Here is a 55671-nt window from a genome sequence, read left to right on the forward strand (position 1 = left end):
CATGCCTGACCTGGTCTCGGGGAACACCAACGCGCCGATCATCATGATCGCCGAAAAGGCCTCCGACATGATATTGGAGGATGCGCGGTAAACTCGCGTCTTGAGAGGATTTGGGCTTGGCTACGCGATTCAAGATCGGCACACGCAAGAGCGCGATGGCGCTGGCACAGACGGAAGAGATCGCGCGCCGCCTGACCGCTGCCATGCCCGATCTCGACGTCGAGATCGTCAAGTTCGACACCACGGGCGATCTCGACCAGACCAGCAAGCTGTTGCCCCATGGCGGCAAGGGCGGTGCCTTCGTGGCGCAGATCCGCGCCGCCGTGTTGTCGGGCGAACTCCAGGCGGCGATGCATTCGCTGAAGGACATGCCCGGCAACGAAGACACACCCGGTCTCGTGATCGGCGCCACGCTCTCGCGCGATCCTCCCAATGACGCGCTGGTGCTGCGCGATGGCGTGACGCTGGAGGCGCTGCGCCAATCTCGTGGCAAGGGTTTCAAGATCGGCACCAACGCCGTCCGCCGCGCCGCCTATGCGCGGCGATTGTTTCCCGACGTCGAGATAATCCACTTCCGTGGCGCCGCCGACACGCGCGTGCGAAAACTCGATAATGGCGAGAAGCAGCGCCTGCCGGATGGCGGCGCGGTGGGGCCTGCCGATGCGCTGATCATGGCGCGGTCCGGCCTCGACCGCGTCGGCCTTTCCCATCGCATCGGCTACGAATTCTCCGCTGCGGAAATGCTGCCGGCAGCGGGGCAGGGCATCGTCGCGGTCGAATGCGCGGCACAGGACTGGCAGACGCGTCGCATTCTCGCATCGATCGACGATCCCGCTGCTCACGCCTGCGCCGATGCCGAGCGCGAGGTGCTGTGGGTGCTGAACGGCCATTGCAATTCGCCGGTGGCGGGCTTTTCGACCATTGCGGGCGATCAGATGTCGCTCACCGCGTCCGTGCTCGATCTCTCCGGCAACACCATCATCGAAGCCTTGCGTTCGGGTCCCGCCAATCGTCCCCGCGAACTCGGCCGTGCGGTGGGACTGGATCTGCTGGCCAAGGGCGCCGCCGAGATTATCGAGCGCAGCCGGCCGCGCTAAGTCGGCCGCGAGGCGGGCATCGGTGTGATGATGGCATCATGCGCCTGTTTTGCCCGACGGGTCAAATGTTGGTGCGATCCGATGCGATGACGGCGCACCTGATTTCCGTCCGCCCTAAGTCATTGATCGGGCGTGGCCTCTCTACTGTGCATGGGGTTGTTTTCGTGCTTTTTTGTTTTCCCACTCCCCAGGCGCAAAATAAATCAGCCCCGCACACGCTTCAGCATCTGCTCAACATGGGCGATCGGCGTCTCCGGCTGGATGCCGTGGCCGAGATTGAAGATGAACCGCCCCTGCGCAAAATTCGCCAGCGTGTCGTCGACCGCGCGGTCGAGCGCGGCGCCGCCTGTGATCAGCACCAGCGGATCGAGATTGCCCTGAACCGCAACCTTGCTCTGCACGCGCTCGCGGATGAAGGCCGGCTCCGCGGTCCAGTCGATGCTGACAGCGTTGACGCCGGTCGCCTCGACGAACCCGGGCAGTTGCGCACCGGCACCGCGCGGAAAGCCGATGATCTTCGCATCCGGCACCTTGGCGCGCACGCCTTCGACGATGCGCCGGGTCGGTTCGATCGACCAGCGCGCGAACTCGGCGGGTGGCAGCACGCCGGCCCAGGTGTCGAAGATCTGCAAGGCGTTGGCGCCTGCCGCAAGCTGCGCCAGCAGATATTCGATCGAGTTCTCGACCAGCACGTCGATGATCTCAGCGAACGCCTCCGGATGCCGGTAGGCCATCATCCGCGCCGGCGCCTGGTCAGGCGTGCCCTGGCCGGCGACCATGTAGGTCGCCACCGTCCAAGGGGCGCCGCAGAAGCCGATCAACGCGATCTTGGGATCGACCGCGCCGCGCACGATTTTGAGCGCCTCGAACACCGGCGCGAGCTTGCCGAAATCGGCGTGCTTGGCCAGTGTCGCGACCTTGGCGGGATCATCCAGCGGCTCGAGCCGCGGACCCTCGCCGACCTCGAAGCGCACGGAGCGTCCGAGCGCATAGGGGATCACCAGGATGTCGGAGAAGATGATCGCCGCATCGAAGCCGAACCTCCGGATGGGCTGCAGCGTCACCTCGGCGGCAAGCTCCGGGTTGAAGCAGAGGTCGAGGAAGCCGCCGGCCCTGGCGCGCACCTCGCGATATTCCGGCAAGTAACGGCCGGCCTGCCGCATCATCCAGATCGGCGGAATGACCTGCCGCTGGCCGGAGAGGACGTCGATGAAAGGCTTTGTCGCAGACTGGGGCACGAACGGTCCTGAGGATGGTTAGGGCTCCTGATACACCGCCGCGGCCCGAAGCGGAACAGGGGAACCAAGCGCAATTCGACCGCGTTGACCAGCCAACGGAGGACGAGACCATGGCTGAGACATTCAACCCCGCGCCGCATGACAAGCACGCCGACGATCTGCACGAAGCGCTCGCCGCCGACCGCCACGCCAAGCTCGACGCCGGGCTGAAAGATACCTTCCCGGCGTCCGATCCCGTGAGCGCCGCCCAGCCAACGCCCTCGAAGGCCGATGCGGAGGCCGACAATCCCTCGCTCTGGGACAAGGTTAAGGCCATCTTCAGCTAGCCGCGGGAGCGCCGGATTCCGATAGGTCTGCTAATGCCCTGTTAGCGATGCGCTGATTCCGGTGTCCGTACGACTACGGGAACCGCCGACATCGCCGCATATTTCTGCGGGCGTTTCAGAGTTCAATAACAGAAGCAGCAGAGTTTCCGATCTTCGGAGAATTCTGCCGCATGAGTGCTGTGACCCAAAGAGCCGGATTGAGCCGCCTGCCGCTGCGGGCAGCTGCGTTCGTCGCGCTGACCTGCGTGGCCATCCTCGGCGTCAGCGGCTGGCGGGAATGGGCGGCCCGCGACGCGGTGCTCAAGGGCGCCGAGACCGAGATGGCCAACGTTGCGCGATCGCTGACGCAGCATGCCGATGACAGCCTCGATCTGCTGGATTCTGGCGTCGTCGGCGTCGTCAGCCGGCTGGAGATGGACGGCACCGAGCCGGCCACGATCGCCAAGCTCAGAACCCTGCTGGAGGTGCGCAAGAAGGCGGTAGAGCGCATCCACAGCCTCGCCATCATTGACGACCGCGGCAACTGGTTGACCTCGCCCGGCACGATCGGCTCGACTCTGAACGACGACGCGTTCTTCCGTTATCACCAGCTCTCGCCGAAACGGGAGCCCCATGTCGGCCGGCCCGTGAAGAGCCTGCTCGACGGCGAGTGGGTCGTCACCCTGTCGCGCCGTTTCAACAAGCTGGATGGCAGCTTCGGTGGCGTGGTGCTCGCGACCATCAGCTCGGGATATCTCTCGCATTTCTACGAACAGTTCGAGATCGGCCGCAACAGCTCGGTGGCGTTGACACACGGCGACGGCCTGATCATCGCGCGCTACCCGAGTAACGAGAAATACATCGGCCGCAGCGTTGCCAATACGCCGCTGTTCCGCGACGCTGCTCTGCAGCGGCCGGGCGGCGTCTATCATTTCAAGTCGCCGCTCGATGGCGCCGAACGCGTCAGCTTCTTCAAGCGCTCTGGCCGTTATCCGCTGGTCCTGCTCGCCACCGTCGACAAGGACGAGCTGCTCGCACCCTGGCGCGCTGCGGTGATCTCCCGCATGCTCTACGTGCTCGCGTTGGTCATGCTGATCGCAATCATTGGTGCGGTGCTGGTGCGGCAGTTGCAGCGGGGCCAGAGCATGGCGGCCGCGCTGGTCGAGAAGGAAGCGAATTTCCGACTGCTTGCCGAAAGCTCCAGCGACATGGTGACGCGTATGGGGCTCGACGAGCGGCTGCGCTATGTCTCGCCATCGTCGATTGGCGTCGTCGGCTGGCGCGCCAATCAGCTGATCGGAACCCTCGCGCTCGCCGGCATTCACGCGGACGACCGGCCGCAGGTCCAGGCTCTCGTCGACGCCATGAAACGCGGCGAGAAGGAGGAGGTGCGCGTTACCTATCGCAACGCGCACCGGCAGAACGCCGAAGTCTGGCTCGAATCGACCATGCGGGTGACCCGCAAGGAGAGTGGCAGCGTCGACGGCGTGGTCGCGATCTCGCGCGACATCACCGAGCAGAAGAAGCTCGAGACCCGGCTCGAAACGCTCGCGATCGAGGACAGCCTCACCGGGCTTGCTAATCGCCGCCGCTTCGATGAACGACTGAAGGAGGAGTGGGCGCGTGCCTATCGCGAGCGCTCCAGCCTTTCCCTGCTGATGATCGACGTCGACCACTTCAAGTCTTACAACGACGAATACGGCCATCCCGCGGGCGATGCCTGCCTCCGGCAGGTGGCGCAGATCATCGCCGCCGAGATGCATCGTTCCGGCGATCTGGCGGCGCGTTACGGCGGCGAGGAGTTCGCCATGCTGCTGCCGAACACCGACGCTGCCGGCTGCGCCCTGATCGGCGACCGGATCCGACGGGCGATCCGCGATGCGGGCCTCGTCCACGCCAGCAACCATGCGGCTGGCTGCGTCACCGCTTCGCTCGGCGGTGCTGCCTGCCGGCCGGCGCTGGAGCGCACGGCCGGCGTCACCTCGCTGATCGAGGCCGCCGACCAGGCGCTCTATGCCGCCAAGGAAGCCGGGCGCAACCGGCTGATGATGTCGGGCGAGGTGAGCAACCTTCTTCTCAAGGCGTCCGGTCAGTAACCCCGCTCAATAATGCGGGGGGCGCTCATTGGCGGCTCCCGGCGCATTCGCCTCGGCCTCCTGCAGCCGCTCGCCGAGCTCTGCGATCCTTCGCGTCAGCGCGTCGATCTGCTTCCACTGCGCGGTGATGGTCTGGTTCAGCGTCTCGATCGCGTCGTCCTGATAGGCGAGGCGCGTCTCAAGCGTGTCGATGCGCTCGCCGAGCGTCTGGATCTCATTCGTCACGTGCCGCGTCCTTATTTCGTTCGGGCGAGCCAAGTTCTTGCAAGCCGAGTTGTTGCGCGCCAAGTTGCTGCAAACCATGACCGAGCGCGACCCGTTCGTCGAACACGAAGCATTCGCCGCGCCAGCGACTCTGAGCCTCCGGCACCTCTTCCAGATATTTGAGAATGCCGCCCTTGAGGTGATAGACCTCGGCAAAGCCGCGCGCGAGCAGATGCGCGCTCGCTTTCTCGCAGCGGATGCCGCCGGTGCAGAACATCGCGATTCTGCGGTGTTTGACAGGATCGAGCCGTTCGGCCGCAAATTCCTTGAACTGGCCAAAGCTCTCGATGCCTGGGTCGAGCGCGCCGTCGAACGTCCCCATCGCCACCTCGAAGGCGTTCCTGGTGTCGAGCACCAGCGTGTCGGGCGCCGCGATCAGCGCGTTCCATTCGCTCGCATCGACATAGGTGCCGACCTGCCGGGTCGGATCGGCGGCTTCGTCGCCGAGCGTGACGATCTCCTTCTTCAGCCGCACCTTGAGCCGGCCGAATGGCATCGCCTCGGCGGTCGAGAACTTCAATTCGAGATTGTTCAACCTGCCGCTGAAGATGTCGCCGTGCGCGAGCTCATGGACGAGAGCGTCGATCGCCGCGCCCGCACCCGCGACCGTGCCGTTGATGCCCTCCTGCGCGAGCAGCACGCTGCCCTTCACCGCCAGGCCGGCGCAGAACGCGCGCAGCGGCTCGCGCAACTCCCGGTAATCGGGCAGGGCGGCGAATTGGTAGAAGGCGGCGACCTTGCAAATCATGGCGCCCGTTTAGCAGGCGGGGCGCGCCCGGAAAACCCGCAAGAAGCAGCTCTATTCCCAGCGGATGGCAGCCATTTCCCTGGTATGCCAGCATTGCCCCGGCGGGCCGGAATGTGTCATGTAGGCGCGGCTTTTTCCGAAACGACACGCCATCCGCGCCAGACGCCAACGAGAGCAAGAATTCGATGAGAAACTTCCATTTCCCCGGCAGGTCCACGGTCCACGCCACCAACGCGATGGTGGCGACCTCGCATCCGCAGGCGTCACTCGCCGCGATCGAGGTGCTGCGCGAGGGCGGCACGGCGGTGGACGCGGCCGTTGCGGGCTCGGCCATTCTCGGCGTGATCGAGCCGCAATCGACCGGCATCGGCGGCGACTGCTTTGCGCTGATCCAGCCGCGCGGCGAGGGCAAGATCATCGCCTATAACGGCTCGGGGCGCGCGCCGAAGGCGGCGAACGCCGACTGGTATCTCGAGCGCAAGATCAACTCCGTGCCGCTGACCTCGGCGCATGCGGTGTCGATCCCCGGCGTGATCGACGCCTTTGCGACCGTTTTGCGCGATCACGGCAAGTTCGGCTTCGACCGCCTGCTCCAGCCCGCGATCAAGGCCGCCGAGGAAGGCTACGTCGTCGCCCCTCGCATCGCCTTCGACTGGAAGAACCAGTTCGAGAAGCTGAAGGGTGGCACCAACACGGAGCGGTATCTGTTGCCGCACGGCAAGCCGCCGGTGGCCGGCGACGTCATCCGCCAAGCCGAGCTCGGCAAGACGCTACGGGCGATCGCCAAGGACGGCCGCGACGCCTTCTACAAGGGCCCGATCGCCGAGGACATGGTGGAGACCCTGCGCGGAATCGGCGGCCTCCACACGCTCGACGATTTCGCCGCGCACACCACCGAGACGACGACGCCGATCGGCACCATGTACAAGGGCTACGACGTCTGGCAGTGCCCGCCGAACGGACCCGGCCTCACCATGCTGCTGATGTTGAACATCCTGTCGCGGTTCGACCTGACGAAATACGCGCCGCTCAGCGTCGAGCGCTTCCACCTCGAAGCCGAGGCCGCGCGCATCGCCTACATGCATCGCGAGCTGCATGTCGCCGATCCCGAGCATATGCAGATCGAGGTCGCTAGGATTCTCGCCAAGGAATACTGCAACGAGCACATCGACAAGATCCGCATGGACGGCATGCTCGACCTGCCGAACGTCGCGCCGCCGATGAATCCCTCGACCATCTACATCACCGTCGTGGACAAGGACCGCAACGTCTGCTCGTTCATCAACTCGGTCGCGCATTCCTTCGGCTCCGCCATCGTCTCGAACAAGACCGGCATCCTGCTCCAGAATCGCGCCGGCGGCTTCCGCATCCAGCCCGGCCACCCGAATTGCATCGCCGGCGGCAAGCGCCCGCTGCACACGATCATGCCGAGCCTGCTCACCAAGGGCGGCCGTTCGGTGATGCCGTTCGCGGTGATGGGCGGACAATATCAGCCGGTTGGCCAAGCCCATGTGGTGACCAACATTCTCGATTATGGCTGCGACGTGCAGGAGGCGATCGATATGCCGCGCGGCCTGCATTACGAAGGACAGTACCAGCTCGAGGACAGCGTGCCGGCCAATATCGTCGAAGGCCTGAAGAAACTCGGCCACAAGACCACCAGCGTCGTCGGTCCGCTCGGCGGCGCGCAGGCGATCTGGATCGACTGGGACAAGGGCACGCTCACCGGCGGTTCCGATCCGCGCAAAGACGGTTGCGCGCTCGGATACTGACCGCCGCGCACGGGGTTCCCCGCGCAACATCAGCAAAATTTGACGAAGGGCGACGCGGCATTTGCTGCGTCGCCCTTTCTCGTTCGGAACGGAGTTCACTGCTTCAGGTTAAGGGCCGATGAGCGGTGCAGGCGTGCGCTGCTCTTGCTCGAAGCGGCGGAGGCCCTCCATGTCCGAAAAATCAGGTTCCGGACCGACCGGATTCGATCGGCGCGCCTTCATGGCTGGCGCTGCCGGCAGTGCGCTGGTCCCCATGACAGCGCGTGCGGCCGCGCAGGATGCGAGCGTGTCGGCCGCGCAGGATCCGGCGCTCCCCGTCGATGTCACGCTGCGGGTCAACGGCAAGGACAAGCGCCTGCACATCGACGCGCGCACAACGGTGCTCGACGCGCTGCGGGAGCATCTCAAGCTCACCGGCAGCAAAAAGGGCTGCGACCACGGCCAATGTGGTGCCTGCACGGTACTGATCGACGATCGACGCGTGGTGTCGTGCCTGACGCTCGCGCTCGCGGCCGAGGGGCAGGAGATCACCACGATCGAGGGCCTTGCCACCGACGATCATTTGCATCCGATGCAACAGGCCTTCGTCGACAACGACGCGTTTCAATGCGGCTATTGTACGCCGGGCCAGATCATGTCCGCCGTGGCCTGCGTCAAGGAGGGGCATGCGGGCAGCGAGGCCGACATCCGCGAATACATGAGCGGCAACATCTGCCGCTGCGCCGCCTATCCCAACATCGTCGCTGCCGTGAAGCAGGCCGCGCCCGAGATCATGAAAGGCTAGGCCCATGCGATCGTTTTCCTACCAAAGGGCAACAGACCCCGACATGGCCGTGCAGGCGCTCAGCGCTGCCGCAACTGCGAACAATCCGCTGACCAAGGCTACAGCACAGCCGCTCGCCGGCGGCACCACGCTGATCGACCTGATGAAGCTGGACGTGATGCGGCCCGCGGCAATCGTCGATATCAATCCGCTGGCGCGCAGCTGGTCGGCGATCGAGCCCGGCAGTGACGGCTTGCGGCTCGGCGCGCTCGCCAAGATGTCCGACGTGGCCGCGCATGCCGAGATCCAGCGCAACTATCCGGTGATCGCGAATTCCCTGAAGCTCGCCGCCAGCGCCCAGCTGCGCAACATGGCGACGCTCGGCGGCAACGTGATGCAGCGAACGCGTTGCAGCTATTTCCGCGATGTCTCCTATGAGAATTGCAACAAGCGCAATCCCGGTTCGGGCTGTGCCGCCATGGACGGCGTCAATCGCATGCATGCGGTGCTCGGTACTTCCGATCAGTGCATCGCAACCTATCCCGGCGATTTTGCCCAGGCGCTGATCGCGCTGGATGCGGTGGTCGAAATCACCGGCAGGTCCGGCACGCGCAGCCTGCCGTTCGCAGATTTGCACAAGGCGCCCGGCACGACGCCCGAGATCGAGACCACGCTTCGGCCCGGTGAGCTGATCTCTGCGTTCTCCATTCCCGGCCGCTGGCCGCGCTCGGTGTATCTCAAGGCGCGCGACCGTCAGTCCTACGAGTTCGCGCTGTCGTCGGCTGCGGTCGCGCTCGATGTGCAGGATGGCACGATCAGGGACGCGCGTGTCGCGCTCGGCGGCGTCGCCACCGTGCCGTGGCGGGCGCGCGAGGCTGAGGCGCTGCTGAAGGGACAGAAATTCGACGACGGTCTGGCGCAGCGTGTGGCCGATGCCGCGTTTGCCGACGCCAAGGGCCGCCGGCACAACAGCTTCAAGATCGCGCTCGGCAAGCGCGTGGTGGCGCGCGCGCTCCAGCAGGCCGTAACCATGGAGATCTGATCATGACCGCTGCAGCTCCCGAGCCGAAAGCAAACATGGGCCATCCCGTGCCGCGCTATGACGCGGCCGCAAAGGTCACGGGCCGGGCGACATATGCGTCCGACATGCCGCTCGACAATCCAGCCTACGCATTCTTGGTCACCAGCGCCATCGCCAAGGGCCGCATCGACGGTTTCGATCTCGACGATGCCAGGCAGGTCCGCGGCGTGATCGACATCGTCACGCACGAGAACGCTCCGAAGCTGAAGGAATCGAAACTGTTCAGCAATGGCGGCTATGCCGGGACCACGATCCAGCCGCTGAAATCAGCCGACGTCGCCCATGATGGCCAGATCATCGCCGTCGTCATCGCCGAAAGTTACGAGGCGGCGCGCGAGGCCGCCAATCGCGTCAAGGTCAGCTACACGGCCGTGGCGCCGAGTGCGAGCTTTGAGTCGCCGGGGACCACCACGGCGGCGGCAAAGGGACAGAACGCACAGTTCAAGGAAGACCCGGAGGTCGGCGATTTCGCCAAGGCGTTCGACGCAGCCGAGGTCAAACTCACCGCCTCCTATGACACGCCGACCCAGCACCACAATCCAATGGAGCTGTTTACGACGAGCTGCGCCTGGATGGGCGACAACCTCGTCATCTACGAGGGCAGCCAGTATGTCTACGGCCTGAAGAACGGCGTCGCCGAGCAGCTCGGCATCGACGCCGACAAGGTCCGTGTCGTCAATCCCTATGTCGGCGGGGGCTTTGGTTCGCGCGGCTCGATGACGCCCCGCACCGCCATCATCGCCGGCATTGCCAAACGCCTGAACCGGCCGATCAAGCTGGTGCCGACCCGCGACCAGGGTTTCACCATCGCCACCTACCGGGCCGAGACGCGCCACGAGATCAGGCTTGGTGCGGGCCGGGACGGCAAGCTGGTGGCTTTGAGGCACGACGGCGCGGAGGTTTCGTCGCGTCCGGATGCCTATTGCGTCGGCGGCACGAAGACGACGACGCGGCTCTATGCCTGCCCGAACGTCGCAAGTCTGGTGTCGATCGTGCGCGCTGACCGCAATACGCCCGGCTTCATGCGCTCTCCGCCGGAGGTGCCGTATCTCTTCGCGCTTGAGAGCGCGATGGACGAGCTTGCGGTGAAACTGAACATGGACCCTGTCGAGCTCCGCCGCATCAACGACACCACCGTGGAGCCGATCGGCGGCAAGCCTTATACGTCGCGGTCCTTGATGGCGTGCTTCGACGAGGCCGCCAGGGCGTTCGGCTGGTCGCAGCGTTCGCCGCAGCCGAAATCGATGTCGGACGGCGACTGGCTGATAGGCTATGGCTGTGCCGCCACCTGCTATCCGACGCAGATGGCGCCCTCTGCCGCGCGCGTCCGCCTCCAGCGCGACGGCCGTACCCGGGTCGAGATCGCCGGTCACGAGATCGGCACCGGCGCGTATACCGTCATCGCCCAGACCGCGGCCGAGCGGCTCGGCGTGCCGCTGGAGAAGGTCGCGGTGTTCCTGGGCGACAGCGATCTGCCGCCGGCGCCTGTTGCCGGCGGTTCGAACTCGACTGCCAGCACCTGCTCGGCGGTGATGATGGTGTGCGACCGAATTCGTCAAAGGCTGTTCAAGGCCGTGATGCCGAGCGACAGCCTAGCCGACAAGGCCAAAGAGACCGTCGGCATCAGCCAGGCGCCGAGCACGCAGGCGGCGCAGAGCGATCGTCCACTCGATATCGAAAAGGCCTTCGACGCACTCGGTGTCGGTATCGTCGAGGAATACGGCGAGTGGAAGCCCGAAGGCGCGCCGCTGGATTCATTCACGGCGATGCACAGCGGGCACGCGCGGCTCGTCGGTGGCCATCAGATGAAGGACAAGATCGCGTACGCCTTCGGTGCCGAGTTCGTCGAGATCCGCGTCAACCGCTTTACCCATGAAATCCGCTGCCCCCGGCTGGTCGGAGCGTTCGCGGCGGGCCGCATCATGAATCCGCGCACGGCGCGCAGCCAGCTCATGGGCGGCCTGATCTGGGGCATGTCCTCGGCACTGCTGGAGGCCACCGAGATCGACGAGCGCAATGCGCGTTACGTCAACGACAATCTAGCCGACTATCTCGTGCCAGTGAATGCCGACGTCCCCGGTGTCGAGGTGATCCTGCTTTCCGAGCAGGACGATCACATCAACCCGGCCGGCGTGAAGGGCCTCGGCGAGCTCGCCAATGTCGGCACCAATGCGGCGATCTGCAATGCGATCTATCACGCCACAGGCCAGCGCATCCGCAAGCTGCCCGTGCGGCTGGAAAATATCGAGGCCTGAGGGGGTGGCAACGGCGTCGGCGTTGCGCTAGACCCCTTCCGCCTCAAACGTAAGGTGTCTTATGCAGCGTTTACAGCGCGTGCTCCTCGCCATCATGTCGGCACTCGCGATCACCGTGATCGCCGGCGTGTCCGATTTCGTCTCCACCACGGCCTCGGCCCAGACCGCAGGGAAGACCATGACCACAGCTTCAGGTTTGCAGATTACCGACAGCGTCGTCGGCACCGGCGCTTCGCCGAAGCCCGGCCAGATCTGCGTGATGCACTACACCGGCTGGCTCTACGAGAACGGCCAGAAGGGCAAGAAATTCGACTCGTCGGTCGACCGCAACGAGCCGTTCGAATTCCCGATCGGCAAGGGCCGGGTCATCGCCGGCTGGGACGAGGGTGTTGCCTCCATGAAGGTCGGCGGCAAGCGCACGCTGATCATTCCGCCGCAGCTCGGCTATGGTGCCCGTGGCGCAGGCGGCGTGATCCCGCCGAACGCAACGCTGATGTTCGACGTGGAATTGCTCGGGGTGAAGTAAGCCCGCAAACAAAAAGACCGGCCTCTCGGCCGGTCTTTCACTTTGAGTGCGATGCCCGTTATTCCGTCGCGCGCTTGGCCGAAGCCGCAGCGCGATCGACCGCGTCTTTCGCGGCATCCCTGGCATCGCCCATGGCCTGCTGGCCCTTGCCCTTCACTTCCTGGACCGCACCTTCGCCCTTCATGCGCTCGGAACCGGTGGCTTCACCGATGCCCTGTTTGGCCTTTCCCATTGCCTCGTTTGCGGTGCCCTTGATCTTGTCGGTCGTGCTACCCATGAAATCCTCCTTGCGGTTTGCTCGTCAGGACAACGTTCGACGGTTATGAGGGTTCCGATTTTGGTATGGCTCGATGTCGCGGCTTTGGGTTAGTTTGCCGCGCACGGAACCAACAGAAAGCAAGTCTCATGACCGGTCATGACCATTCGCATTCCCACCATGACCACGATCACGATGATCGCTGGAAACATGACGGCGTGCGCGTCATTCCCGGCAACCAGCTCGATACCAACGTGCCGTCGACGGCGGGCATGGACCGCGCGGCCGCGATCAATTTCGCGCGCGTCGGTGCGCAGAAATTGTGGGCGGGCACGGTCAGCATCAAGCCCGACGCCAAGACCGGCGCGCATCACCACGGCCATCTCGAAAGCGTCATCTACGTCGTGAAAGGCAAGGCGCGGATGCGCTGGGGCGAGAGCCTCCAATTCACCGCAGAGGCCGGCCCCGGCGACTTCATTTTCGTCCCGCCCTACGTGCCCCATCAGGAGATCAACGCCAGCCGGGACGAGGTGCTGGAATGTGTGCTGGTGCGCAGCGACGGCGAGGCGGTGGCGATCAACCTCGACATCGAGCCGGTCGAGAAGCCCGAGACCGTGCTGTGGGTCGATCCCATTCACCGCGATCCGAACGAGAAGAAGTGAGGAACACCTGAAAGCCAGCGGGTTCTGTGCGACAGAACCTCGCAGGCAGGGGTCCAAAAAAGATCCGGAAGCCGTGTCGGATCGCCGCTTGGCCATCCGTCCTTGGGCAGAACCCCGCCCAAGGAGCTCCGATGCCCAGGATGATTTTCCTCAATCTGCCCGTGACCGACCTCAAGCGCGCCACTGCCTTTTACGAGGCGGTCGGTGCGACCAGGAACCCGCAATTCAGCGACGAAACAGCGAGCTGCATGGTCTTTTCCGAGACCATCTATGCGATGCTGACGACCCACGAGAAATTCCGGCAGTTCACGCCGAAGCCGATCTCGGATGCAAAGACCTCAAACCAGGCGCTGTTCTGCCTGTCCGCCGATAGCCGGACCGAGGTCGACGATATCGTCAGCAGGGCCGCGGCTGCAGGCGGGGTGGCCGATCCCAGCCCGAAGGACGAATACAGCTTCATGTACGGCCGCAGCTTCGAGGATCCGGACGGCCACATGTGGGGCGTGAACTGGATGGACATGGCAGCCTTCGCGGCGCAGTCCGAGATGGCGAACGCCTGATCTAGCGCGCGAACATCACAACTGAAGAGGAGCATTCACGATGTCGAAGGTCGTTCCCTGCATGTGGTTCAATGGCGATGCCGAGGAAGCCGCGAAGTTCTACGTCTCGCTCGTGCCGAATTCGGCGATCACGCATGTTCAGCGCAACGTTTCAGATGGCCCGTCCGGCAAGGAAGGCTCCGTGCTCGTCGTCGAATTCTCGGTGGCGGGACAGCCTTTGGTCGCGCTCAACGGCGGCATGAAAATGGAATACACCCATGCGATCTCGCTGATGATCCATTGCGACGATCAGGCCCAGGTCGACAGCGTCTGGAATGCGTTCCTGGCCCATGGCGGCAAGGAAGAGCAGTGCGGCTGGCTCAGGGATCGCTGGGGCGTGGCCTGGCAGGTCGTGCCGAAGGTGATATTCGAACTCCTCTCGAGCCCCGACAAGGCGGCTGCCGCACGCGCGATGCAGGCCATGATGAAGATGGTGAAGCTCGACGTGGAGACCTTGCGCCGCGCGTTCGAGGGCAAGTCGGCAGCGTGATGTGGAAGCCACAGTATCGTAGGGTGGGCAAAGGCGCGCTTGCGCCGTGCCCACCATTTTTTCTCGGCGAGAGAAAGTGGTGGGCACGCTCCGCTTTGCCCACCCTACGAGATTGAGCCCGCCGCTAATAATTGATCCGCAGCCCCACGCCGCCATGGATGGTGTTACCCACTGGCTGCGGGCCGAGCGTGCCGTTGGCGAACAGGTCCACGATCCAGCCCTTCTGCATGCGGAAGCCGAGCCGGCCGCCATATTCGAACCAGCCCTGGTTGCCCATGGTCGGCACCACCACGCCGTCGCCGGTCACGGTGGCGACGATGCCGCTATGGCCAGCGAACGACTGCACCCAGCCGCCATTGATGTTGGCCTCGATATTGCTGCCGTAGAGATGCGTCCACTGGCCGCCGATCTTGACCAGGCTGGTGCGGTCGGTGCCGGTCGCGATGCTGGCATCGAACGGATTGAACGCCACTGCGCTGTCGGTGTAGCCCGAGACGCGCTGCCAGAGCTGCCAGACCTCGATCGAGGCGGCGACCTCGTCGCGGGGCGACACGCGGCTCATCCAGCCGGCGCGGCCGTAGACGGCGTAGTTCGCGGCGTTGGTCGAACTCGTGACGCTCACCGGGCCGAGGCTGGTGTTGTAGCTGCGGGTGTAGCGCGCCTTCTCCCACGGCGTCAGGATCGTGCCGACGTCGAAGAACGGACGCGACGAGCCCCAGTCGGTGAAGTCATAGCGTAGCGCGAATGCGCCGATCGGCGCGTTGGTGATGTTGTAGCCGCCTTCGCTGTATTGCGTGTAGGCGATGCCGGCGAGCAGCGACAGATTGTTGGTCAGCTCCTTGCGGCCGTGGATGCCGGCCGAGAACGAGCCGGCGGAGCCGAACGCGCTGACGCAGTTGCTGCAATTGACCTGCTCGTTGACGCCGAGCAGCACCGTGCCGAGCACTCGGTTGGTGATCATCTGGTTGAAGCGCTGGTTGGCGAGGTCGCCGATCGAGCCGCCGCTGGAATCCGCGCCGGTCGGCGTCGGTGTCGGCGTCGGGCTCGGCGAAGAGGACGGATAAGGGCTCGGCGACGATGACGGGTAGGGGCTGGGCGCGGGCGAGGGGCTGTAGGTTGTCGTTGGAGAGGGTGAATATGTCGGCGAAGGGGAGGGCGTCGGCTCTCCGCACCCGGATTCGCACGTCGCCCCCTGGGCTGCCGCCGGACGGGCATCCAACGCGACAAACGCAAACACGGCGGTCAGCACGCTCGCGACGATGAAGCGCCTGACGTTGAATACCGCCATCTTCAGCGTCCGCACAGCATGCCGTCGTCATGGACGGCAGGCGTGATGGTCGGCGAGGCGTCCGCATATTGGTTGACCGCGCACAGTCCCGCGCTCGCGGCGCAGGTCGCGGCAAAGGTCCAGGGCGGCGTATTGGTCTTACTGATGGAGACCTTGCCGCCGGTCGAGCTGATGATTGCGGTGTCGCCGGGCTGGGTGAGCTGCACGCACTGTTGGCTCGTCGTGCAGACACTGGCGGCGCCGTCCTGCAGCACGACGACCGAGCGGCCGCGCTGGGACAGGATATCGAGTGTAGTACCGCGCACGCCGATCGTCGCAAGCGGGGTCGTGATCTTGTAGGCGGTCTTCTCGGAATGTCCGGTGACGAAACGGAATGCGCCGGTCGTCATGCGGATCGCAACGTCACGATAGCTGTGCTCGTCGTTGAAGACGGTGCGGTCGAGCTTGAGCGTGGCGCTCGGACCGAGCGACAGATTGGTGCTGTCGGCCATCACGAAGCGCGCTGCGCTGCCGGCGCCGGTGCGCACGGTCTCGTCCCGCAGCATGCTGTCGCCAATGCTGATCGGTGTCGTGGTCGCGGCCACGCGAACGACTTCATTCTGAATCACGACGGCTTCACCGACGCGCGTCTGCGCCTGCGCGCAAGGGGCCACGCACAAGGCGATCGACAACAGCGTGGAGAAAAGCCAGAAACGCAAATTCATTTCGCAACCGATCGATTTGTCCCTGATCGTACCGGATCGCGCGCGCTTGCGATGTGGCGAAATTATCACAAGCAGTGCGAGACCTGCGCTATGCTTAGTGACAGTCGCGGCAGAATGCGTTCAATGAAAACCGCGACCTCTATTATTCTCCGCGGTGACGCAAATTTGCCACGCAAAACATCCCCACAAACGCGACTGGACTTGCCCGCGGTTCCGAAGGTGTCGCGGAGCGCAGTGATTGCTGTCGCGATTTTCCTGGTGGCCCATCTCGTACTGCTGATCGGCCTGACGACGCCGGAGAAGTTCGTGTTCGACGAGGTGCACTATGTGCCGGCGGCGCGGCAGATGCTGGCACCATCGATGTCGCAACCGATGCTCAATCCGATGCATCCGCCGCTGGCGAAGGAGCTGATCGCGCTATCGATAGCGACCTTCGGCGACACCGCGCTGGGCTGGCGCTATCCCGCGACATTGTTCGGCGCGCTCGCGATCGTCGCGATCTATCTGTGCGGCCTCGCACTGTTCGCCGCGCAAGGGCCCGCGATCGCCGCTGCGCTGATCGCCGGCTGCAATCAGATGCTGTACGTGCAGGCGCGCGTCGCGATGCTCGACATTTTTGCGCTCGGCTTCGGCCTGCTCGCAATTGCCGCCTTCATGCACGGTTTTCGAAAGGATCGTCCTCATGCGTTGTTCGCGGCTGCCGGCAGCCTGTTCGGCTGTGCTGCCGCCTGCAAATGGAGCGGCCTGTTTCCACTCGGAATCTGCATCGTCATCGTCGCGGTGATCCGCCTGATGCAGGGCTGGCACACCCTGTTTGCCGACGCGAAGCCGGGGGATTGGTACCGGCCCGACCTCTGGCCCGACTTCAGATTACATCACGTCGTGCTCTGCTTCACCGTCCTGCCCGCGATGACATATCTTGCGGCCTTCGTCCCGCTGTACGGCGTGTCGCTGCCGGATCTGGTCGAGGCGCAACGCCGGATCTTCGCCGACAACACCACCACTGCCATCGCCGGCCACACTTATATGAGCGCGTGGCCGTCATGGCCGCTGCTCGCGCGCCCGGTATGGTTCCTGTTCGACAAGACCGCGGACGGCAATGTCTCCGCGATCGCCTTCCTCGGTAATCCCCTGGTGCTGTGGCCGGCGCTGCTCGCGCTCGCCGTCGTGCTGCGCGACTTCGTCGTTGCGCGCCGCCGGGATGCGTTCCTGATCGCGGTCTTCTATTTCGGGTGCTGGCTCGCCTGGGCGTTGCTGCCGCGCACGCTCGCCTTCATCTATTACTATCTGCCGGCTGCGACCCTGGCGTCGCTCGCGCTGGTCTATGTGCTGCGCCGGGACGGACTGCCACGCTGGCTGCTGTGGGCCTATGTCGGGGTCGCCGCGATCGGCTTTGCCGCCATGCTGCCGATCTCGGCGGCCTTCATCGGCACGTCGATGCAGACTTTCAACCGGCTGATGCTCTTCCAGAGCTGGATATGATATCGCCGCCTGCCGGGGAACGACAGGCGGCGCCTTTATGGGCGATGACCTGGGAATTACTTTGACGCGGTATGGGTGTCCATGTTCACGACCTGGACGCGGCGGTTGATCGGGTCGGCGCCGTTGGCGGCATCCTTCAGCTTGGTCTTGCCGTAGCCGACGGTGACGAGATCGGTGCCGGTGAGTCCGTAGTTCTGCACCAAATACTTCTTGATGGTGTCAGCCCGCCGCTCGGAGAGCCCCTGATTGTACCCCTCGGTGCCGACCGCATCGGTGTGGCCGGCGACCACGAAAGTCGAGCCCTTCAGCGAGGGATCGGACAGCGCCTTGCCGAGCGCCTGCACCGACGGCACCGACGTCTTGGCAATGTCGGCCGAGTTGTAGTCGAACTGGATCTCCAGATCGATCTTCGGCTTGGTCGCGGCGAGCTCGGCAATCTGCTCGCGCTCGCCCGTCGACAGCGACCGCGTCGAGCGGTTGCGCACCGTGTTCAGAAACGTCGATTCCTTGGCCTGCGCCGCCGGATCGACCTGCGGACCTGCGGACAGCCCGCGGGTCGCCGCCTTCGGCTTCAATGCATCCAGGATCTGGTTGGTCGAGACATTGCCGTCGCCGGCCATAGCCAAGCCGGCCGTCATCGAGAGAAGTGCCGAGAGGGTCATCGCCTTCAGTGCAAAAGACTTATTGAAACTAGTCATTGTCGTATCCTCGTTGTGACGCCTGATGGCTATTTGATGCTGCAAGCATAGGGCAGGTTCAAAACCCCTGGTGTGATCTTGGTCACGGTGGAAACGGGGCCCTCCAGGGCCATGGCAGCGAATTTCAAGCGGTTTCGGGTTCATGGAGGGCCGACCCGCGGTCCACTCCGAGGGCCGACGCTGACGTGTGAAGAGAGTGGTCGCACGCTGCCCCGCGAGCGTTCGAGCCGTCGCAGTCCTGTCGTGATCCGCATCACTGAGGACCGCCGCGCCCAAGTGCCGCTCGGGGGGCCGGGTTCACTCAGGGAAACCCGTGCTCACCGATTGTCGCAAAGCCGTCGCGTGTTGGCCTGTCTGCGGACAATTTTTCGGCCAGATGGACGCCTAGCAGGGCACAGCCTCCGACAAGCGCAAACGAAGGGAGCCGAGTTCCAGCCAGTGCCGAGGCCAAGTGATTATCAGTTCTATCGCAGTGGCCCGCCGGATCGGACCGTGTCCCTGAACTCCATGCCCATTTACATCGGCGCGGCGATGATCGCGGTGGCGATCCTGCTGTCGACGCTGATTACGGGACTGACCTCCCGCTATGTCGGGCTTCAAGCGCCGACCGACGAGAACATGTGGCTGGTCGATCGCCTCACCGGCAACGTCTATCGCTGCCAGGCGGAGGAGCGCGGCAAGGCCTCGTGTGAACCCGATGTCGCCACAGGCAGCGTTGGCGACCGATCCAAAGCCCCGAAAGCTGCGCGCTGAGCGCTCCGCCTTCGCACCGCAGCAAGAAAATTGTCTTCTCCACGAAACGTCTTCGCCGGAGAATACGTAATGCGAAGGCCGGTATGACGCCGGTTTCGTTTTACGGAGGAGACCTTTCGATGAAAATATTGCTCACAGCCGCAGCTTTGGTCGCGTTCGCCGTTTCCCCTGCATCCGCCGCGATGATGGCGTGCACCAGCGATAATATGATGAAGTCCGCCGCCATGATGGGCGGCACGGCGGATACGCCAGCCAAGACGGCCATGAACAAGGAAATGGCCATGGCCAACACCGACATGAGCAACGGCAAGATGAAAAGCGGCTGCATGCATTACATGAAGGCGCAGAAGGCCATGTCGATGAAGTAGGCGCGGGTAGCGCACCTTCCGACCGCGCTGTCAGCAGATGGCAGCGCGGTTTTTCCTTGTCCGCTCCTTGATCGGCTTCTTGCCTGGATGCGAATCCCGCTACACTGCATTCCGCAATGTCCCGCGCGCCCAAATCGATTCCACTCACCACGAAACAGGCCCGGCAAATCTGGCTTCATGCCCAGCGCCTGAACGAGCGCGCGCCGTTTGGTGACGGCCCGCAAGCCGTCGCCGACGCGGTCGCCCATCTCGGCTATGTGCAGATCGACACCATCAACGTGATCGAGCGCTGCCACCACCACATCCTGTTCAGCCGCATCCCGTCCTACCGCCGCGCCGACCTGCGCCACGCCCAGAGCGTCGACAAGAGCGTCTTTGAATATTGGACGCATGCGCTGTCCTACGTGCCGGCCGGCGACTTCCGCTTCTTCCTGCCGGCGATGCGCGAGCACCGCCGCGAGGGGCACAAATGGTTCGCCTCGGTGAAGCCTGCCGACATGCGCAAGGTGATGCGGCTGGTGCGCGCCGGCCCGCTGACGATCCGCGACATCGAGGACGACGTGCTCACCGAGAAGGAGCATCTGTGGCAAAGCCGAAAACCCTCGAAGCGGGCGTTGCAGCTCGCTTTCTATACGGGTGCCGTGACCGTCAGCGAGCGCCAGGGCATGCTCAAGACCTATGAGCTGATGACGCGCCATTTCGGCTGGGACAAGCTGCCAAAGCCGGCCTCGGCAAGGGACATTACGGCCTATCTGCTCGATCGCGCGCTGCGATCGCAAGGTGTGGTGAGCCTCGATTCGGTCTGCCATCTCGACGCGCCGCGCAAGCCGGCGGTGGCTGTCCTGATCGGCTCGCGCGTCCGCCGTGGCGAGCTCGTGCCTGTCGCCATCGAGAGTGCCGGAAAGCAGGAGCACTGGGCATTGCCTTCTGCGCTCGAGCCGGGCGAGCGCGCGCCACCTGACCTCGTCCATATCCTCTCGCCGTTCGATCCGCTGATCATCCAGCGCAAGCGCACCAATCTCATCTTCGGCTACAACCATTTGTTCGAGGCCTATGTGCCGAAGGCCAAACGCAAGCTCGGCTATTTCGCGCTCCCCGTGCTGGTCGGCGACGAGATCGTCGCCGCGCTCGATCTGAAGACCGACCGGCAGGCGAAGAAGCTGCTGATGCAGAAATGGACCTGGGTCGGTGAGGGAAAGAAGGCCGCGGGGCGCAAGGAGCTCAAGCAAAAGATCGAGGAGGAGCTCGATCGGTTTGAGAAGTTTCAATTGGCGGAGTGAAATGCGCCCTCGTCGGTCTGTAGGGTGGATTAGCGAAGCGTAATCCACCTCTTTCACTTCCGCGGAGACAAACAATGTGGGTTACGCTGCGCTAACCCACCGTACGCACCCTGGCGAGCCGATCAATCCAAACGCCGAACGCAATCCCAACCGCATACGCCAGCAAATTCCATGGCGAGAAGATGCGCCCGAGCAGCAGCGCCCCGGCCGTGGTCAGCCGGAACGCGTCGAGCCAGGGCATGTGCACCAGCCGGGAGAATTCGACCACGACCGCTATCGCGATTGCGATGGCTGCGATCTGCGCCCGTGGCAGCCGCGGCAGCAAAACGCCGACCAGCAGAAACACCATCGTTGCCCATAGCAGCGAGCCGCCGTACTTCACCACGAAGGCCGGCAGGCCGATCGGAAAGCCGTACCAGCGCAGCGAGAGTCCGCAGGCAATAACCGCCAGCGCCAGACCGGCGCGGATCAGCGATGTCCGAAGTGGCGCAATGGGTTTGACCGGTTGCGCCTCGTGCATTGCTTGCTCCATTGACTCTTTCGCGGCGATGCTCAAAACCCCCGATCAGCCCATAAAAGCAACAACCCCGGGGGAAGCCATGAGCCAGACCACGACCTATGCCGGTTCGACCGGCGCAGCCAAGTTGGAAATCGAGACCTCGACGATTCGTGCCATCTCCTGGCGCCTGATCCCATTCCTGGTGCTGGCCTACTTCTTCTCCTATCTCGACCGCGTCAATCTCGGTTTCGCCGCGCTGACCATGAATGCCGAGCTGAAATTCACGCCGCTGATCTTCTCCTGGGGCGCAGGCATCTTCTTCATCGGCTATTTCATCTTCGAGGTGCCGAGCAATCTGGCGCTGGAGAAGTTCGGCGCCAGCCGCTGGATCGCCCGCATCATGGTGACCTGGGGCATCATCTCGGCGCTGATGGCGCTCACGAGCGGCGTCACGAGCTTCTACGTGCTGCGCTTCCTGCTCGGCGTCGCCGAGGCCGGCTTCTTCCCCGGCATCATCCTCTATCTCACCTATTGGTATCCGGCCGAATATCGCGCCCGCTTCCTTGCGGCCTTCGCCATCGCCGTGCCGGTCTCTACCTTGATCGGCGCGCCGGTCTCCGGCCTGCTGCTCGGGCTCGACGGCGCGATGGGCCTGAAGGGCTGGCAGTGGCTGTTCATCATCGAGGGCATTCCCTCGGTGGTGCTCGGCATCGTCACCTGGTTCTATCTCACCGACAGGCCGGAGAAGGCGGACTGGCTCTCGGCCGAGCAGAAGGCCTGGCTCAAGACCAAGCTGGATTCCGAGATCGCGGCCAAGCAGGCGGTGAAGCATTTGTCGCTCAGTGAGGCGCTGACCTCACCGAAGGTGATCATGCTCGCCCTGGTCTATTTCGGCTTCGTTGGCGCGCTGTATGGCATGCAGTTCTGGTTGCCGCAGATCGTCAAGGCGTTCGGCCTCACCAACGCCCAGACCGGCTTCGTCACCGCCATCCCGTATCTGTTCGGCACCATCGCGATGATCCTGTGGGCACGGCATTCCGATGCCACGCGCGAGCGCGTGATGCATGTCGGCGCGCCGTTGCTGCTCACCGCCGTCGCTCTCGGCGTCTCCTCCTATCTCACCGACCCCACCCTGACGATGATGGTGCTGACGGTGGCCGCGATCGGCGTGTTCTGCTGCTTCGGGGTGTTCTGGACCCTGCCCACCGCCTGGCTCTCCGGCACGGCGGCGGCCGGTGCCATCGCCTTGATCAACTCGATCGGGAATCTCGCCGGCTTCGGTGGGCCCTATCTGATCGGCTGGGTCAAGGAAGCCACCGGCCAGACCTCGACCGGACTGCTCGTGCTCGCGGTGCTGCCGCTGATCGCCGGCATCCTGGTCTTCATCGGCGGTCACGAAAGCAAGCACGAGTTCGCGGAGCAGGGGCGGCGATAGCCTCGAAATGTCGCCTCCGCGAAAGCCAGGGCCTATTTCCACGCGGCCCTCTGGGGGACCTGCGGCGCGACGCTTTCTTCGAACAGTCCAGGCTTCCGCCAGGGGCAGCCCGCGGAGGTTACCACCTCTTAACGATCACAGATTCCTGATGACTGACGATTATTGACTTTTATCAGTGATTAGTCGACATTCCTCTCATTGCAGCCGAGGGAGTGTCCTCCGATGTTCGTCCGATCCGTTTTGTCCAGCTATTCGAGGCTCTTGGCCGGTGTTTCGCTGGCGCTGATGGCTGCCGCCCTCGCTGGGTGCAATGACACCGTCGCTGAAAAGGCCGAGCCGCCGCGGCCGGTTCTTGTCGCCACCGCCCATTATGATGCCGAAAAGCCCGAGCGCAGCTTCGTTGGCACCATTAGGCCGCGGATCGAGAGCGATCTGGGCTTTCGGGTCGCCGGCAAGGTCGCCAAGCGTCTGGTCGAAGTCGGCCAGACCGTCGAAATCGGCCAGCCGCTCGCGGTCCTCGATGAGGTCGATCTGAAGCTCCAGGCCGAGCAAGCCGTCGCCGAGCAGACCGCTGCGACCGGCGTGCTGGCCCAGGCCGCCGCCGCCGAGCAGCGCGCCAAGGATTTGAAGGCCAAGGGCTGGACCACCGACGCGCAGCTGGATTCGAGCCGCGCCGCCGCCGACGAGGCGCGTGCCCGCCTGAACCGGGCCGAGCGCTCGGTCGAACTGACCAACAATTCCCTTTCCTACGCGACGCTCAACGCCGACGCCCGCGGCGTCGTCACCGCAACGCTGATCGAGCCCGGCCAGGTGGTCGCCGCGGGCCAGGCTTCGATCCGTGTCGCCCGCTTTGCCGAAAAGGAAGCGGTCGTCGCGATCCCTGAGACGCTGGTCGGACGTGCCAAATCGGGCGCCGCCAGCGTCACTCTTTGGTCGGAGCCGGGCAAGAAATATACGGCCAAGCTGCGCGAGATCGCGCCCACCGCGGATCCTGCGACACGCACTTATCTCGCCAAGTTCTCGCTGCCCGAGGCCGACGACAAGGTCTCGCTCGGCATGACCGCGACGCTGACGCTGTCGGACGCTGCGACCGAGCGCGTTGCGCGGCTGCCGCTGTCGGCACTGTTCAACGAAGGCGGCAAACCGTCCTTCTACGTCGTCGACGACAACGGCGGGGTCACGCTGAAGCCGGTGACGGTGAAGTCCTATGAGAGCAACGACGTCGTCATCACCGGCGGTGTCGAAGAGGGCGCCAAGATCGTTGCCCTCGGCGTTCAGAAGCTCGATCCGGGCCAGCGGGTGCGGATCGTCTCGTCACTGTCCTTTTAAGTCTCGTTTACGAGTTGCGTCGTGTGAGGTGAGTTTCGGCCCGAGCGCAAATGCTTTGGCTGAAGCGGCGAAGCGATCCAGAACCTGCCCAGCCCCCTGGATTGCTTCGCTGCCTCGCGACGACGCGTTGAACAGAGTGGCTGTCGTTTTTTGCAACCGGATCATCTTTGGAGAGTGCGATGAAGCGCTTCAATCTTTCGGCCTGGGCCGTCAGCCATCCGACGCTGATCCTGTTCCTGATGCTCATTCTCGGCGTCGCCGGGTTCTTCTCCTATCAGAAGCTCGGCCGCGCCGAGGATCCGTTCTTCACGGTGAAGGTGGTCAACGTCTCCGTGCTGTGGCCGGGCGCGACCGCGCAGGAGATGCAGGCGCAGGTCGCCGATCCCATCGAGAAGAAAATCCAGGAGCTGCCTTACTTCGAGAAGGTGCAGACCTATTCCAAGCCCGGCTTCACTGCGCTCCAGGTGACCTTCCGCGACTCCACGCCGCCGAAGGACGTTCCGTATCTCTTCTATCTGCTGCGCAAGAAGCTGGCCGACGTGCAGGGCCAGTTGCCCGCAGGGATTCTCGGACCCGTGGTCAACGACGAGTTCTCCGACGTCGATTCCATCCTCTACATGATGACCGGCGACGGCGCCGACTACGCCCAGCTCAAGAAGGTCTCGGAGGGTTTCCGTCAGCGCCTCCTGAAGGTGCCGGGCGTGACCAAGGTCGACGTCTACGGCAACCAGGATGAGCGCATCTTCGTCGAATTCAGCCATGCCAAGCTCGCCACCCTCGGCATCACGCCGCAGGCGCTGTTCGATTCGCTCGCCAAGCAGAACAACGTGACGCCGGCCGGCACGGTTGAGACCTCGTCGCAGCGCGTGCCGCTGCGCGTCACCGGTGCGCTCGACGGCGCCAAGGCCGTCGCGGAGACTCCGGTCGAGAGCAACGGCCGCGTGTTCCGCCTCGGCGACATCGCCACCGTCACCCATGGCTATGTCGACCCTCCGAGCTTCATCGTGCGCCAGGAAGGCAAGGCCGCGATCGGCATCGGCGTCGTCACCGCCAAGGGCGCCAACATCCTCGATCTCGGCAAGGAGGTCGAGAAGGCGACGGCTGAATTCATGAAGGCGGTGCCGCAGGGCGTCGACATCAAGCTGATCGCCGACCAGCCCAAGGTGGTCGAGCACGCCGTCAGCGAATTCGTGCACTCCTTCATGGAAGCCCTCGTCATCGTGCTGTTCGTGTCGTTCCTGGCGCTCGGCTGGCGTACCGGCATCGTGGTCGCGCTGTCGGTGCCCCTGGTGCTCGGCATCGTCTTCGTCGTCATGAACACGATGTCGCTCGATCTGCACCGCATCACGCTGGGTGCGCTGATCATCGCGCTCGGCCTGCTGGTGGATGACGCCATCATCGCCGTCGAGATGATGGTGGTGAAGATGGAGCAGGGCTGGGACCGCATGCGTGCGGCGTCCTTTGCCTGGGAATCCACTGCGTTTCCGATGCTCACGGGAACGCTGGTCACGGCCGCTGGCTTCCTCCCCATCGGCTTTGCCAATTCCGCGGTCGGCGAATATGCCGGCAGCATCTTCTGGATCGTGGCGATCGCGCTGGTCGCGTCCTGGTTCGTGGCGGTGATCTTCACGCCCTATATCGGCGTCATGCTGCTGCCCAACATCAAGGTGCACCACAATCACGATCCGCACGCGGTCTACGAGACCCGCATGTACCGGGGCCTGCGCGCCATCGTGCAGTGGTGCGTCAACCACCGCATCACGGTGGTGGCCGCGACCGTCGGCGTCTTCATCGCCTCAATCGTCGGCTTCGGCCACGTCCAGCAGCAGTTCTTCCCGCTGTCCGAGCGCCCCGAGCTGTTCCTCCAGCTCCGCCTGCCCGAGGGCACCGCCTTCAACGTCACGGAAAAGGCGGTGAAGAAGGCCGAGACCATGCTCAAGGACGACAAGGATATCGAGACCTACACGGCCTATGTCGGGCAGGGCTCGCCGCGCTTCTGGCTCGGCCTCAATCCGCAGCTTCCGAACGAGGCTTTTGCCGAAATCGTCATCGTCGCAAAGGGCGTCGAGGCGCGCGAGCGCATCAAGGCCAAGCTTGAAAACGCCGTTGCCGACGGCGCGCTCAACGAGGCCCGCGTGCGCGTCGACCGCTTCAATTTCGGTCCCCCCGTTGGCTTCCCCGTGCAGTTTCGCGTCATCGGCCCCGATGCCAACAAGGTGCGCGAGATCGCCTACCAGGTCCGCGACGTCATGCGGCAGAACAAGAGTGTCAAGGATGTCCAGCTCGACTGGAACGAGCAGTCCCCTTACCTCAAGCTCGTCGTCGACCAGGATCGCGCCCGCGCCATGGGGCTGACCCCGCAGGACGTGTCGCAGGCGCTGTCGATGCTGATCTCGGGCTCACAGGTGACGACCGTGCGCGACGGCATCGAGAAGGTCGGCGTGGTCGCGCGCGCCGTCTCGTCCGAACGGCTCGACCTCGGCGCTGTCGGCGATCTCACCATCACCTCGCGTAACGGCGTGGCCGTGCCGCTGCAGCAGATCGCCAAGATCGAGTATGCCCACGAGGAGCCGATCATGTGGCGGCGTAACCGCGACATGGCGATCACCGTGCGTTCCGACGTCGTCGACGGCGTGCAGGCGCCCGACGTCACCGGCCAGATCGCGCCGAAGCTGAAGGCAATCAAGGACAACCTCGAGCCGGCCTACCGCATCGAGGCGGGCGGCGCGTTCGAGGAATCCGCCAAGGGCAACGCCTCGATCTTCATTCTCTTCCCGCTGATGGTCATGGTGATGCTGACGCTGCTGATGTTCCAGCTGCAGAGCTTCTCGCGCCTGATCCTGGTGTTCCTGACCGCACCGCTCGGCATTGTCGGCGCCTCCTTCGGGCTCAACCTCGCCAACGCCCCGTTCGGCTTCGTGGCGCTGCTCGGCCTGATCGCGCTTGCCGGCATGATCATGCGCAACGCGGTCATCCTCGTGGATCAGATCGAGACCGACGTTTCGCATGGCCTGACCCGCCGTGAGGCGATCGTGGAGGCGACTGTCCGCCGGGCCCGTCCGGTGGTGCTGACGGCGCTTGCCGCCATCCTCGCCATGATCCCGCTGTCGCGCTCGGCGTTCTGGGGGCCGATGGCGATCACCATCATGGGCGGCTTGTTCGTTGCGACCTTCCTCACGCTGCTGTACCTGCCGGGCCTCTACGCCCTCTGGTTCCGCAAGAGCCTGGACGAGGCGGGCACCCCCGAGCAACCTGCCGCGCCGCAGCATGGGAGCGATGACCAGAACGCAATTCCGCTTGCTGAGGCGGCTGAATAAGTGAAGATGAACTGCTGATTGACGAGTCCTGACAGATGACACTGGTTTCGGAACATATCGAAGGCGACACCCGGGATCGTATTCTCGAGGTGGCCGAGCGGCTGTTCCGCCAGATCGGCTATCTCAAGACCACGGTCGGGGACATCGCCAAGGAGCTCAAGATGAGCCCCGCCAACGTCTATCGCTTCTTCGAATCGAAGAAGGCGATTCATCAGGCGGTGGCCCGCTCACTGATGGGCGAGGTCGAGCTGGAAGCGCAGCGGATCGTGGCGAGGCCCGGTCCGGTAACGCCGCGCTTCCGCGAGCTGCTCACCACCATCAATCGCATGAACACCGAACGCTATGTCGGCGACAATAAGCTGCACGAGATGGTCGAGATCGCGATGCAGGAGGACTGGGATGTCTGCGTCAACCACATGGAGTGTATTGCCGGGGTCATCGGCCAGATGATCGCGCAAGGCGTGGCGTCCGGCGAGTTCGAGGCGCCGGACCTGCAACTGGCCGCGCTCTGCGCCTGCACCGCGATGATGCGTTTTTTCCACCCCCAGATGATCGCCCAGTGCGCCACGAAGCCGGGCCCGACGATCGACCAGATGATCGATTTCGTCATCGCGGGATTGTCCCCGCGCCACTGACGCGGCGACGGATTTCCTCCTATAAGCAGGCCCACCGCCCCGGAATGACGGCTGGTGGCTGGCAAGGACGGATTAACACACTCCGTCATTGCGAGCGTAGCGAAGCAATCCAGACTGTCTCTGCGGAAGGATTCTGGATTGCTTCGCTGCGTTCGCAATGACGAGAAGGAAACAGCGCGTGACCGACAAAGACCTGCACTTCTACGAGCCCGCCAAGGGCCACGGCCTCAAGCACGATCCCTTCAACGCCATCGTCGCGCCGCGGCCGATCGGCTGGATTTCGTCGCGCGACACCAAGGGCCACGTCAATCTCGCGCCCTACAGCTTCTTCAACGCGTTCTGCTATGTCCCTCCGATCATCGGCTTCTCCTCCACCAATTGGAAGGACACGGTCGCGAACATCCAGCAGACCGGGGAGTTCGTCTGGAATCTGGCCACCATGGACCTGGCCAGGCACATGAACGCGACTGCGGCGCACGTCGGCCCTGAGGTCGACGAGTTCGAGGTTGCCGGCCTCACCGCTGTGCCCGGCAGGCTCGTCAACGTGCCGCGCGTCGGCGAGAGTCCCGTCGCCTTCGAGTGCAAGGTGTCCGACATCGTCCGGCTCAAGGGCGCCAACGGCAAGGAAGCCAATGCCTGGCTGACGCTCGGCGAGGTCGTTGCCGTCCACATCGACAAGGCCATGATCAAGGACGGCGTCTACCAGACCGCCGCCGCCCGCCCGATCGTCCGGGCCGGCCGCAGCGGGGATTATTTCGAGATCAAGCCGGAAAACATGTTCGAGATGGTGCGGCCGGATTAGGCGCCTCTCTCTCCATCCCGTCATTCCGGAGCGCGCCGTTAGGCGCGAACCTGGAATCCATTCATGGACCAGCGCTGCCGCACCATGGATTCCGGGCTCGCGCTTCGCGCGCCCGGGAATGACATCCCTCCCGGAACTGCCACCACGCCTCGGCCGTTATGGCCCTTGGGCGGCTGCCCGGCCGCGTCAATTCGCGTCTTTTCGCAGGTGAAGTGTTCACCTCCGCCGGCCACTTTCCGCTAAAATGCCCATCACCGCGCCGATGCATGAGGTCCGCCATGAGCTTCCGCCGCGACACCCTGACCAAGCCGATCTTCTCCTGGGCGCGCGGCGTGCTGCCGGCGATGTCGGACACCGAGCGCGAGGCGCTGGAGGCCGGCGACGTCTGGTGGGACGCCGATCTCTTCACCGGCAACCCTGATTGGTCGAAGCTGCTGAAGATTCCGCAGGCAACGCTGACCGAAGAGGAGCAGGCCTTCCTCAACGGCCCGGTCGACGAGCTCTGCGCCTTGCTCGACGAGTGGAAGATCTTTTGGGAATGGCGCGACCTGCCGCCCGACGTGTGGCACTTCATCAAGCGCGAAAAATTCTTCGGCATGATCATTCCGAAGGAGTTCGGCGGCCTCGGCTTCTCGCCTTATGCGCATTCGGAAGTGGTGCGCAAGATCTCGACCCGCTCGATTGCCGCCGCGGTGACGGTGATGGTGCCGAACTCGCTCGGCCCCGGCGAACTCCTGATGCACTTCGGCACCAAGGAGCAGCAGCAGCGCTGGCTGCCGCGTCTTGCCGACGGCCGCGACATTCCCTGCTTCGGCCTCACCAGCCCGGAGGCCGGCTCCGACGCCGCCTCGATGGTCGACACCGGCATCATCTGCAAGGGCACCTTCGAGGGCCAGGAGGTGCTGGGCCTGAAGCTCAACTGGCACAAGCGCTACATCACGCTCGGTCCCGTCGCGACGCTGCTTGGCCTCGCCTTCAAGGCCTATGACCCCGATCATCTCGTCGGCGATCAGGAAGAGCTCGGCATCAGCGTGGCGCTGATCCCGACCAACCTTCCCGGCGTGGAAATCGGCAAACGCCATCTGCCGTCGATGCAGGTGTTCCAGAACGGCCCGAATTGGGGCCGCGACGTTTTCATTCCGCTCGATTACGTCATCGGGGGCCAGGCGCGGCTGGGGCAGGGCTGGAAGATGCTGATGACGGCGCTCGCCGCCGGCCGCGGCATCTCGTTGCCGTCCCTCTCCGCTGCCGGCGCCGCCTATGCCGCGCGCACCACCGGCGCCTATGCCCGCATCCGCGAGCAGTTCGGCATTTCCATCTCCAAGTTCGAGGGCGTCGAGGAGCCGCTCGCGCGCATCGTCGCGACCGCCTATCAGCTCGACGCGGCACGACGGCTGACCTGCGCCGCGCTGAATGCCGGCATCCATCCCGCCGTCATCTCGGGCATCATGAAGCTGCACGCAACCGAGCGGATGCGCACCGCGGTCGACGACGCCATGGACATCCATGGCGGCAAGGCCGTGATCGACGGTCCGCAAAACTATCTCGGCAATCTCCACCGTGCCGTCCCCGTCGGCATCACCGTCGAGGGCGCCAATATCCTCACCCGTAATCTCATCGTGTTCGGACAGGGCGCCATCCGCGCCCATCCCTATTTGCTCGACGAGATGAATGCGCTTGCCGATGCCGATCGCGAGCGCGGGCTCACCGCCTTCGACAAGGTGTTCTGGAAGCATGTCGGCCACAGCTTCGAGACACTCTTGCGCGCGTTCGGCCGGAGCTGGAGCTTTGGTGTCTTCGCGCTTGCACCCGATGCGGGTGACGCCAGGCCCTTCTATCGTCAGCTCTCGCGCTACTCGGCGGCGTTTGCCCTCTGCGCCGATATGGCGCTGCTGACGCTCGGCGGAGCGCTCAAGCGCAAGGAGATGCTGTCGGCGCGCTTCGGGGACATCCTGTCCGAGCTGTATCTGCTCTCGGCCGCGCTCAAACGCTGGCAGGACGAGGGCCGGCAGAAGGAAGATTTTGCCGCGCTCGAATGGTGCATGGCGACGGGCTTTCGGACCATCGAGAACCGGCTTGCCGAGATTCTCGCCAATCTGCCGAACCGTTTCGTCGCAGGCATCCTCAAGCTCGTGGTCCAGCCCTTCGGCGCTCGCGTGCTGGGTCCCTCCGACCGGGTCGTGCATCAATGCGCGAGCCTCGTGCTGGAGCCGTCGGCCGCGCGCGACCGCCTCACGCCCGATCTCGCTTATGTCGATGACGATGGCGGCTTCGCCCGGCTGGAGCGCGCGTTCAAGCTGGTCGCGGCCACGGACGCCATCGCCAGGCGCATGCGCGCGGCTCACATGAGCGACTGGAAGGATGCGGTGGCCAAGGGTGTGATCACGCAGGCAGAGGGCGAGCAGCTGGCCGCGGCCCGCGAAGCGGTGACAAAGGTGATAGAGGTCGACGATTTTGCGCCGGAGGCGCTGTCCCCGATTTACAAGAAAACCGGCGACGTGCATCAGTTCTTCCAAGAACTCGGTGAACAGAGGGCGGCGAGCTGATGGCACGACCGGTTTTCATCGTCGACGGCAGCCGGACGCCGTTTCTGAAGGCGCGCTCGGGGCCGGGGCCGTTCACGCCGGTCGATCTCGCCGTGCAATGCGGCCGGCCGCTGCTGGCGCGCCAGCCGTTTTCGCCTGATACCTTCGACCAGGTCATCCTCGGCTGCGTCAACGTGATCGCTGACGAAATGAACCCGGCCCGCGTCGCAGCACTCCGGCTCGGCATGGGCGAGGACATGGTCGCCTTTACCGTGCAGATCAATTGCGGCTCCGGCATGCAGTCGATCGACACCGCCTATCGCTACATCCGCGAGGGCCATGCCGACATGATCCTCGCCGGCGGCACCGAGGCCTTGAGCCACGCGCCGCTGGTGTGGCCGAATTCCGGCGTGCGCTGGTTTGCCGGGCTCGCCACCGCCAAGGGCGTCGCCGCGAAGCTTGCCGCGGCCTTCAAGCTGCGGCCGCGCTATCTCAAGCCGATCATCGGCCTTGAGCGCGGGCTGACCGATCCCATTACCGACCTGAACATGGGCCAGACCGCCGAAGTCGTCGGCCATCTCTTCGACATCACCCGCGCGCAGTCCGATGCCTATGCCGCCGAGAGCCATCGCCGGCTCGCGCATGCGCAGGCGGAAGGTTTTCTCAAGGGCGAAGTCGAAACGGCGTTCTCCCGCGACGGAAAATTCTTCGACCATGATGATGGCGTGCGTCCGGACTCGACAGCCGAGACGCTCGCGAAACTGAGGCCGGTGTTCGAGCGTCCCTGGGGCCAGGTCACTGCCGGCAATTCCTCGCAGATCACCGACGGCGCGTCCTGGGTGATCCTGGCTTCCGACGACGCGGTCGCCAAGTACAAGCTGACGCCGAAGGCTGTCATCGTCGACAGTAACTGGGCCGCACTTGATCCTGCTATCATGGGTCTTGGTCCTGTGATGTCGGTGACGCCGCTACTGAAGCGCAACGATCTCACCATCCAGGACATCCAGACCTGGGAGCTCAACGAGGCCTTCGCCACCCAAGTGCTCGGCTGTCTCGCCGCCTGGAATGACGACAAATTCTGCCGCGAGATTTTGGGGCTGGACGGCGCCGCCGGCGAGATCGACCGCGAAAAACTCAATGTCGACGGCGGCGCTATCTCGCTTGGGCATCCCGTCGGCACCTCCGGCAATCGCATCGTGCTGCATCTCGTCAACACGATGAAGCGGCTCGGCACGCGGCGCGGCGTTGCCACCGAATGCATCGGCGGCGGGCTTGGCGGCGCCATGCTGATCGAGGCGGTGTGACCATGGATTCCAGGATCATGACCGCGCTCGGCGACCGCGTGCTGGAGCTCGGGCCCAAGCCCGCTGCCGATAGTCCCTACAAGCACTTCAAGCTGACGCGCGACGCCGACGGCGTCGCCTGGCTGCTGTTCGATCGTACTGACGCCAGCGCCAATACGCTGTCCTCTGAAGTGATGGAGGAGTTCGATGCCGTGCTCGCCGCGATCGAGACCGAGCGTCCTGCCGGCCTCGTAATCCGCTCCGCAAAGCCGTCCGGATTCATCGCGGGCGCCGACGTCAACGAATTTCGCGGCGCCGATGATGCCGGGATGGTGGAGACGCGGATCCGCGCTGCCCATGCGGTGGTCGACCATCTGGAAGCGCTGAAGCTGCCGACCGTCGCGGTGATCCACGGCTTCTGCCTCGGCGGTGGGCTCGAAGTTGCGCTCGCCTGCCAATCGCGCATCGCGATCGACGGCGCGCGCTTTGGTTTCCCTGAGGTGATGCTGGGCTTGCATCCCGGTCTCGGCGGCACCGCGCGCTTCACCGCGCTGATCAATCCGACCCAGTCGATGGCCCTGATGCTGACCGGCCGCACCATCGATGCCCGCCGTGCCAAATCGCTCGGCCTCGTCGACACCGTGACGCAGGAGCGCCACGTTCGCAACGCCGTCAAGGATGCACTGTTCGGCCGCCTCAAGCGGGCGCGGCCGGGTTTTCTGACGCGTGCGGCGAATTTCGGCCCGGCGCGCGGGCTGCTGGCCCGGCGCATGCGCTCGGAGGCGGCGAAGGCCGCGTCTCGCGAGCATTATCCTGCGCCCTATGCCTTGATCGATCTCTGGGAGACCCATGGCGGCAGCAAGGCCGCGATGCTCAGGGCAGAGCAGGCTTCGTTCGCCAAGCTGATGGTGACGCCCACCGCGCAGAACTTGATCCGCGTGTTCTTCCTGCGCGAGCAGATGAAGAAGGCAGCAGGCTCCGGCAACACGGTCAGGCATCTCCACGTCATCGGCGCCGGCGCGATGGGCGGCGACATCGCGGCCTGGTGCGCGGGGCAGGGGCTGCGCGTCTCGCTCGCCGACATGAAGGCGGAGCCGATTGCGGGCGCGGTCAAGCGCGCCGCTGATCTTTTTGGCAAGATCATTCGGAAACCTACCGATGTCCGCGACGCGCTCGATCGCCTGATCCCCGACATGGACGGGGAGGGCGTCCGCAACGCCGATCTCATCATCGAGGCTGTCCCGGAGAAGCTCGAACTCAAGCAGAAGGTCTATGCCGGCCTCGAGCCGCGAATGAAGCAGGGCGCGATTCTCGCGACCAACACCTCGAGCATTCCGCTCCAGGATTTGCGCACCATGCTGGCGCGGCCGGAGCGGCTGGTGGGCCTTCACTTCTTCAATCCGGTGTCGCGGTTGCAACTGGTCGAAGTCGTCAGCCATGACGGTAACGATACGCAGGTGCTGAAGGAGGCACTCGCTTTCGTCGGCGCGATCGATCGGCTGCCGTTGCCGGTGAAGAGCTCGCCGGGGTTCCTCGTCAACCGCGCGCTGACGCCCTACATGCTGGAAGCGATGGTGATGCTGGACGAGAAGATCGACCAGCGCCTGATCGACGCCGCCGCGGAGCAGTTCGGCATGCCGATGGGACCGATCGAACTGGCCGACCAGGTCGGGCTCGACATTTGTCTCGACGTCGGCGACATGCTGCGTAGCAAGTTCGGCGATCTGCTGCCGCCGACGCCGGCCTGGCTGCGGGAGAAGGTCGCCAAGGGCGAACTCGGCCGCAAGACCGGCAAGGGTTTTTACGTCTGGCGCGACGGCAAGGCCGAGAAGGCGCCGTTGTCCGAGACCGGTCCGCGCGTCACCGACCAGATGATCGACCGCCTGGTGCTGCCGATGTCCAATGTCTGCGTTGCGGCGCTTCGCGAGGGTATCGTCGATGACGCCGACATGGTCGACGGCGCCATGATCTTCGGCACCGGTTATGCACCGTTCCGTGGCGGTCCGCTGAATTATGCGCGCACGCGTGGCGTCGATCATGTCGTATCCACCTTGCGCGCGCTGGCCGGGAGATTCGGCGAGCGCTTTGCGCCGGATCCGGGCTGGGATAATTTCAAGTGAGCAATCTTCAAGTGAGCAATCTTCAAGTGAGAGCGGCATGAACGAACAAGCCAATGCCGGGCCGGGCGGCGATCTCTGCATCCGTACGCTGGCGATGCCGGCCGACACCAACGCAAACGGCGACATCTTCGGCGGCTGGTTGCTCAGCCAAATGGACGTCGGCGGCGGCGTGTTTGCGTCAAAGGTCGCGAAGTCGCGCACGGTGACCGTCGCCATCGAGGCGATGAATTTCCGCAAGGCGGTCTATGTCGGCGATCTCGTTTCGGTCTATGCCAATCTCGTCCGCGTGGGCCGCACCTCGATGACCGTGCATCTCGAAGCCTGGGCGCTACGGCGCAGGGAGCTCCAGCCGATCCTGGTGACCGACGGCAATTTCACTTACGTCTCGATCGACGAGGACGGCCGTCCGCAAACGATCCAGAGAAACGATCCACCAATCGCGACGTAATCGCGCGCGACTTTGCGTCCCATCTCAAGTGCGGCGCCGCCAAACGCGGCGCGACTGAGTCACGGCGCCGCGGCTTTGCCAAGAACCAGTCATAAAACGGATGAGGTCCCGGCGTACTCGATCCCGTGTCGATCCGGGGTGGAAACGGCGTCAAAATGCCCAGGAACCTTTGGGTAGAACTGCCGTTATTTGCCCGCACTGAGGAATCCACGGACCATGCCGGACAGCTACATCATCGAAGTCGATTCGCAGACCGCAGGTATCGTCGTTCGTTCCCAGGGAGGCTATTGCTTTTTCGCCTCATCCAACCGCTTTAACCGTCTCGAAGGCCAGCTCTTCCGCAACGCCCGCGAAGCCGAGCGCGCCGCGCGCAAGCTGGTTAACGGTGACGTGAAGGAAGCGGCGTAAGCGCAGCTGTCATTCCGGGGCAGGCGTAGCGTGAGCCCGGAATCCATTTTGCCGCAGAGAACGTCGACGAATGGATTCCGGGTCCGCGCCTTTCGGCGCGTCCCGGAATGACACCTTCAATCACAACTTCGTCGCCGCCCGCGAGAGCAGCTTCCAGTCGTCGCCCTGCTTCTGCCAGTTCATCAGGATGTGAAGGTTGGTCGGCACTTTTTTCCCATCGGCCGCCATCTCCTGTTCCGCCACCCAGTGGAAGCGCACGATCGCAGCGGGGCCGACGACCTTGATGGTCGGGTCCTTGTACTCGATCGACAGGAATTTGGACTTGCCGTCGGTGGCGTTGGCGATGAAGGTCGCCTTGTCCTCGACCTTGCCGCTGGAATGGCTGTAGCTCACTTCGTCGGCGCAGAGCGCGCCGAGCGCCTTGGGATCGGCCGCGATCTGGGCGAGACGGAAGGCCTCGACCTTCTTCGCCACGGCTTCCTCGTCCGCCGTGGCCGCCAGCACCGGTGCCGTAAGCGCTGAAACTGCAAGAGTGGAGACGGCAAGAGCTGGGACTGCAAGAGTCGAGAGAGCCAGATCGCGTCGGTTGATCGTCATCGTTTCCTCCTTTTTGATCTTGCATGGAGTGTTGCAGCCGCGCGCGACTTTGTCGAGTGTCGCGTGGTGGTCATGCACGTGCGTCATTGCGCGATTGGCGCTGTATTGATACGGCTTTCGTATTGATGCGTCATATATCGGGAAGGTACGGACATGATCGAGGCTATCGGCAGGGCGTTACTGTTCGACATCGACGGTACGCTCGCCAACACCGATCCGCTGCACCTGAAGGCCTTCAATCAGGTGCTCGGCCCTCGCGGCCATGTCTTCGATCACGCGCGCTTCTCCAGGGAGCTGCAAGGCTTCGCGAATATAGCGATCGGCGAGCGCTTTCTGCCCGACGAGGCGCCGGAACGGCGTGCCTTGATCCTCGATGAGAAGGAGGAAGTCTTCCGCGAACTCGTCGCCGGGCAGATCGAACCGCTGCCGGGCCTGATGGCGCTGCTCGACAGGGCGGATGCGGCCGGTATTCCCATGGTTGCCGTGACCAACGCCCCGCGACTCAATGCGGAGCTGCTGCTGTCCGGCCTCGGCATCACGCACCGTTTCAAGGCGCTCGTGATCGGCGCCGAGCTGTTGCACGGAAAGCCGCATCCGCTGCCTTATCAGGAAGGGTTGCGCTTTGCCGGCGCCAGCGCGATGGCCTCGATCGCGTTCGAGGACTCCCGCACCGGCGTGCAATCGGCCGCGGCGGCCGGCATTCCGACCATCGGCATCCGGACCAGCCTCAGCCATGCTGATCTCGTCGCCGCCGGGGCCATCGCCTCCGCCAGCGCCTTCGACGACCCGGACCTGCTCGCGCGGCTCGCCGCTGCGATGGCGTGGTGAAGACCTCGTCCGTTAACCGTGATCGGCGCGCGCATTGACCGAACGCGCGAACCGCCGCACCATGCAGCTTCCTGACTTGAGGCCATCGCCGTGACCGGACTGACCCATCGCCAAGCCGAAATCCTCAACATCGCGCGAGCCTCGGGCCGCGTCATGGTCGAGGAGCTGGCGCGCCGGTTCGAGGTCTCGGCGCAGACCATCCGCAAGGATCTCAACGATCTCTGCGAGCGCCGCTCGCTGACCCGCATCCATGGCGGCGCCATCATCGCCTCCGGCGTGGAAAACCTCGCTTATGAGGCGCGGCGCTTCGTCGCCGCCGACGAGAAGAAGGCGATTGGAGCCGCGGCCGCCTCGCTGATCCCGAACGGCTGCTCGCTCTTCATCAACATCGGCACCACGACCGAGGAGGTGGCGAGCGCGCTGACCTCGCACGAGGACCTCCTCGTCATCACCAACAATCTCAACGTCGCCATGCTGCTCTACCGCCATCCCCGCATCGAGGTGGTGGTTGCCGGCGGCACGGTGCGGCGCGCCGACGGCGCGGTTGTCGGCTCGACCGCGACGCAGCTGATCGGCCAGTTCAAGGTCGACTACGCCATCATCGGCGCGTCCGCGATCGACGAGGAGGGCGCGCTGCTCGACTTCGACTATCGCGAGGTGCAGGTGGCGCAGGCCATCATCGCCAATGCCCGCAGCGTCATGCTGGTCGCCGATTCCACCAAGCTCCGCCGCAGCGCCCCGGTGCGCATCGCGCATATCAGCCAGATCCAGACCTTCGTCACCGACCAGGAATTGCCCGAGCGCCTCGCCACCATCTGCCACGGCAAGGGCATCGAGGTGATGGCGGCGATGCCAAAGGGGGCGGACGTCGATGAGGCTCAGGCCGATGTGCAGGATGCAGCACCTGAATCGGCGCCGGTGGTGCGGTTGAGGTAGGACTATGGGTTGTCCCACGGGTTCAGCAGCGGCACGCCGAATACCGCGAAATCCTTCACTTTGCGTGTGGCGAGCATGAGGTTGTTCGCGAGCGCGGTCGCGGCAAAGAAGCCGTCCATGACAGACAATGCGACGCCGCTTCTGCGGCTCTGAGCCATGAGGTCACCCCAGCGTTCCGCCACCGCGTGGTCGATCGGCAGGGTGCGCCCGGCAAAACGCTCCGGCAGATCGTGGGCAAGCCAGGCGGCCAATGCTGCGCGCCGACGGCCGTCCTCCAGCAATGCGATGCCGCGGCGAAGCTCGGCGATCGATGCCACGCTGATGAACGCACGATCCTCGTCGATCGTATCAAGCCATGACAAGACTTTCGGCGAAGGGGCCGGCCTCTGGACCTCCGACAACACGTTGGTGTCGAGCAGCAGATTCACGGCAGCTCGTCGTGCGGCGCGTCGTGCACGCGTTCAAGCTCGAGATCGGCGCTGCGCAGCGGCGAAGCCAGCAGGAATTCGGCCAAGGTTCCTTTGCGCGCCGTCTTGCGCGCCCATTCCTCGGCGGAAACGATCACCGCATTGGGCTTGCCGTGTCGGGTGATGATTTGCGGGCCGGCTTGGGCACGGTCGATCACCTCGGAGAGCCGGGCCTTGGCGTTGGCAAGCGTCCACGAGTCAGTCGCCGGTGAGTCTGGTGCAGTGCTGTGTTCTGTCATGCAGATAAAGACCAATATGACTATCGTAACTAATAATGGTCGTCGACGACTATTCAAGAGCAATAATGCTGCGCGAATCCCGTCCCGAACTGCCCATTTCCACACCCATATGCCCACTCGAAAGTTCCGCTTTCACTTCCTTTCTCCCCTCTTTCATCTTGCTTTCGTTTTCTGGTGTGATCTAATCAAAAGCGAAAGTAACCGCTCGATTGAACGGGCGGTCGCCGGGGGATGCGTCTGTTGGAGCGGATTTTCGACCTCGCCATTATTGGAGGCGGTGTTAACGGCTGCGGCATCGCGCGCGACGCGGTGGGCCGCGGCAACACGGTCTTCCTGTGCGAAATGAACGATCTGGCGAGCGGGACGTCGTCCTGGTCGACCAAGCTGGTGCATGGCGGCCTGCGCTATCTCGAATATTACGAGTTCCGGCTGGTCCGCGAGGCGCTGATCGAGCGCGAGATTCTCTGGGGGATCGCGCCTCACATCATTCGCCCCCTGCGTTTCGTTTTGCCGCACCATGCGGGCTTAAGGCCAGCCTGGCTGCTGCGCCTCGGCCTCTTCCTCTATGACCACATCGGCGGCCGTCATCTGCTGCCGGCGACGCGCTCGGTCGACCTTGGGCGCGACGAGGTCGGCCGCCCGCTGATCCCGAACCGCTACCGCCGCGCGTTCGAATATTCCGACTGCTTCGTCGACGACGCCCGTCTCGTCGTACTCAACGCGCGCGATGCCGCCGACAAGGGCGCCGAGATCCGTACCCGGACCCGCGCAACCGATATTAAACAGACCGACGGCATCTGGACCGTCAGCATGATCGACACGCTGACCGGCGCGCGCTCGTCGATCCGGGCCCGTGCGCTGGTCAATGCCGGCGGGCCCTGGGTCGAGGATGTGCTCGGCCGCGGCGCCGGCGTCAACGCGAAAGCCAAGGTGCGCCTGGTGCAGGGCTCGCACATCGTCGTAAAGAAACTCTACGACCATGACCGTGCCTACATGTTCCAGAATGCCGACGGCCGCATCATCTTCGTCATTCCCTATCAGGACGATTTTACGTTGATCGGCACCACCGACCGCGACTATGACGGCGATCCCGCCAAGGTGAAGGCGACGGCCGAGGAGATCCAGTATCTCTGCACGGCGGCAAGCGAATATCTGGCCAAGCCTGTCACGCCCGATGACGTGGTCTGGACCTATTCCGGCGTGCGTCCGCTCTATGATGACGGCGCCAGCGAAGCCAAGGCCGCGACGCGCGACTATGTGTTCGAGCTCGACACGCCCGGCGGCGTGCCGCTGCTGTCGATCTATGGCGGCAAGATCACGACCTACCGCCGTCTCGCCGAGGAGGCGCTGGAGCGGCTCGCGCCCTATCTTCGCAGTGCGAAAGCGCGCGAAGGCTGGACCGGCAAATGGCCGCTGCCCGGCGGCGACATGGGTGTGTCCGATGTCGACGGCCTGATCGCCGAGCTTCAGCGCGGCTATCCTTTCCTCAGCCACGAGCATGCGCGGCGCCTCGCACGCGCCTATGGCACGAGGGCGATCAAGCTGCTTGGCGATGCGAAATCGGCGGCCGATCTCGGCCAGGCCTTCGGTGCGACGCTGAGCGAGCGCGAAGTCCGCTATCTCATGGCCAACGAATGGGCCGTCACCGCCGACGACGTCGTCTGGCGCCGTTCCAAGCTCGGCCTGCGACTAAGTGCCGACGAGATCGCGGCGCTTGATGACTGGATCAGGACCCACGCCGTGCAGCAAAGTCCCCTGCTGGAAGCGGGAGGACGCTCATGACAGTGGCACTCGATCACGTAACCCGGACTGTCGACGGTATCGAGCACATTCGCGACGTCTCGCTGACGCTCGAGAGCGGCACGCTCAACGTGCTGCTCGGGCCGACGCTGTCGGGCAAGACCTCGATCATGCGGCTGCTCGCTGGCCTGGACAAGCCGACATCGGGCAAGCTGCTGGTCAACGGCAAGGACGTCACCGGCGTCGACGTGCGCCAGCGCTCGGTCGCCATGGTCTATCAGCAGTTCATCAACTACCCCTCGCTGTCGGTCTACGAGAACATCGCTTCGCCCTTGCGCGTGCAGGGCAAGCCGCGCGCCGAGATCGAGGCGCGGGTCGCGGAAGCCGCCCGGCTGCTCAGGCTCGAGCCGTTCCTGAAGCGCACGCCGCTCCAGCTTTCCGGCGGCCAGCAGCAGCGAACCGCGATGGCGCGCGCGCTGGTGAAGGGCGCCGACCTCGTGCTGCTCGACGAGCCGCTCGCCAATCTCGACTACAAGCTGCGCGAGGAGCTGCGCACCGAGCTGCCGCGCATCTTCGAGGCGTCCGGTGCGATCTTCGTTTATGCCACCACGGAGCCGACCGAGGCGCTGCTGCTCGGCGGCAACACGGTGTGCATGTGGGAGGGGAAGGCGCTCCAGATCGGCGAGACGCCAAACGTCTACCGGCGGCCGCAGACCTTGCGCGTCGCGCAGGTGTTCTCCGATCCGCCGCTCAATCTCGTCGGCATCGAGAAAAAGAACGGCTCGGTGCAATATGCGGGCGGCATTGCCGCGCCGGCGTCCGGTCTCTATTCCTCGCTCGCGGACGGCGCCTATCGCGTCGGATTTCGTGCCCATCAGCTCGCGCTTGCCAATGGCGAGACCGACCGCCACGCCTTCCATGCCACGGTAACGGTGACCGAGATCACCGGTTCGGAGAGTTTCGTGCATCTGACCCGCGACGGATCGAACTGGGTGGCGGTGTTGCACGGCGTGCACGAGTTCGAGCCCGGGCAGACCATCGATGCCGTGCTTGATCCCAACGACGTTTTCGTGTTCGACGCTGGCGACCGCCTGGTCGCAGCGCCCGGTCCCATAGCGTTTTCAAGCGAAGTGCCGAGCGGTTCGCGTGAAGAAAACGCGTCAAAGAAACAAGCTTGAGGGGGATGCGACATGGCCCGCATTGACCTCGTCGATCTCGCGCACTCCTACGGCGGCAATGATGCGCCGCAGGACAGCTTTGCTCTCAAGCCTGTCACTATGACCTGGCGACAGGGCGGCGCCTACGCGCTGCTCGGGCCGTCCGGCTGCGGCAAGACCACGCTCCTCAACGTCATCTCGGGCATCATCACCCCGTCGCGCGGGAAAATCCTGTTCGACGGCGAGGACATCACACCGCTGTCAACCCAGAAGCGCAACATCGCCCAGGTGTTCCAGTTTCCGGTGATCTACGACACTATGACGGTGGGGCAGAATTTGGCGTTCCCTCTGAAGAACCGCGGTATACCGAAGGCCGAGATCGACAAGCGCGTCGCCGAGATCGGCCGCCTGCTCGACCTCGAGCCTTATCTGAACCGCAAGGCGACGCGGCTCACGGCCGATGCCAAGCAGAAGATCTCGCTCGGTCGCGGCCTGGTCCGCTCGGACGTCGCCGCGGTGCTGTTCGACGAGCCGCTCACCGTGATCGACCCCGAGCTGAAATGGCAGCTCCGCTCCAAGCTGAAGGCGCTGCATCGCGAGCTCGACCTGACGATGATCTACGTCACCCACGACCAGACCGAAGCGCTGACCTTCGCCGACACCGTGGTGGTCATGCATGACGGCCGCGTGGTGCAGAGCGGCACGCCGGCCGAGCTGTTCGACAAGCCGGCGCACACCTTCGTCGGCTATTTCATCGGCTCGCCCGGCATGAACATTTTGCCGGCCGAGGTAAGGGGCCGCGAGGCCAGGATCGGCGGTCACGTCATCGCGCTCAATCGCAGCTACGACAGCCTTCCGCCAAGCGCGAAGATCGAGATCGGCGTCCGTCCGGAATTCGTCGAGGCCGTCGCGCCTGCGCCTGGCCTGCTCAGTGCAAAGATCGAACGCGTCGACGACCTCGGGCGCATCCGTTTCGCGCGTGCGAGGCTCGGCGACGCAAAACTCGCGGCCCGCGCGCCGGCCGGCTTCACCAGCCCGGATGGCACGGCCGGCCTGAAATTCGACCCGTCGCACGTCCACGTCTATGCCGACAGCCTTCTGGTGGAGGGAGCCGCCTGATGGACAAGACCGTCAACCAAAAAGCCTGGTTCCTGGTGCTGCCGGTGTTCCTGGTCGTCGCCTTCTCGGCGGTGCTGCCGTTGATGACGGTGGTGAACTATTCGATGCAGGACACCTTCGGCAACAACCAGTTCTTCTGGAACGGTGTCGGCTGGTTCAAGGAATTGCTCGATCCCTCGACCGATCTCGGCGGCCGCTTCCTGGCTTCGCTCGGGCGCAATCTGTTCTTCTCGCTGGTGATCCTCGCGATCGAGGTGCCGCTCGGCATCGTCGTCGCGCTGTCGATGCCGCGACAGGGGTGGACGGTTGCGGCCTGCCTCGTCATCCTGGCGCTGCCGCTGCTGATCCCGTGGAACGTGGTCGGCACGATCTGGCAGATCTTCGGCCGCCCCGACATCGGCCTGCTCGGTTATGTCCTCAATGCCATCGGCATCGATTATAATTACGTCTCCAACGATATCGACGCCTGGGTCACCGTCATCGTGATGGATGTCTGGCACTGGACCAGCCTGGTCGCGCTGCTGTGCTACGCCGGCCTGAAGTCGATCCCCGAAGCCTATTATCAGGCGGCGCAGATCGATGGCGCCTCCCGCTGGGCGGTGTTCAAGGCGATCCAGCTGCCGAAGATGAATCGTGTGCTGCTGATCGCGGTGCTGCTGCGCTTCATGGACAGTTTCATGATCTACACCGAACCGTTCGTGGTGACGGGTGGTGGGCCCGGCAACTCGACGACCTTCGTGTCGATCGAGCTGGTCAAGATCGCGCTCGGCCAGTTCGATCTCGGCAAGGCCGCCGCGCTGTCGCTGGTCTACAACCTCATCATCCTGATCGTCTGCTGGATCTTCTACACCGTCATGACCAATGCCGGCGCCGAGCGGAAGCCGCAGGAAGGAGCCGCGTGATGCATTCGATCCCCGGCCGTCGTCTCATCATGGCGCTGTTTTTGATCTTCCTGCTGTTGCCGATCTACTGGCTCGTCAACATGAGCTTCAAGACCAACGCCGAGATCGTCTCGACGATGACGCTGTGGCCGCACGCGCCGACGCTCCAGCACTACAAGCGCATCTTCACCGACGAGAGCTGGTATTCCGGCTACATCAACTCGCTGGAATATGTCGTCCTCAACACCATCATCTCGATCTCGGTGGCGCTGCCGGCAGCCTACGCGTTTTCGCGCTACCGCTTCCTCGGCGACAAGCATCTGTTCTTCTGGCTGCTGTCGAACCGCATGGCGCCGGCCGCGGTCTATGCGCTGCCGTTCTTCAATCTCTATTCGGCGATCGGCCTGTTCGATACGCCCTGGGCGGTCGCGCTGGCGCACTGCATCTTCAACGTCCCGCTGGCGGTGTGGATCCTGGAAGGCTTCGTCTCCGGCGTGCCGCGCGAGATCGACGAGACCGCCTTCCTCGACGGCTATTCCTTCCCGCGCTTCTTCATCAAGATTCTGGTGCCGCTGATTGCGAGCGGCATCGGCGTCGCCGCCTTCTTCTGCTTCATGTTCTCCTGGGTCGAGCTGCTGCTGGCGCGCACGCTGACCTCGGTGCAGGCCAAGCCGATCGCGGCGATCATGACGCGCACGGTGTCGGCCGCGGGCATGGACTGGGGCCTGCTGGCTGCGGCCGGCGTGCTGACGATCATCCCGGGCGCGCTCGTGATCTGGTTCGTTCGGAACTACATCGCGAGCGGTTTCGCGCTCGGTCGGGTTTAGGGAGGCATCAATGGAAGCTATTGCATGGATGGCCTGGACGCCGCCGACGGCGATCTTCTTTGTCGCGCTCGCCTGCACGTTGGCCGTGATGACCTGGCTCGGGGTGGCCTATCCCGAAGCCGAACGTGTCGGCGTGCTGCGCATCCCGACCACGCGGGGCGACCGTCTGTTCATCTCCCTCATCACGGCAGCGGTCATCCACTTGCTGTGGATCGCCTTCGCCGGCACCGACGCCCTCGCCACGCTGCCGATCGGCGAGGACGGACTTGAAATTTCGCGCCTTTGGATCGCATCAGGAATTTCGCTGGCCACGGCCGTACTCATTTTCCGCACGGTCTAGCCCGCGAAGGAACGGCCAGATCCGGGACCAACCCGGGCCTGTAAAAAGTTTGTCGCTGCAACGGAGGAATAACATGCGGCAGTTTAGGAGAAGGGAACGTCCATTGACCAAGAATAGCTTTCTGACGATGTCCAGCGTCGCCGCCATGGTCGCGGTGTCGTTGGCCGTCTCGGCGCCGGTGCGCGCCGCCGACGACGCCGCGATCCAGAAGTGGATCGCGGAATTCCAGCCCTCGACGCTGTCGAAAGACGAGCAGAAGAAGGAGCTGGAGTGGTTCGCCAAGGCCGCCGAGCCCTTCAAGGGCATGGAGATCAACGTCGTCTCCGAGACCATCACGACCCACGAATACGAGTCGCAGACGCTGGCCAAGGCGTTCTCCGAGCTCACCGGCATCAAGCTCAAGCACGACATCATCCAGGAAGGTGACGTGGTCGAGAAGCTGCAGACCCAGATGCAGTCCGGCAAGAACGTGTACGACGGCTGGATCAACGATTCCGACCTGATCGGCACCCACTTCCGCTACGGCCAGACCATCGCGCTGTCGGACTACATGACCGGCGAGGGCAAGGACGTCACCGATCCCATGCTCGACGTCAACGACTTCATCGGCAAGTCGTTCGGCACGGCGCCGGACGGCAAGCTCTATCAGCTGCCCGACCAGCAGTTCGCGAACCTCTACTGGTTCCGCTACGACTGGTTCACCAACCCCGACTACAAGGCCAAGTTCAAGGCCAAGTACGGCTACGAGCTCGGCGTGCCGGTGAACTGGTCGGCCTATGAAGACATCGCCGAGTTCTTCACCAACGACATAAAGGAGATCAACGGCGTCAAGGTCTACGGCCATATGGACTATGGCAAGAAGGACCCGTCGCTCGGATGGCGTTTCACCGACGCCTGGCTGTCGATGGCCGGTAACGGCGACAAGGGCATCCCGAACGGTCTGCCCGTCGACGAATGGGGCATCCGCATGGAAGGCTGCCGTCCGGTCGGCTCCTCGGTGGAGCGTGGTGGCGACACCAACGGTCCGGCCGCGGTCTACTCGATCACCAAGTACCTCGAGTGGATGAAGAAGTATGCTCCGCCGCAGGCCCAGGGCATGACCTTCTCCGAATCCGGTCCGGTGCCGGCGCAGGGCAATATCGCCCAGCAGATGTTCTGGTACACCGCCTTCACCGCCGACATGGTGAAGCCGGGCATCGCCGTGATGAACGCGGACGGTACGCCGAAATGGCGTATGGCTCCGTCGCCGCACGGTTCGTACTGGAAGGAAGGCATGAAGCTCGGCTACCAGGACGCGGGCTCGGCGACGCTGCTGAAGTCGACTCCCGCTGACCGCCGCAAGGCGGCCTGGCTCTATCTTCAGTTCATCGTCTCCAAGACGGTCAGCTTGAAGAAGAGCCATGTCGGTCTCACGTTCATTCGTGAATCCGACATCTGGGACAAGTCGTTCACCGAGCGTGCGCCGAAGCTCGGCGGCCTGATCGAGTTCTACCGCTCGCCCGCGCGCGTGCAGTGGACCCCGACCGGCAACAACGTGCCCGACTATCCGAAGCTGGCGCAGCTGTGGTGGCAGAATATCGGCGATGCGTCGTCCGGTACGAAGACGCCGCAAGCCGCGATGGACTCGCTTGCCGCCGCCCAGGACTCCGTCATGGAGCGTCTGGAGAAGTCCGGCGTGCAGGGCGCCTGCGGTCCGAAGCTGCACAAGAAGGAGACGGCCGAGTACTGGTTCGCCAAGGCCCAGAAGGACGGCACGATCGCCCCGCAGCGCAAGCTCGCCAACGAGAAGCCGAAGGGCGAGACGGTCGACTACGACACCCTGATCAAGTCGTGGCCGGCACAGCCCCCGAAGCGCGCTTCGCTGCAGTAAGGCACTTCAACATAACGACGAAAGGCCGGGAGCAATCCCGGCCTTTTTCTTTTTATTGTCGTGGATTTTGCTTCCACAACGTCATTGCGAGCGAAGCGAAGCAATCCAGAGTCTTCCCACGGAGGTAGTCTGGATTGCTTCGTCGCTTCGCTCCTCGCAATGACGGAGGGTGGAGCGACGACGACGCCTTACTCAGCTGGCTCAGCCGCCAGCGTCGGGTAATCCGTGTAGCCCTTGGCGCCGCCGCCGTAGAACGTGTTCTTGTCCCAATCGTTCAGCGTCGCGCCCGCCTTCAGGCGCTCGACCAGATCGGGGTTGGAGATGAACGGCTTGCCGAAGGCGATGAGATCAGCCGCGTTCGCGTCCAGCACCTTGGCGGCGAGATCGAAATCATAGCCGTTGTTGGCGATGTAGGCGCCGGGGAAGCGCTTGCGCACGCCCGCATAGTCGAACGGCGCGATGTCGCGCGGACCGCCGGTGGCGCCCTCGACGACATGGAGATAGACGAGCTTCAGCGCCGCGAGACCATCGACGATATGGTCGTACAGGGCTTGCGGGTTCGAATCCGAGATGTCGTTGGCAGGCGTCACCGGCGAGATGCGGATGCCGGTACGATCGGCTCCGGCCTCCGCCACGACGGCCCTGGAGACTTCCAGCATCAGTCGCGCGCGGTTCTCGATCGAGCCGCCATAGGCGTCAGTACGCTTGTTGGTGCCGTCCTTGGCGAACTGCTCGAGCAGATAGCCGTTGGCGCCGTGGATCTCGACGCCGTCGAAGCCGGCTTCGAGCGCATTCTTCGTGGCGCGCTTGAAATCGTCGATGATCCCTGGAATTTCGGAGAGTTCGAGCGCACGGGGCTCAGAGACGTCAGCGAAGCCGCCGTTGACGAAGGTCTTGCCCTTGGCGCGGATCGCGCTCGGTGCCACCGGGGCTGCGCCATTGGCCTGAAGGTCGACATGCGAAATGCGGCCGACATGCCAGAGCTGGATGAAGATCTTGCCGCCGCGCTGGTGCACCTGATCGGTGACCTTGCGCCAGCCGGCAACCTGCTCCTTGGAATAGATGCCGGGGGTGTCCTGGTAGCCTTGGCCCTGCTGCGAGACCTGGCTCGCTTCGGTGATCAGAAGCCCCGCAGAAGCACGCTGGGCGTAATAGTCGGCGGCGAGCGCGCCCGGTACGAAGGTGCCGGGAAAGGCGCGGTTGCGCGTCAGCGGCGCCATCACGAAACGGTTCGCCAGCGTGATCGGGCCGAGCTTGTAGGTCTCAAACAATTTGGTCGAACGGCTCATGAGAATGCTTCCAGGCGGTGAGAGATCCGGAACACTTGTGCATCGCGGCAATCAGCGCAAGGGAGGAGCCATACGGAAACTGCAGGCGAGATGCGCAGCGGGGCTACGCAGCATAAAGCATGTGCAATTTCAGCCGCGGCAGCAGATTCGATCTCCCGCCGCGGCCGCCTGAATCATCGGGTATTAGTTCGCGCCGAGGAAATCGCGTTTGCCGACCTCGACGCCGGCGTGGCGCAGAAGGCCGTGGGCGGTGGCGGCGTGGAAATAGAAGTTGGGCAGCGAGAACGCGCTGAGGAATTGCTGGCCCTTCATGGTGATGGACTTGTCGGGACCGGCCGGGAAGGTGACGTCCTTGGTGTCGGCGCCCTCGAACTGCTCGGGCTTGAACGATTTCACATAGTCGATGGTCTTGGCGAGCCGCTGCTTCAATTCGGCAAAGCTAGTCTCGGTGTCTGCTGTGGAGGGCACTTCGCTATGGGTCAGCCGGGCGCAGCCTTTGGCTGCAAAATCGCTGACCAGCTGGATCTGCTTCGAGAGCGGCAGCATGTCCGGAAACAGGCGGGAGCCCAGCAGGACGGCGGGATCGACCTTTTTGGCCGCGCAATGCGCCTCGGCTTTCGTGAGCAGGCCGGTCAGGCTGTTCAGCATTTGCAAATAGGCGGGAACGACGGCGTCGTGGAAGGACATGTGATGCTCGCTATTGTGGTGGGAAATCTCAGGAGAAACCTGAGCCACTCACATGGGAACCTCATGGAAAAATACAATCGCGGGAGCGGCTTGTGCAGTGCGAAAATTCTACCGGGCGGGCTTGTGGTGCTATCGGCGCCCCCCGCTGTCATCGTCCGGCTTGACCGGACGATCCAGTACTCCGAGGCAGCTGTGATTGAATCGATAGGCCGCGGCGTACTGGATGCCCCGCTTTCGCGGGGCATCCAGCGATTCTAGTGCTTAGCGGATCGTCCCCGCCGGCTGCGCCTGTGCCGTGCCACCGCGCATTCGGGCCAAAAGCTCGGCGGTCGGCCAGGAATCCGCGGGCAGACCGTATTTGACCTGCATAGCCTTCACCGCGGCGCGGCTCTGCTGGCCCAGCACGCCGTCGACCTTGCCGACATTGAAGCCGGCCTGGACCAGAAGCTGCTGCAATTGCTTGAGCTCGTTGAACGGCAGCTGCGCGACCGGTGTGGACGGCTTTCGCATCGGAGCCGCGCCCGCGATGCGGGTGGCGAGATAGCCTGCGGTGGTCGAATAGATCAGCGAGTTATTCCACTCGGTGTAGGCCGCGAAATTCGGGTACGCCATGAAGGCTGGCCCGAAGCGCCCCATCGGCAGCAGCACGGAGGCGGCAAGATTGTCGTTCGGCAGCGGCCTGCCGTCGGGATAGGTCACGCCGAGCTGCGCCCATTTCGAGCGCGGTAGCTGCACCGTGAGGTCGGTCTGATCCCACGGCAGGTTTTGCGGCACCTTGATCTCTTCCAGCCACGGCTCGCCGCGCCGCCACTTCAATCCGTTGGCGATGTAGTTCGCGGTCGAGCCGATCACGTCGTCCTCGCTGCGGAGGAGATCGCGTCGTCCGTCGCCGTCATAGTCGACGGCATAGTTGACGTAATGCACGGGCAGGAACTGGGTCTGTCCGAGCTCGCCGGCCCAGGAGCCGACCATCTCGTCAGGATGCAAATCGCCGCGGTCGATGATCTTCAGCGCGGCAATGGTCTCGTTCACGAACATCTCCGAGCGGCGGCAATCATAGGCCAGCGACACCAGCGATTTCAGCGTCGGCAGATTGCCCATGTTGACGCCGAAATCGCTCTCCAGTCCCCAGAACGCTGCGATCACCGCCGGCGGCACGCCGTATTCCTTTTCCGCGCGCGCGAATGCGGCCGCATGTTGCTTGATGTGCTGCTGGCCGTTCTGCATGCGATAGGGCGCGGCCATGCGGCCGGCAAATTCGGTGAAGAGCTGGCCGAACACGCGCTGGCCGCGATCGCGATTGACGATGCCCTGGTCGTAGACGAGGTAAGGCGCGGCCGCCGCGATCGTCCGCTGCGACACGCCGACGGCAACGGCCTGTTGTTTCACGTCGGCCAGAAACCGATCGAAGTTCGCGCCGTTATGGCACGCCGCCGCGCGCGGCGACGGCGCGGTCGCCCTGGGGGCTGCTGGTTTTGCGGGCGCTGGCGCGAACTGGGCGGAGGCGGTTGCAGACAGCGCGACAAGAGTGACGGCCGCGATCGCAAATCGGGTCTGGAGCATGAGGTTTCCGGGGGGAGGGCGCGTGGGGAATCTTGCCAAAGCTTAAGGGAATTGAGCGCCTCAAACCATCCTTTCGTCATGGCCGGGCTTGTCCCGGCCATTCACGCTTTCGGCCTTGCGCCGGAGGGAGAACGTGGATGCCCGGGACAAGCCCGGGCATGACGGAAAAGCAATGTTGGTCAATAGCCGCGGCTCCGCGACGCACCTTGAAACCTTGCACGCGGACGGGGGGCATCCCTACCTCATGCTTGCCGGCCTGCAACGCCTCCAGCGGCCACGGCCGGCCTCGGGAGACGGCCATGAACTATCTTCGTACCGCAATGCTGCTTGCAGGCCTCACCGCCCTGTTCATGGGCATCGGCTATCTGATCGGCGGTGCCGGCGGCGCCATGATTGCGCTCGTCATTGCCGCGGCGACCAATCTCTTCACCTACTGGAACTCCGACCGCATGGTGCTGTCCATGTATGGCGCCCATGAGGTCGACCGCAGCAGCGCACCGGAGCTGGTCGGGCTCGTCGCCGAGCTGGCGGGCCGGGCCGGCTTGCCGATGCCGCGCGTGTTCCTGATGGACGAGCCGCAGCCCAACGCGTTTGCCACCGGGCGCAATCCCGAGAATGCCGCGGTTGCGGTCACCACCGGGTTGATGCGCCAGCTCAGCCGCGAGGAGCTCGCCGGCGTGATCGCGCACGAGCTCGCTCATATCAAGCACCACGACACGCTGCTGATGACTGTGACCGCGACCATTGCAGGCGCGATCTCGATGCTGGCGCAGTTCGGCATGTTCTTCGGAGGCAACCGCGACAACAATGGTCCGGGTATCGTCGGCTCGATCCTGATGATGATCCTCGCCCCGATCGGCGCCATGCTGGTGCAGATGGCGATCAGTCGTACGCGCGAATACGCCGCGGACAATCTCGGCGCACGCATCGCGGGTCAGCCGATGTGGCTGGCATCGGCGCTGGTGAAGATCGAAGGCGCTGCGCATCAGGTCCCGAATGTCGAGGCGGAGCGAAATCCCGCCACCGCGCACATGTTCATCATCAATCCGCTGTCGGGCCACGGCGTCGACAATCTGTTCGCCACCCATCCTTCGACGCAGAATCGCATCGCGGCGCTTCGGCAGCTCGCAGCCGAGCTTGGCGCGCAGGCGTCGCCCTCGGTCGGCGCCAATGAGAACTACCCGCCGCGGAGCCCATGGGGCCGCTCTTCTTCACGCGGCCCTTGGGGCTGACGCGGAAGCAGCGCGAATTTGCTCGCTTTGTGACCTGTCGCACACAGGACGGTCCCGGCCGGTGCTAACACCCTGCCGTGACAGTTCCTGCGAAAGGGGATGCGTGGCCGGCCCTCTGCCTGCCACCCTCGAAGATGACCAAAGCTGCAGTACCATTGTTGATTGCCCTGGGCATGCTGATTGGCCTGTCCACGCACACCGTCGTCAATTGCGGGGACGAGGACGAGCCCGACATCTGCTCGGCAGTGATCGGCTTCTCGCCGCTGCGCGGCTCGCTGATCGCTTTCGCCTATGAGGGGCGTGGACGGATCGCGTTGCGCCACGGCGACTGGCGGCGGGCGATCGCGGATTTCGACGAGGCTATCCATCTCAACCCCAACCGCGCCTCGCTCTATCGCGATCGGGCGTTGGCGCGCCGGCAGAACGGCGACCTCGAACTTGCCATCGAGGATTACGACGAGGCGATCGCGCATGATCCCAGGCACGCCGCGCCCTATCACCAGCGCGGTCTCGCGCTCGCGGCCGCCGGCGATCTCGATCGCGCGATCCTGAGCTACAACACCGCGGTCCGCCTCGACCCCTCGGATGCGCAGCCTCGGCTCGACCGCGGCCTCGCCTTCCTCGCCCGGGGCCAGGCGAATGAGGCGCGCGCCGATTTCGAGGCCGCGCTGGCGCTGCCCGCCGGCAAGGACGTCCGCACCCGCGACGCGGCACGCGCAAAGCTCGCCGAACTGGCGAGCGCCGAGCCGACCCGGCTCGTCGCTCCAGGAAAGTGAGCGTCTACTTCGCCTTCTTGGCTTTGGCCTTCTTCGCTTTCTTGGCCGGCTTTTCCTTGGGCGCCTTCTTCTCCACCTTCACCTCGACCGGCGTGCTGGCGGCGATCCGCATCGACCGCGCGTAGCTGTCGGCGACGTTGTCGGCGGACATCTGCAGGCGCTTGGCGGCGGCAATGGCCTGCTCCATGGTGGCCTTGGCCATCATCTTGAAGCGGTCGCCGGTCTCCTTGCCCTTGGCCTTGGCCGCAAGGCCGTTGAATCGGTCCCGCCGCTCCTTGGCGCGGGTCATCAGGCCCGTATGCAGCTGTCTGGCCAGTTGCCGGATCACGACATCCAGGTCGGCTTCCGCCATGTTGTTCTATCCTCTTCGAAAACGGTATCGATGCGGGCGGGACTATGCAGATCGGGCCCCACCTTGGCAATTCCCGGCCACGCGTCATCCGCAGCTTCTGTTGACCAAAACAAAAAAGCCGCGCTGCGCGCGCGGCTCTCTGGCTGGGTTTGGCGCGCTCTCTGCCTTACTTCAGCGAAGCGACCGGCCCACTTGGTGCTGCCGGATCGGGGTCGAAGCCGAACACGCCGACCAGATATTTATAATAGTCCGGCAACTTCTCCTTGAGCGCCTCGCGCGACTTCGGGTCGTGGAATTCGCTCTTCCCGGCCAGGAAGATGCTGGCGGTTACCGCGAAGAACTCCATGTGATTCTTCAGCGCGTAGGATTCCTTGGGCAGGAGATCCTTGGACTTGGCGTAGGCGTAATAGCCGATCACGCCCTTGTTGGCGTAGCCGTCCGGCAACAGCCGCGCGTGGTAGGCGTGCAGCAGCTCGTGCAGCAGCACGGCTTCCTTTTCGTAACGCATCATGTCCGGCCGCAGCATGATCACGCCAAGGCCGGAATCGACCGCGAGGTCGACGGCGTTCGGATTGCTCCAGCGCTGCTTGTTGGGGTCCCAGACCGTCAGTGTGCGGGGAGCGGTGCGCTGGATGTCAGGCGTGACCCGGCCGTAGCAGGCAGTCGCGGCGCCTTCGTCGAGGCAGGCGAGCTCGCTGGCGATGATCGGGACGGTGCGGAAGAAGCGCAGCACGCGCGGCGAGAGGCCGGCGGCCTCGACCACATCGATCTGGCTCTTCACATTGTCGGTGAGCTTGTCGACATCCTTGCGGTCCGAATTCTCCGACAGGTCGAACATGTAGCCGCGGTAGCTCTGGAAGCCCGGCGGTAGCGCCTGCGCTGCGCCGGCGGACGCATCCAGCGGTCCGGCATGGGACGGATCGGCAAAGAGCGCGCCGACAATGGTCGCGGTCAGCAGCAACGCAATGCGCATGATGAACCCCCTGATGTCACTTCACGCGGCAGAACAAGCCGCCGTTGTTTGCGAAAAGTGAGTGGGGCGAGACTAAGGCAGCGATGTTGAGGCGTGCTTAATCGATGGTTGCAGATCGCGGAAGGGAATTAGTGCCGGATTAACCAAGCGTGGATTGCCCGCGCGCTTCGGCGTAGCATGCGATCCGGGCACCAAGCCCCACACCAGATAGCCGGAAGGGAGGATGCCATGTATGCCGCCATCCGTCAGGCCAAGGCGAAAAGCGGGAGCGCCGAAGAGCTGGCGCGCCGTATCAAGGAAGGCGCTGTTCCGATCATCAGCGACGTCGACGGCTTCCGCGCCTATTACGTCGTCTATGCCGGCGACGACACGGTCACGGCGATATCGATCTTCGACAAGTTCGAGCAGGCGGAGGAGGCGAACAGGCGTGCGATCGCCTGGATCGAGAAGGATCTGGGCTCGCTGCTTGCCGGCGACGCCCGCGCCGCCGCGGGTCCGGTGATCGTGCATACGCTGGCGTAAGTCCTTCGTCATTGCGAGGAGCGAAGCGACGAAGCAATCCAGGCTGTCACTGCGGAGACAGTCTGGATTGCTTCGCTTCGCTCGCAATGACGAGGAGGTAGATGTGCCCCTTCACAACTCCCGCGCATTCGAGAACGCAAAACTCGACACCCGCCGCGTCGTTTCGTCCAGGATCAGCGTGCGCGTGATCGGCGGCTCGGCGCGCTGGGCGCAGTTTTCGCGCTCGCAGAGGCGGCAGTTGACGCCGATCGGCGTGCCCTCCGTTTTCTCCAGATCGATGCCGGCAGCGTAGACGAGGCGCGCGGCGTGACGGATTTCGCAGCCGAGGCCGATGGCGAAGCGCGGCTGCGGCAGCGGGTGCGGCGCGACGGGGCGGCGCACCATCTGCGCAATCGAGAAATAGCGCGTGCCGTCGGGCAGCTCGATCACCTGCTTCAGCAGGCGATCAGGCGTGTCGAAGGTCGAGTGCACGTTCCACAGCGGACAAGTGCCGCCGAATTTCGAGAACGGGAACGTGCCCGATGAAAATCGCTTCGAGACGTTGCCGGCATTGTCGACACGAAGCAGGAAGAACGGGATGCCGCGCGCGTTCGGCCGCTGCAGGGTGGTGAGCCGATGGCAGACCTGCTCGAAGCCGGAATTGAAGCGCTGTGCCAGCAGATGGATGTCGTAGTTCAATGCTTCGGCGGCAGCCAGGAAAGCCGGGTAGGGCATCATCACGGCGGCCGCAAAATAGTTGCCGAGCGTGATCCGGAACAGGCGGCGCGGTGTGTCGTCGAGCGGGCCGGCGCGGCCGATGATGGTCTCCAGATGCTGCGTGCATTCAACGAGACCAAGCTGGAAGGCGAGCTGGAACGCGCGGCCGGGCGGGTCGACCAGCTCGGAGATCAGGAGCTGGCGCCGGTGGCGGTCGAAGCGCCTCAGCGTCTCGCGCATCACGTCCACGGGCATGATGCGGGTCTGGATCGAATGCTTTTCGCGCAGCCGTGCCGCGAGCGCCGCATAAAGCTCTTCGGCCGGCACGTTCAGCTCGTCGCGCAAAGTCTCCGCGGCCTGCTCGAGTTCCGGAAAGTAGTTGCGGTTGGCCTCGATCAGCTCGCGGACGCGCTCGACCGGATTGGCCTCATAGCGGGTGCCGACGTCGCGGTCAGCCATTTGTGCTGCGGCCAGCGTCTCGCCCTGGCGGGCCTCGGTATAGGCGGCATAGAGCCGTTGCAGCGCATGGGTGACGCCCGGGCAGAGCTCGGCGAGGTCGCGCAGTTCCTGCTTGGGAACGTCGATCTGGCGGAACAGCGGGTCGGAGAAAATCTCGTTGAGTTCGGCGAAGAAGCGGTCCTCGTCGGCGGTCGCGAGGTCGCGCAGGTCGAGGTCGTAGGTTTCGGCCAGCCGCAGCAGGATCTGTGCGGTCACCGGACGCTGGTTGCGCTCGATCAGATTGACATAGCTCGGCGAGATCCCGAGCCCCTCGGCGATTTGGGTCTGCGACAGCCCCAATTGCTGTCGGATCCGCCGGAAGCGCGGGCCGACGAAGAGCTTCTTGCTGGAACCGGCGGGCATTCTCAGGTCTCCGGAGGCATCAAGGGCAGGCTTGTTGACCAATTTTATTTACAAGATTTACAAAGTGACATCTATTACAAGTACCGATGTTACATGACATCACCATTCAAATACAAGCCCACTATACGAGCTGAGCTTTCTCGCGTTTAGCTTCTGACACGCATCTCGCAATGCATTGTCAAGAATGTCGATG

At 64.2% G+C, this 55671-nt stretch carries 55 protein-coding genes (1 of these 55 cut by a window edge); 38 read left to right on the forward strand and 17 right to left on the reverse strand.

The window, feature by feature from the left end; all coding sequences use genetic code 11:
* Both AC0L3K_RS10730 and hemC read left to right on the forward strand, forming a co-directional pair.
* Positions 1–91 carry the 3' portion of a GMC family oxidoreductase gene (locus AC0L3K_RS10730; RefSeq protein ID WP_473365951.1) on the forward strand. Its footprint begins 1535 nt before the window's first position, so 91 of the gene's 1626 nt are visible here — the last part of the coding sequence; the start codon falls outside the window, past its left edge; it ends in the stop codon at positions 89–91.
* Positions 92–116: 25 nt separating this feature from the next.
* A complete protein-coding gene (gene hemC, locus AC0L3K_RS10735; protein ID WP_354127418.1) occupies positions 117–1097 on the forward strand; it encodes a hydroxymethylbilane synthase in 981 nt (326 codons plus the stop codon).
* A 203-nt stretch (positions 1098–1300) separates the two neighbouring features.
* Here the strand turns inward: hemC and hemE are convergent, their stop codons facing one another.
* Positions 1301–2335 carry a uroporphyrinogen decarboxylase gene (gene hemE, locus AC0L3K_RS10740; RefSeq protein WP_473365952.1) on the reverse strand — a complete coding sequence of 345 codons (1035 nt, stop codon included), beginning with the start codon at positions 2333–2335 and terminating at the stop codon, positions 1301–1303.
* 110 nt (positions 2336–2445) lie between these two features.
* On the opposite strand from hemE, the gene AC0L3K_RS10745 reads away from it, so the two are divergent.
* Positions 2446–2661, forward strand: coding sequence for a hypothetical protein (locus AC0L3K_RS10745; RefSeq protein WP_007595236.1), 216 nt, complete (start codon positions 2446–2448; stop codon positions 2659–2661).
* A gap of 170 nt (positions 2662–2831) precedes the next feature.
* On the forward strand, positions 2832–4736 hold the full coding sequence (locus tag AC0L3K_RS10750; RefSeq protein ID WP_007595234.1) for a sensor domain-containing diguanylate cyclase: 1905 nt from the start codon (positions 2832–2834) through the stop codon (positions 4734–4736).
* Between the two features lie 6 nt (positions 4737–4742).
* Here the strand turns inward: AC0L3K_RS10750 and AC0L3K_RS10755 are convergent, their stop codons facing one another.
* Complete coding sequence (locus AC0L3K_RS10755) at positions 4743–4961, reverse strand: SlyX family protein (RefSeq protein WP_007595232.1); 219 nt, start codon at positions 4959–4961, stop codon at positions 4743–4745.
* Positions 4951–5748 (reverse strand): oxygen-dependent tRNA uridine(34) hydroxylase TrhO, encoded by a 798-nt coding sequence (gene trhO / locus AC0L3K_RS10760; RefSeq protein ID WP_219684455.1) that lies wholly within the window; start codon positions 5746–5748, stop codon positions 4951–4953. Before trhO ends, AC0L3K_RS10755 begins: the two co-directional genes overlap by 11 nt.
* 185 nt (positions 5749–5933) lie before the next feature.
* On the opposite strand from trhO, the gene ggt reads away from it, so the two are divergent.
* The 5 genes from ggt (at position 5934) to AC0L3K_RS10785 (ending at position 12145) form a co-directional block, all read left to right on the forward strand.
* Positions 5934–7520: a gamma-glutamyltransferase gene (gene ggt, locus AC0L3K_RS10765; RefSeq protein WP_007595222.1), complete on the forward strand. Its 1587-nt coding sequence runs from the start codon at positions 5934–5936 to the stop codon at positions 7518–7520.
* 169 nt (positions 7521–7689) lie between these two features.
* Positions 7690–8304 (forward strand): (2Fe-2S)-binding protein, encoded by a 615-nt coding sequence (locus AC0L3K_RS10770; RefSeq protein WP_219684457.1) that lies wholly within the window; start codon positions 7690–7692, stop codon positions 8302–8304.
* 4 nt (positions 8305–8308) lie between these two features.
* Positions 8309–9325: an FAD binding domain-containing protein gene (locus AC0L3K_RS10775; RefSeq protein WP_219684458.1), complete on the forward strand. Its 1017-nt coding sequence runs from the start codon at positions 8309–8311 to the stop codon at positions 9323–9325.
* A 2-nt stretch (positions 9326–9327) separates the two neighbouring features.
* Positions 9328–11619, forward strand: coding sequence for a xanthine dehydrogenase family protein molybdopterin-binding subunit (locus AC0L3K_RS10780; protein ID WP_007595217.1), 2292 nt, complete (start codon positions 9328–9330; stop codon positions 11617–11619).
* Between the two features lie 61 nt (positions 11620–11680).
* A complete protein-coding gene (locus tag AC0L3K_RS10785; protein WP_007595215.1) occupies positions 11681–12145 on the forward strand; it encodes an FKBP-type peptidyl-prolyl cis-trans isomerase in 465 nt (154 codons plus the stop codon).
* 58 nt (positions 12146–12203) lie between these two features.
* Here the strand turns inward: AC0L3K_RS10785 and AC0L3K_RS10790 are convergent, their stop codons facing one another.
* Complete coding sequence (locus AC0L3K_RS10790) at positions 12204–12422, reverse strand: CsbD family protein (protein ID WP_473365953.1); 219 nt, start codon at positions 12420–12422, stop codon at positions 12204–12206.
* A gap of 128 nt (positions 12423–12550) precedes the next feature.
* On the opposite strand from AC0L3K_RS10790, the gene AC0L3K_RS10795 reads away from it, so the two are divergent.
* The 3 genes from AC0L3K_RS10795 (at position 12551) to AC0L3K_RS10805 (ending at position 14152) form a co-directional block, all read left to right on the forward strand.
* Entirely contained in the window at positions 12551–13063 is a 513-nt protein-coding gene (locus tag AC0L3K_RS10795; RefSeq protein ID WP_007595213.1) for a cupin domain-containing protein, read from the forward strand.
* Between the two features lie 131 nt (positions 13064–13194).
* Complete coding sequence (locus tag AC0L3K_RS10800) at positions 13195–13623, forward strand: VOC family protein (protein ID WP_354127415.1); 429 nt, start codon at positions 13195–13197, stop codon at positions 13621–13623.
* Positions 13624–13663: 40 nt separating this feature from the next.
* Positions 13664–14152, forward strand: coding sequence for a VOC family protein (locus AC0L3K_RS10805; RefSeq protein WP_007595211.1), 489 nt, complete (start codon positions 13664–13666; stop codon positions 14150–14152).
* 124 nt (positions 14153–14276) lie between these two features.
* On the opposite strand, the gene AC0L3K_RS10810 is transcribed toward AC0L3K_RS10805, so the two are convergent.
* Both AC0L3K_RS10810 and AC0L3K_RS10815 read right to left on the reverse strand, forming a co-directional pair.
* Complete coding sequence (locus tag AC0L3K_RS10810) at positions 14277–15440, reverse strand: hypothetical protein (RefSeq protein ID WP_219684463.1); 1164 nt, start codon at positions 15438–15440, stop codon at positions 14277–14279.
* A 2-nt stretch (positions 15441–15442) separates the two neighbouring features.
* Positions 15443–16144, reverse strand: a complete 702-nt coding sequence (locus AC0L3K_RS10815) for a FecR family protein (RefSeq protein WP_007595209.1) — start codon at positions 16142–16144, stop codon at positions 15443–15445.
* Between the two features lie 51 nt (positions 16145–16195).
* Here AC0L3K_RS10815 and AC0L3K_RS10820 point away from each other — a divergent pair, with 51 nt between their 5' ends.
* Positions 16196–17626 carry a phospholipid carrier-dependent glycosyltransferase gene (locus AC0L3K_RS10820; RefSeq protein WP_473365954.1) on the forward strand — a complete coding sequence of 477 codons (1431 nt, stop codon included), beginning with the start codon at positions 16196–16198 and terminating at the stop codon, positions 17624–17626.
* Positions 17627–17682: 56 nt separating this feature from the next.
* On the opposite strand, the gene AC0L3K_RS10825 is transcribed toward AC0L3K_RS10820, so the two are convergent.
* A complete protein-coding gene (locus AC0L3K_RS10825) occupies positions 17683–18324 on the reverse strand; it encodes an OmpA family protein (protein ID WP_473365955.1) in 642 nt (213 codons plus the stop codon).
* 507 nt (positions 18325–18831) lie between these two features.
* Between AC0L3K_RS10825 and AC0L3K_RS10830 the strand changes: the two genes are divergently transcribed.
* From AC0L3K_RS10830 to AC0L3K_RS10840, 3 genes are all read left to right on the forward strand, one after another.
* Positions 18832–19077, forward strand: coding sequence for a hypothetical protein (locus AC0L3K_RS10830; protein ID WP_473366014.1), 246 nt, complete (start codon positions 18832–18834; stop codon positions 19075–19077).
* Between the two features lie 119 nt (positions 19078–19196).
* Positions 19197–19445 (forward strand): hypothetical protein, encoded by a 249-nt coding sequence (locus tag AC0L3K_RS10835; RefSeq protein ID WP_473366015.1) that lies wholly within the window; start codon positions 19197–19199, stop codon positions 19443–19445.
* A gap of 116 nt (positions 19446–19561) precedes the next feature.
* Complete coding sequence (locus AC0L3K_RS10840; RefSeq protein WP_473365956.1) at positions 19562–20725, forward strand: winged helix-turn-helix domain-containing protein; 1164 nt, start codon at positions 19562–19564, stop codon at positions 20723–20725.
* Positions 20726–20816: 91 nt separating this feature from the next.
* On the opposite strand, the gene AC0L3K_RS10845 is transcribed toward AC0L3K_RS10840, so the two are convergent.
* A complete protein-coding gene (locus AC0L3K_RS10845) occupies positions 20817–21245 on the reverse strand; it encodes a ribosomal maturation YjgA family protein (protein ID WP_007595193.1) in 429 nt (142 codons plus the stop codon).
* Positions 21246–21324: 79 nt separating this feature from the next.
* Between AC0L3K_RS10845 and AC0L3K_RS10850 the strand changes: the two genes are divergently transcribed.
* The 10 genes from AC0L3K_RS10850 (at position 21325) to AC0L3K_RS10895 (ending at position 35526) form a co-directional block, all read left to right on the forward strand.
* The gene (locus AC0L3K_RS10850) at positions 21325–22659 is read left to right on the forward strand and encodes an MFS transporter (protein WP_473365957.1); all 1335 of its coding nucleotides are present in this window, start codon (positions 21325–21327) and stop codon (positions 22657–22659) included.
* Positions 22660–22881: 222 nt separating this feature from the next.
* Positions 22882–23988, forward strand: a complete 1107-nt coding sequence (locus tag AC0L3K_RS10855; RefSeq protein WP_219684466.1) for an efflux RND transporter periplasmic adaptor subunit — start codon at positions 22882–22884, stop codon at positions 23986–23988.
* 179 nt (positions 23989–24167) lie between these two features.
* A complete protein-coding gene (locus AC0L3K_RS10860; protein ID WP_007595187.1) occupies positions 24168–27305 on the forward strand; it encodes an efflux RND transporter permease subunit in 3138 nt (1045 codons plus the stop codon).
* A 35-nt stretch (positions 27306–27340) separates the two neighbouring features.
* Entirely contained in the window at positions 27341–27940 is a 600-nt protein-coding gene (locus AC0L3K_RS10865) for a TetR/AcrR family transcriptional regulator (RefSeq protein ID WP_007595185.1), read from the forward strand.
* A 178-nt stretch (positions 27941–28118) separates the two neighbouring features.
* The gene (locus tag AC0L3K_RS10870; protein WP_354127407.1) at positions 28119–28742 is read left to right on the forward strand and encodes a flavin reductase family protein; all 624 of its coding nucleotides are present in this window, start codon (positions 28119–28121) and stop codon (positions 28740–28742) included.
* Positions 28743–29020: 278 nt separating this feature from the next.
* On the forward strand, positions 29021–31288 hold the full coding sequence (locus AC0L3K_RS10875; protein ID WP_354127406.1) for an acyl-CoA dehydrogenase: 2268 nt from the start codon (positions 29021–29023) through the stop codon (positions 31286–31288).
* Positions 31288–32571: an acetyl-CoA C-acetyltransferase gene (locus tag AC0L3K_RS10880; RefSeq protein WP_007595180.1), complete on the forward strand. Its 1284-nt coding sequence runs from the start codon at positions 31288–31290 to the stop codon at positions 32569–32571. Before AC0L3K_RS10875 ends, AC0L3K_RS10880 begins: the two co-directional genes overlap by 1 nt.
* Before the next feature lie 2 nt (positions 32572–32573).
* Complete coding sequence (locus tag AC0L3K_RS10885) at positions 32574–34670, forward strand: 3-hydroxyacyl-CoA dehydrogenase NAD-binding domain-containing protein (protein WP_473365958.1); 2097 nt, start codon at positions 32574–32576, stop codon at positions 34668–34670.
* Between the two features lie 37 nt (positions 34671–34707).
* Positions 34708–35118 carry an acyl-CoA thioesterase gene (locus AC0L3K_RS10890; protein ID WP_007595177.1) on the forward strand — a complete coding sequence of 137 codons (411 nt, stop codon included), beginning with the start codon at positions 34708–34710 and terminating at the stop codon, positions 35116–35118.
* A gap of 216 nt (positions 35119–35334) precedes the next feature.
* Entirely contained in the window at positions 35335–35526 is a 192-nt protein-coding gene (locus AC0L3K_RS10895) for a hypothetical protein (RefSeq protein WP_007595173.1), read from the forward strand.
* A gap of 120 nt (positions 35527–35646) precedes the next feature.
* Here AC0L3K_RS10895 and AC0L3K_RS10900 read toward each other — a convergent pair whose 3' ends face one another.
* Entirely contained in the window at positions 35647–36123 is a 477-nt protein-coding gene (locus AC0L3K_RS10900; protein WP_473365959.1) for a nuclear transport factor 2 family protein, read from the reverse strand.
* A gap of 153 nt (positions 36124–36276) precedes the next feature.
* On the opposite strand from AC0L3K_RS10900, the gene AC0L3K_RS10905 reads away from it, so the two are divergent.
* Positions 36277–36951 carry an HAD family hydrolase gene (locus AC0L3K_RS10905; protein WP_473365960.1) on the forward strand — a complete coding sequence of 225 codons (675 nt, stop codon included), beginning with the start codon at positions 36277–36279 and terminating at the stop codon, positions 36949–36951.
* A gap of 90 nt (positions 36952–37041) precedes the next feature.
* Positions 37042–37887 carry a DeoR/GlpR family DNA-binding transcription regulator gene (locus AC0L3K_RS10910; protein ID WP_007595163.1) on the forward strand — a complete coding sequence of 282 codons (846 nt, stop codon included), beginning with the start codon at positions 37042–37044 and terminating at the stop codon, positions 37885–37887.
* Positions 37888–37889: 2 nt separating this feature from the next.
* Here the strand turns inward: AC0L3K_RS10910 and AC0L3K_RS10915 are convergent, their stop codons facing one another.
* Together AC0L3K_RS10915 and AC0L3K_RS10920 are read right to left on the reverse strand one after the other, a co-directional pair.
* A complete protein-coding gene (locus AC0L3K_RS10915) occupies positions 37890–38315 on the reverse strand; it encodes a PIN domain-containing protein (protein WP_473365961.1) in 426 nt (141 codons plus the stop codon).
* On the reverse strand, positions 38312–38593 hold the full coding sequence (locus tag AC0L3K_RS10920) for a type II toxin-antitoxin system Phd/YefM family antitoxin (RefSeq protein ID WP_473366016.1): 282 nt from the start codon (positions 38591–38593) through the stop codon (positions 38312–38314). Before AC0L3K_RS10920 ends, AC0L3K_RS10915 begins: the two co-directional genes overlap by 4 nt.
* A 231-nt stretch (positions 38594–38824) precedes the next feature.
* On the opposite strand from AC0L3K_RS10920, the gene glpD reads away from it, so the two are divergent.
* The 7 genes from glpD to AC0L3K_RS10955 all read left to right on the forward strand — a co-directional run bounded on the left by glpD (position 38825) and on the right by AC0L3K_RS10955 (position 46527).
* Positions 38825–40375 carry a glycerol-3-phosphate dehydrogenase gene (glpD, locus tag AC0L3K_RS10925; protein WP_473365962.1) on the forward strand — a complete coding sequence of 517 codons (1551 nt, stop codon included), beginning with the start codon at positions 38825–38827 and terminating at the stop codon, positions 40373–40375.
* Positions 40372–41511 (forward strand): ABC transporter ATP-binding protein, encoded by a 1140-nt coding sequence (locus tag AC0L3K_RS10930; RefSeq protein ID WP_007595155.1) that lies wholly within the window; start codon positions 40372–40374, stop codon positions 41509–41511. Before glpD ends, AC0L3K_RS10930 begins: the two co-directional genes overlap by 4 nt.
* Positions 41512–41523: 12 nt before the next feature.
* Entirely contained in the window at positions 41524–42609 is a 1086-nt protein-coding gene (locus AC0L3K_RS10935; RefSeq protein ID WP_473365963.1) for an ABC transporter ATP-binding protein, read from the forward strand.
* Positions 42609–43511: a carbohydrate ABC transporter permease gene (locus AC0L3K_RS10940; RefSeq protein ID WP_219684474.1), complete on the forward strand. Its 903-nt coding sequence runs from the start codon at positions 42609–42611 to the stop codon at positions 43509–43511. Before AC0L3K_RS10935 ends, AC0L3K_RS10940 begins: the two co-directional genes overlap by 1 nt.
* The gene (locus AC0L3K_RS10945; protein WP_007606994.1) at positions 43511–44317 is read left to right on the forward strand and encodes a carbohydrate ABC transporter permease; all 807 of its coding nucleotides are present in this window, start codon (positions 43511–43513) and stop codon (positions 44315–44317) included. The genes AC0L3K_RS10940 and AC0L3K_RS10945 overlap by 1 nt, the downstream gene beginning before the upstream one ends.
* A 10-nt stretch (positions 44318–44327) precedes the next feature.
* Positions 44328–44657, forward strand: a complete 330-nt coding sequence (locus AC0L3K_RS10950; RefSeq protein ID WP_027568539.1) for a DUF2160 domain-containing protein — start codon at positions 44328–44330, stop codon at positions 44655–44657.
* A gap of 127 nt (positions 44658–44784) precedes the next feature.
* Positions 44785–46527: an ABC transporter substrate-binding protein gene (locus tag AC0L3K_RS10955; protein ID WP_035993295.1), complete on the forward strand. Its 1743-nt coding sequence runs from the start codon at positions 44785–44787 to the stop codon at positions 46525–46527.
* Between the two features lie 188 nt (positions 46528–46715).
* Here AC0L3K_RS10955 and AC0L3K_RS10960 read toward each other — a convergent pair whose 3' ends face one another.
* The 3 genes from AC0L3K_RS10960 to AC0L3K_RS10970 all read right to left on the reverse strand — a co-directional run bounded on the left by AC0L3K_RS10960 (position 46716) and on the right by AC0L3K_RS10970 (position 50066).
* The gene (locus AC0L3K_RS10960) at positions 46716–47816 is read right to left on the reverse strand and encodes an alkene reductase (RefSeq protein ID WP_007595144.1); all 1101 of its coding nucleotides are present in this window, start codon (positions 47814–47816) and stop codon (positions 46716–46718) included.
* Positions 47817–47999: 183 nt separating this feature from the next.
* A complete protein-coding gene (locus AC0L3K_RS10965) occupies positions 48000–48503 on the reverse strand; it encodes a DUF1993 domain-containing protein (RefSeq protein WP_007595142.1) in 504 nt (167 codons plus the stop codon).
* Between the two features lie 261 nt (positions 48504–48764).
* The gene (locus tag AC0L3K_RS10970) at positions 48765–50066 is read right to left on the reverse strand and encodes a lytic murein transglycosylase (RefSeq protein WP_473365964.1); all 1302 of its coding nucleotides are present in this window, start codon (positions 50064–50066) and stop codon (positions 48765–48767) included.
* A gap of 299 nt (positions 50067–50365) precedes the next feature.
* Between AC0L3K_RS10970 and htpX the strand changes: the two genes are divergently transcribed.
* Together htpX and AC0L3K_RS10980 are read left to right on the forward strand one after the other, a co-directional pair.
* Positions 50366–51298 (forward strand): zinc metalloprotease HtpX, encoded by a 933-nt coding sequence (gene htpX, locus AC0L3K_RS10975; RefSeq protein WP_473365965.1) that lies wholly within the window; start codon positions 50366–50368, stop codon positions 51296–51298.
* 134 nt (positions 51299–51432) lie between these two features.
* Positions 51433–52074, forward strand: coding sequence for a tetratricopeptide repeat protein (locus AC0L3K_RS10980; RefSeq protein WP_007595137.1), 642 nt, complete (start codon positions 51433–51435; stop codon positions 52072–52074).
* 4 nt (positions 52075–52078) lie between these two features.
* Here AC0L3K_RS10980 and AC0L3K_RS10985 read toward each other — a convergent pair whose 3' ends face one another.
* On the reverse strand, positions 52079–52426 hold the full coding sequence (locus AC0L3K_RS10985) for a hypothetical protein (protein ID WP_473365966.1): 348 nt from the start codon (positions 52424–52426) through the stop codon (positions 52079–52081).
* 166 nt (positions 52427–52592) lie between these two features.
* Entirely contained in the window at positions 52593–53399 is an 807-nt protein-coding gene (locus tag AC0L3K_RS10990; RefSeq protein WP_007595133.1) for a hypothetical protein, read from the reverse strand.
* Between the two features lie 228 nt (positions 53400–53627).
* On the opposite strand from AC0L3K_RS10990, the gene AC0L3K_RS10995 reads away from it, so the two are divergent.
* Positions 53628–53921: an antibiotic biosynthesis monooxygenase gene (locus AC0L3K_RS10995; protein ID WP_007595131.1), complete on the forward strand. Its 294-nt coding sequence runs from the start codon at positions 53628–53630 to the stop codon at positions 53919–53921.
* Positions 53922–54032: 111 nt separating this feature from the next.
* On the opposite strand, the gene AC0L3K_RS11000 is transcribed toward AC0L3K_RS10995, so the two are convergent.
* On the reverse strand, positions 54033–55478 hold the full coding sequence (locus AC0L3K_RS11000) for a helix-turn-helix domain-containing protein (protein WP_219684477.1): 1446 nt from the start codon (positions 55476–55478) through the stop codon (positions 54033–54035).
* Positions 55479–55671: the final 193 nt, after the last annotated feature.

The organism is Bradyrhizobium sp. MI1.10, assembly GCF_055811035.1.

Bases quoted from the DNA above. Each gene is read 5' to 3' on its own strand.
- AC0L3K_RS10745 (WP_007595236.1), top strand. From the start codon at position 2,446: ATGGCTGAGACATTCAACCCCGCGCCGCATGACAAGCACGCCGACGAT.
- AC0L3K_RS10750 (WP_007595234.1), top strand. From the start codon at position 2,832: ATGAGTGCTGTGACCCAAAGAGCCGGATTGAGCCGCCTGCCGCTGCGG.
- trhO (WP_219684455.1), bottom strand. From the start codon at position 5,748: ATGATTTGCAAGGTCGCCGCCTTCTACCAATTCGCCGCCCTGCCCGAT.
- ggt (WP_007595222.1), top strand. From the start codon at position 5,934: ATGAGAAACTTCCATTTCCCCGGCAGGTCCACGGTCCACGCCACCAAC.
- AC0L3K_RS10770 (WP_219684457.1), top strand. From the start codon at position 7,690: ATGTCCGAAAAATCAGGTTCCGGACCGACCGGATTCGATCGGCGCGCC.
- AC0L3K_RS10775 (WP_219684458.1), top strand. From the start codon at position 8,309: ATGCGATCGTTTTCCTACCAAAGGGCAACAGACCCCGACATGGCCGTG.
- AC0L3K_RS10780 (WP_007595217.1), top strand. From the start codon at position 9,328: ATGACCGCTGCAGCTCCCGAGCCGAAAGCAAACATGGGCCATCCCGTG.
- AC0L3K_RS10785 (WP_007595215.1), top strand. From the start codon at position 11,681: ATGCAGCGTTTACAGCGCGTGCTCCTCGCCATCATGTCGGCACTCGCG.
- AC0L3K_RS10790 (WP_473365953.1), bottom strand. From the start codon at position 12,422: ATGGGTAGCACGACCGACAAGATCAAGGGCACCGCAAACGAGGCAATG.
- AC0L3K_RS10795 (WP_007595213.1), top strand. From the start codon at position 12,551: ATGACCGGTCATGACCATTCGCATTCCCACCATGACCACGATCACGAT.
- AC0L3K_RS10800 (WP_354127415.1), top strand. From the start codon at position 13,195: ATGCCCAGGATGATTTTCCTCAATCTGCCCGTGACCGACCTCAAGCGC.
- AC0L3K_RS10805 (WP_007595211.1), top strand. From the start codon at position 13,664: ATGTCGAAGGTCGTTCCCTGCATGTGGTTCAATGGCGATGCCGAGGAA.
- AC0L3K_RS10810 (WP_219684463.1), bottom strand. From the start codon at position 15,440: ATGGCGGTATTCAACGTCAGGCGCTTCATCGTCGCGAGCGTGCTGACC.
- AC0L3K_RS10815 (WP_007595209.1), bottom strand. From the start codon at position 16,144: ATGAATTTGCGTTTCTGGCTTTTCTCCACGCTGTTGTCGATCGCCTTG.
- AC0L3K_RS10820 (WP_473365954.1), top strand. From the start codon at position 16,196: ATGTGGCGAAATTATCACAAGCAGTGCGAGACCTGCGCTATGCTTAGT.
- AC0L3K_RS10825 (WP_473365955.1), bottom strand. From the start codon at position 18,324: ATGACTAGTTTCAATAAGTCTTTTGCACTGAAGGCGATGACCCTCTCG.
- AC0L3K_RS10830 (WP_473366014.1), top strand. From the start codon at position 18,832: ATGCCCATTTACATCGGCGCGGCGATGATCGCGGTGGCGATCCTGCTG.
- AC0L3K_RS10835 (WP_473366015.1), top strand. From the start codon at position 19,197: ATGAAAATATTGCTCACAGCCGCAGCTTTGGTCGCGTTCGCCGTTTCC.
- AC0L3K_RS10840 (WP_473365956.1), top strand. From the start codon at position 19,562: ATGTCCCGCGCGCCCAAATCGATTCCACTCACCACGAAACAGGCCCGG.
- AC0L3K_RS10845 (WP_007595193.1), bottom strand. From the start codon at position 21,245: ATGCACGAGGCGCAACCGGTCAAACCCATTGCGCCACTTCGGACATCG.
- AC0L3K_RS10850 (WP_473365957.1), top strand. From the start codon at position 21,325: ATGAGCCAGACCACGACCTATGCCGGTTCGACCGGCGCAGCCAAGTTG.
- AC0L3K_RS10855 (WP_219684466.1), top strand. From the start codon at position 22,882: ATGTTCGTCCGATCCGTTTTGTCCAGCTATTCGAGGCTCTTGGCCGGT.
- AC0L3K_RS10860 (WP_007595187.1), top strand. From the start codon at position 24,168: ATGAAGCGCTTCAATCTTTCGGCCTGGGCCGTCAGCCATCCGACGCTG.
- AC0L3K_RS10865 (WP_007595185.1), top strand. From the start codon at position 27,341: ATGACACTGGTTTCGGAACATATCGAAGGCGACACCCGGGATCGTATT.
- AC0L3K_RS10875 (WP_354127406.1), top strand. From the start codon at position 29,021: ATGAGCTTCCGCCGCGACACCCTGACCAAGCCGATCTTCTCCTGGGCG.
- AC0L3K_RS10880 (WP_007595180.1), top strand. From the start codon at position 31,288: ATGGCACGACCGGTTTTCATCGTCGACGGCAGCCGGACGCCGTTTCTG.
- AC0L3K_RS10885 (WP_473365958.1), top strand. From the start codon at position 32,574: ATGGATTCCAGGATCATGACCGCGCTCGGCGACCGCGTGCTGGAGCTC.
- AC0L3K_RS10890 (WP_007595177.1), top strand. From the start codon at position 34,708: ATGAACGAACAAGCCAATGCCGGGCCGGGCGGCGATCTCTGCATCCGT.
- AC0L3K_RS10895 (WP_007595173.1), top strand. From the start codon at position 35,335: ATGCCGGACAGCTACATCATCGAAGTCGATTCGCAGACCGCAGGTATC.
- AC0L3K_RS10900 (WP_473365959.1), bottom strand. From the start codon at position 36,123: ATGACGATCAACCGACGCGATCTGGCTCTCTCGACTCTTGCAGTCCCA.
- AC0L3K_RS10905 (WP_473365960.1), top strand. From the start codon at position 36,277: ATGATCGAGGCTATCGGCAGGGCGTTACTGTTCGACATCGACGGTACG.
- AC0L3K_RS10920 (WP_473366016.1), bottom strand. From the start codon at position 38,593: ATGACAGAACACAGCACTGCACCAGACTCACCGGCGACTGACTCGTGG.
- glpD (WP_473365962.1), top strand. From the start codon at position 38,825: ATGCGTCTGTTGGAGCGGATTTTCGACCTCGCCATTATTGGAGGCGGT.
- AC0L3K_RS10930 (WP_007595155.1), top strand. From the start codon at position 40,372: ATGACAGTGGCACTCGATCACGTAACCCGGACTGTCGACGGTATCGAG.
- AC0L3K_RS10935 (WP_473365963.1), top strand. From the start codon at position 41,524: ATGGCCCGCATTGACCTCGTCGATCTCGCGCACTCCTACGGCGGCAAT.
- AC0L3K_RS10940 (WP_219684474.1), top strand. From the start codon at position 42,609: ATGGACAAGACCGTCAACCAAAAAGCCTGGTTCCTGGTGCTGCCGGTG.
- AC0L3K_RS10945 (WP_007606994.1), top strand. From the start codon at position 43,511: ATGCATTCGATCCCCGGCCGTCGTCTCATCATGGCGCTGTTTTTGATC.
- AC0L3K_RS10950 (WP_027568539.1), top strand. From the start codon at position 44,328: ATGGAAGCTATTGCATGGATGGCCTGGACGCCGCCGACGGCGATCTTC.
- AC0L3K_RS10955 (WP_035993295.1), top strand. From the start codon at position 44,785: ATGTCCAGCGTCGCCGCCATGGTCGCGGTGTCGTTGGCCGTCTCGGCG.
- AC0L3K_RS10960 (WP_007595144.1), bottom strand. From the start codon at position 47,816: ATGAGCCGTTCGACCAAATTGTTTGAGACCTACAAGCTCGGCCCGATC.
- AC0L3K_RS10965 (WP_007595142.1), bottom strand. From the start codon at position 48,503: ATGTCCTTCCACGACGCCGTCGTTCCCGCCTATTTGCAAATGCTGAAC.
- AC0L3K_RS10970 (WP_473365964.1), bottom strand. From the start codon at position 50,066: ATGCTCCAGACCCGATTTGCGATCGCGGCCGTCACTCTTGTCGCGCTG.
- htpX (WP_473365965.1), top strand. From the start codon at position 50,366: ATGAACTATCTTCGTACCGCAATGCTGCTTGCAGGCCTCACCGCCCTG.
- AC0L3K_RS10980 (WP_007595137.1), top strand. From the start codon at position 51,433: ATGACCAAAGCTGCAGTACCATTGTTGATTGCCCTGGGCATGCTGATT.
- AC0L3K_RS10985 (WP_473365966.1), bottom strand. From the start codon at position 52,426: ATGGCGGAAGCCGACCTGGATGTCGTGATCCGGCAACTGGCCAGACAG.
- AC0L3K_RS10990 (WP_007595133.1), bottom strand. From the start codon at position 53,399: ATGCGCATTGCGTTGCTGCTGACCGCGACCATTGTCGGCGCGCTCTTT.
- AC0L3K_RS10995 (WP_007595131.1), top strand. From the start codon at position 53,628: ATGTATGCCGCCATCCGTCAGGCCAAGGCGAAAAGCGGGAGCGCCGAA.
- AC0L3K_RS11000 (WP_219684477.1), bottom strand. From the start codon at position 55,478: ATGCCCGCCGGTTCCAGCAAGAAGCTCTTCGTCGGCCCGCGCTTCCGG.